Genomic DNA, 43,146 nt, shown 5'->3' with positions numbered 1-43,146 from the left:
CGATCTACCAACACCACCTCCGCGCCAGTGCTAGCTTTTCGTACCGTCACTTATTGCACTGAAAACGAGGAGACCCCTCTTCCCTAGCCTCCCCAATCTTTGTCTCCCACACTCCTGTTTGCTTTGCCATTTGATTGGCTTCGCTAATTTTTTGTTGTGGATTTCCCATCTGGACGCCACTGTCCCGGAGTTCTCGAAATAGAGCATGGTGGATCGAAATGGTGATTTCTTCCATGGCTCTCTTCACGTAATAGTAGTTCTCCGATTTGAGCTTTTTGAATTTTTCTTGGTCGATCAAAGCACGCTGAGCAGCACCAATCTCTCCTGAGCTTTCCTTGGGAGCCGAAACGCTCAGCCCTGTAATCACGGCCATGGAATCTTCGATGGCCCGGGCGCGCTCGTCGTATGCCTTCTGCCAATGAGCCGTGTTCTTGTAGGTATTCAAGAAGTTTTCAATGCAATGCATCTTGCTCTGCAAATTTGCAAGTGCATCAAGGCTGGGGGGATCTACGGTGACGGCACGACCGATGCAGCCGTTGAGAGCAACGATTTCCGCGTTTTCGGGAATTGCTTCTTTATGGACCTCGACCGCTGCTCCAGACTGAGCCGCATGCGGCGCACTTTCACCGCTTTTTTCCCCACATGCAGTCAGTAGCGTTAGCGAAGCTGCTGCGATGTACAACCAAACTCTCATTCGATGCTCCTGAGTTGAGGGGCATCTTAGACCATGCATTACAAGATGAAACAACCTTCTTGTGAGGGAGCAAAAGTCGCACCGCGCGGGAGTTGTTCATCACACGCCGGGAGTTGTTCATCACATCGAAACTAGGTCAAAAAACGTCAAATTTCGCGGAGGCGAAAATCAGAACAAGGAAGTTTGGACGTCATCAGCACCGCCCTTCCCTCCTTTGCCTTTGCGCAACTGCGGAACATGTGGAGGTGATGGAAGAAGCACCAGCCCGTTGTTTTCCACCTTTAGCCGCGCAAGTGGGTACACGATTTGCACAGCCTTCAACGCTTTCAGAAAACCTTTTTTGAAGTCTCTGGAAGCCTGCTCAATGTTGTCCGTGTTGAATGACGATCCAAACTGCCCCATCAGAGATTCCCAGCGGATCGGCCTTGTCGGTCTATCCGTATAGCTCATTCGGTAGGTCAGCCAGGAATAGATATCCATCGCCAACGGAGACCCCCGAAGCGCTTTGTACGCGCGCAGGTCAATGGGAATGGGATGCTCTATCAGCTCGCTAAAAAATGGTGCGCTCAATCGAACGCTAGATTTCCATTTGCCCGCGTCGCGCTCGTGTTGAGGAACCCAAATCGCCCGTTCGTCACCGTCCACAGGGGTATCAAGATCAAAGGCATCTTCGTTTTCGAGGTGAAGACCATCAGCGATCAGCACGTTGCGCAACACGAACCCAGGATCTCCAGCAGCTCCGCGCGTCATTTGCGCGGTGATGAGAGAACCAAAGAGCCGCTTCATTTGCTCGGCAACGCGCGTGGAAGTCCCCCGCTCCCCTCCCCCGGACCGCAACTCTAAAACGTCGCGCAGAAACTGGCGCAGTGAGTCGCCCAGCTCGATGACGGGAGATTGATTCCGAACCGCTTCGGTGGCGACCCATGACATGAGCAAGCGGGGATAAATGCCGTAAGGAATACCCCCCTCATAACCAGCCAGGATACGGAGCTTGAAGTCCCCGTTCACGCGCGTGAAAACATCCGCCTTGGGGTCTTTGTAGGGCATCGTGGCCAAGACCAGGGCACGGGTCATATAGCCAAGCGTTCCGGCCTGCCGCGCGTCCTCGGCTTCGATGGCGAATTGTTCATCAATCGCACGGCGCACCCATTCTGGGACATGCCCTGCCCTGTAATCAATAACCGTTTGCTTCTTGGTGGCCATGGACAGCTATAATTTTTTTGCCTCTGCAAATGCATTGGCTTGACTACTTAACAGCCCGGCTCACCTGCCGGGCTTTTTTTATTGCCAGTCGGTACTTCTGCGGCGCAATGAACTGGTGGCAAGTAAGGCCGCACCTGCTTCGGCCACTTGGTGCAGTCGCGCTTGATGCGCGGCTTGCGCCTCAGCCAGGGAACGCTCAACGATGGCAGCTGGCGCAGTGATCGTTGCACGTCTCCAGCCACGCGGCAAGGTCCGCTCAATCGCCGCTTCTTCGATCACACAAGCCTCCTTGTAGACCTGCAAGGTTTCGCGCATCCTTTGAACTGTTTTCCAAACTGCCTGCCGCGTCACTGCAAATTTGTCTGCGGCCTCTTGATACGAATTTCCGTCCACCATCACCATGCGAGCGGCCGCGATGCGGTCGGCACTCAAAGTGCGTTGCAACAAGTGCTGCAGGGCTTCAAATTCAGGGATGGACACAGGAACAAACTCGCCTTGTGTCATAAAACACCCCACGTAGACCAAAGATCAATCAACTCAATTCCTCATTGAAGCGCCGCCCCTGTAGGGCGGCGCCATCCATTACACAACTACAGCAAACACGTCATCAAGGCGGAATTCGCTGCTGAACGAGCCTTCCAGCCCACACATGCATGCGGCCAACAGCAAGGCCCCGGCGCCCTCCGTAGAAAACTGGCCCGCGCGCAACCCGGCGAACACATGGCGGCCGGCGTTATCCGCCTTGCGCGCTTGGTCGAAAACCGGGCGCAGCGCTTCGATACATGCCCTGTTCTCTTCAGGTCCAAGCTCTGCCAAAACCTCTTCCGGCCGCTGGTGCTCCACAGCCAGGCGCTCGTAAATGTCCACCAGCAGGCTGGGAAGATCAACATCAGTTCCAGCGCTGGGCAGTAGGTCGCGCGTTCTCACATCCTTTTGAGCTACTGTTGTGCCAGCGACCTGCTCAGTACCCTTTTGGGGAGCCTTGGGGGATTTGGGAGCCTTTGGCTTTACCTCGTCGCGCACGGCCTGGGCTTTGGCACGGGCATCCACTTTGCCCCGTGTTTTCTTCAGCTCGTCCACCAGCTCTTTAGCCTTTTCAGGACTCACCTTCTCCACTTGCCGAACGGTCGAAATTACTTCGGTGTCAGCGCTGATGGATTCATTGACCAGCCGCTTTGCCTGCTCTGGCAGGTTCAGCAGCGAAAGCATCTTGGACAGCCACGGGCGGCCCTTGTTATGGCGCGCGAGGACAGCCTCGACCGAACCCAGGGTATCAAGGTCGCGTTGAATCTTCTTAGCTTCCTCGATCTGCGTCAGGTTCTTGCGGTGCGTGTTTTCTGCAAACTGCAGATCCTCGGCTTCTTCTTCGGTCAGCTCTTTGGCCTTAGCGCGCAGTTTCGTCAGACCCTGCAGGCGTGCCGCGCGAATCCGCCGTTCCCCGGCCACCAGCCGGTAAGGCTTTGGGTGTCCGGCAGGCATGACACGCAACAGAATTGACTGAATCTGCATCTTGGCGAGGCTCGCCCCAAGTTCAGCCAATCCCTGTTCGTCGTTCTCGAATTCTTCCCGGACCTGACCAACGATTTCCACATCATCAAGGTCTACATCGAACTCCGGCATTTCCGTATTTCCAAACAACGCATCAATGCCCGTTCCCATTGCGCTGCTACCACCCAGCATCAGGCCAGCATTTGCAAACGCATTCGTATGCGCTGGCTTGGCTTTCACTGGTGCAGTTACCTTCTTGACGGCCGCACCTGTTGCGGCGCCCTTACCCGTCTTTTTGCTCGTCATTGCCTTGGCGTTCATTTGGCCATCCTCCCCAAAATTGATGCACATGCCGCGCGCCATTCCTGCGCTGCCTTCGCGTGACCCTCACCCCGTGTAGCCGTCCATACTGGCCGCCGCAGCGCGATCGCTTTGCGAACGGGTGCGCGCTCCGGCAGCACCTCGGGCAGGATCGCTGAGCCGTATTGAGCGCGAAGCGATGCCAACCCTTCGCGTTCCTCGGTGCTGCGGTTGTTGGTCTTGACCGGCAAAATCCCAATGTGGCGAAGCCGCGGATTGAAACCCTGCGTGCGGACGATATGGATGGTCTGCAGCAGGTCGGCCACACCCGCCAACTCGTACAACCCCACGGATACGGGCGTCACAACGTAGTCAGCCGCTGCCAACGAGGCCATGAGCCGAACACCCAGCAGGGGAGGGGTGTCTAACAGGCAGAGGTCAAAGTCCTTGGCGAACTGGCGCAATGCTGGGCCAGGACGGCGGATCACTTCGTTTTCAGCCTTGTCGATGGAGAGCAGGGCGTTATCAGCTCGAATGATCGCCAGCTGTTCATTGATGTATTCCGGCCCCTCCTTTGGCGGCGCAGCGTCATACAGCCGCGAAGCCAGCAACCCGGGTTCTGCATCCTCAGCTGGCGGGAAGCTCAGAGACAAGCTGCCCTGCTTGTCCATGTCCACCAGCAGTACGCGCAACCCCGCCTCAATGGCTGCATAGGCTAGATGCACAGTCAAAGTGCTCTTACCGACGCCGCCTTTCTGGTTTGCAATCGCAAGAATTTTCATGTTCGGCTCGACTAAAAGTTTGTTGGTATTGCAGAGGGGTAGGGCGGGTGTAACACAGAATGCAACCAAAACGGGTTGTCAGAAAAATTTCGCCTCCGCGAAATTTCCGCCCTTGTCCTCAGTACGGCAGGTCGTCATCCCCGTCTGGGGGGAGGGCACCCGATGAATGAGGCGCATGCGCCTGATCTTGGTCAGGCCTGGAGCCACCTGCAGAGCCCTCCGGGCGCGCACCCAAGGGCTGCACAACCTCGGCCCGAATTTCGGTGCTGTAGCGCTCGATGCCCTGGCTGTCCGTCCACTTGCGAGTACGCAAATGGCCTTCGATATAGACCTGCCGTCCCTTGCCCAGGTAATCACGCACAAAGTCAGCCTGTTGGCGGTAGCAAACGATGCTGTGCCACTCGGTATGTTCCTTTCGCTCGCGGGTGGTTCGGTCGGTCCAACCCTCGCTGGTCGCCAGTCGGAAGTGGGCCACGGGATCACTGTTCGGCATGGTGCGGCACTCAGGAGCATTCCCGATGTTGCCGATCAGCATTACTTTGTTCAAAGAGGCCATTTGTCGTACTCCGTTGCGTAAGGCCCAGGGCGGGCCAGGTTGAAATTCAGAACAAGGACAGGCGCTTGCGCACAATCTCGCGCACCTCAGCCAAAGGCTTTGGCGAAAAGTGAAAGTCCAGCTCAAAGCCAGTCAGGATCAGCTGCGAGAGATCGACGTAGCCAAGCTCTGCCATGCGCGCATCACCGTTGAGCAGCGAGAACGCAAACACGCGCTCCACCCCAGCGGCGGCATCCTTCTCCAAAACCCACACGTCCGAGTTGCCCAGGAAATAGTGCAGAAACACCGTCTCCGCTTCCTCCTGGCTACCAACCTCCGGCATGTCGGCAATGCAGCGGGAAAGGTTGGTGGCAATTTCCTGGAAAAACGCCGACTCTTCCCCGCCATGCATCAATGACTGGAGCGAAGACCACTGAGGCCAGCCCATATAAGACGCCAACATTTGCGCCTGCTCAGTGGTCAAAATCGATTGAACTGTCATAAATTTCCTTTGCTTTGGCTTGACTATGCATTTAGGTTCATATGGTGACTTCTTTGTTCACCATGGACTCTATTATAGTCAAACCATTTTAAGCGTCAACCTATTTAGGTTGACATTGTGTATTAGTTTGTAAACCTCTAACCGCACATTCCGGGAGTTCTTCATCACACAAAACGCCCGCCGCGCCCCGGTCTTGGGGTATGGGGGACACCCCATGTAGCCGCCTCGCGGCGTAACCCAGCAGCCGCAACACCCCACCGCCTCCACCCGCGACACCCCACGGCCAGCGCCCAGCCGCACCCCTTCGCGCCCTGATAAACAGGGCTGTTCAATTTCGCGTCCGCGAAATCCCAGGGCTCAAAACACTCGAATTTGTGATGTAGGTATGTCAGGGCCATGCCCTTGTCCGGGCTTGCGGGGTGGCGTGCGCGAAGGCGCACGGCAGTGCTCCGCACCGGCCCCTACCGGACAACCCACACGCAAGGCGCGCGGGCTGCGGGGCGCCATGGCCTGCCCCTGGCCAAGGTGGGCGCTTGCGGCCGTCTTGGCTGTCTTTCAAGGGGGAAGCCTCAGCGGCAGGGGGATGTGCGCAGCACTTCCCCCAATAGCGGGCAAGGTGGCCTGTAGCCGTGCCCGCAGGGCAATCCCAAAGGGATCGAGCCGAGTTAGGCGAGCGGCGGAAAGCCCTGCAAGGGCGGGGGGCATCCGGTTTTTCACCCGCAGGGGGAAAAATGCCTCAGAAGCTAGACGGCGGAAAGCTATCTATCCCTTGTGCATCCAGCGCACGGCCCAGGGCCAACATGAAGGTAACCCAATCCCTATCGACTGCATCTAGCCAGGCGTGTACCTCCGTGACGTCCATCCGGCGAACACCGGACTCGCACTTACTCACGTAGCTCTGAGGAACACCGAGCTTGCGCGCCACGTCCCTTGCGTCATCCCAACATCAATCCGGGCTTGATGAAGCAGTGACAAAAAGACGGCATACCGGCGACGGCTCATAGGGAAAAAGATGGGTTTGTAAGGGCAACCCACCAGAGTGCGCCGACTTCCATCAAATGCCAACATGGGATCACGTTTTTAACGTGCCGTAACTCAATAAATAATCTCGTGGCATTGGGATTTGGATTTTTATATTTATCATCGCGCCAAAGCAAAACAGACCATTTTGCTAAGCGTAAAAATATATTAGTTCAGGTTCATAATGGATTTTCTAGATTTGGCTCAGCAGTGCGCCCCTACAGTCCATCCGCACACCCTCGCCGCCATCGTTAAAACCGAGAGCGGTTTTAAGCCCTTCGCCATCGGGGTGAACAAAGGTGGTGCGCAGCTCACCCGCCAGCCCACGACCAAAGCCGAGGCCGTGGCCACGGCCAAGGATCTGATCGGACGGGGACTCAACATCGATATGGGTCTCGGACAGATCAATTCAGAGAACCTTGCCCGCCTCGGCTACTCGGTCGAGGACGTATTCGATGTGTGTAAGAACTTGAGCGCGGCAGCGCTCATTCTTCAGGACGGCTTCACCCGAGCAAGCGTGAAGGAGGGTGCGAGCCAACAAGCCCTCATGAAAGCCTTGAGCGCCTACAACACGGGCGATTTCGCGCGCGGCGTCAAGAACGGCTATGTCCAGAAGGTCAGCACCAACGGCATCAAGATTGCCCAGGGATACGCGGTCCCGGCGATCCAGCTGGACCCCAAGGATGTAGCACCGTCACCAGCCGCCTCCGACACGCAGCCCGCCAAAGCCACGGTTGCAGCGCCTCAGCCGGGCGCGAGCGCCAAATCCAAGACCACCCCCAAACCACCCGCTGCAGGCTCCACCACAACGGACCCCTCAATGGTCTTCGGAACTCCACCAGCAGGAGAGGACGAAGAAGCAGCCCAGGCCTTGGTGTTTTGACCATGAAGCTGCTCATCATCGAGTCCCAAGGCAAAGTGGAAAAGCTGCAGAGCATTCTCGGCAGGGAATGGGTAGTTGCCGCCAGTCTCGGCCATGTATGCGACCTTCCAGAGAAAGAAATCGGCGTTGAAGCGCCGCAGTACAAGCCGCATTACAGACTGTCAGAACGCGGCGCATCAGTGGTCGCGCGGCTGCGCAGTCAGTGCGAAAGGGCACAAGATGTCTACATCGGCACCGACCCTGATAGGGAAGGAGAGGCCATCGCATGGCACCTTGCGCGCGAACTCAAGCTAGGCCGCGATGCCAAGCGAGTCCGCTTCCCTGCCATCACCGATACCGTGGTGCGTCAGGCAGTGGCTGCACCAACGGGGATTGATTACAAGCTGGTCGGCGCACAAGAAGCTCGCCGCGTCCTGGATCGGCTGGTGGGGTATCTGGTCAGCCCTGCGCTGTCCAACATCGGCGGCACAACCCTCTCAGCCGGTCGAGTCCAAAGCCCTGCAGTCGCGTTGGTGGTGACGCGCGAGCGCGAGATTGCGGCCTTTACGCCGACGAGCCATTTCCATGTCCGGCTGGACTTCCAGGGACAGCCGGGGAATTGCGCGGACGCGAAAAACTGGCATGCCATGTGGGAAGTGGTGCCGGACTTCGCACCTGAGGACCGCCCGTACTTTCAAGATGCCGATATGGCAGCGAGGATCGCCGCCGTTCAAACGGTATCGGTTGAAAGCTGTGAGGACGGTCAGCGCCGGCGAGCGCCAGCGCCGCCGCTGGCTACCAGTGGCATGCAGCAAGCAGCCAGCGTGAGGCTGGGGTTCGAACCAGAGGACACGATGCGGATTGCGCAGCGGCTCTTTGAAGGCGGGCACATCACCTACCACCGGACCGACAACCCGAACATCAGCGAGGACGATTTCCCGCACATCACAGCCCTGGCCCAGGCCAATGGATGGGCGATGGCACCGAAGCTGCGCAAGTTCAAGACCTCTGACGCAGCCCAAGCAGGCCACCCCGCGATCACGCCGACTCATTGGGAAGTCGAGCGGGCAGGGCAGGGCGATGAAGAACAAGCTCTGTATTCATTGATCCGACAACGCGCCATTGCGAGCCAACTCGCAGACGCGGTCTACAAAACTCGATCCGCCGTTCTGCTCGGCCAGATCGAAGGCAAGCAGATCCGGTATCGCGCGAAGGGCGAAACGCTGGCTGAGCCGGGCTGGCTTGCTCTCATGGGCGCCGCAACGCAGGAAGACTCGGCCGAGGCCGACCATGAAGAAGGGGAGGGCGCTGCAGCGAACCCCGTGCCCGAGCTTACTGCCGGGCAGCTGCTGCACCCAATTGGCGGCGAAGTGCTCGCCATGAAGACGCGAGCGCCAAAGCGCTATACGAAGGCATCGCTGATTGGCAAGCTGGAGAGTGAAGGCATTGGCCGCCCTGCGACATACGCGGCCATCATGGGAAACATCGAACGCCGCGGTTACATCACCACGCGCAAGCTGTTTCTCCATCCAACAGATACAGCGTTTTTCATCGTTGACCAGCTCACGGACAAGTTCTCTTTCATCGCCGTGGACTACACGCGCCAAGTAGAGAGCGAGCTGGACCGCATCGCATGCGGGCAAAGCAGCTACTTGGCCACGGTGGAGGCCACGCACGAAACGCTGCGCCAGGAGCTTGCCTGTCTCGACAGGAGCGAAGTCGCCCCCCGTTTTCCATGCCCCGAATGCGGCAGCGCCATGCGACGTGTCACCAGCAAGACCGGCCACTTTTGGGGATGCAGCAGCTATCCAACTTGCAACGCCACGCGGCCCGACCTTGACGGACAGCCAGGCGAAAAAGAACCGCCCAAGGACTCAGGCCACGCCTGTCCGCTGTGTTCCAAGCCACTCGTGCGCCGTACCAAGAAAGGCAAGGACGGCTACGACTTTTGGGGTTGCTCGGGCTTCAAGGACGGCTGCAGAGCGAATTACCCCAACAAACGCAATAAGCCAGATTTCAACGGCGACAAGGGGGGCAGCTCCAAGAGAAAAGCATGACTGCTCAATTTCTAGATGGCCTGCAGGACGCCGAATTGTCCCGTTGCTTGCAAAACAAGATGGTTGAGAAATTGGAAATAAGGGAGAACGAAAAATCACGGTACGAAGTACACGCAACACTCAAATGGAATTCAGGTGTTTTACCAGTCATAACAACCAGGGGCAAAACGCGCGAATGGGCAAGCCTCGATAGATTAGTAAAACACTTAAAAACAAATATTTATTCAGTCTCGATCGACTGGCATCTTAAAATCAGCACTCCATGAAAGGTAATCCATGCTGAACCAACTTAAAACCGCTTACATCATCAATGCACAAGCAAAGCGCGAGGTGAGTGCTAAAACGCTCTCTTTTATTGCGATGGCGTTGGTCATTTTGATTCTCATGTCCCCTGATCTAGCGATGGCCGAACCTTGGGACGCTGCGGCGCAAAAGGTTTTGGACATTTTCACGGGCGGTCTTGCCCGACTCTTGGCGATTATTGCGGTGATTGCCTGCGGCATCGCTGCCATCGCCGGTAAATTGTCGTGGGACTGGGCCATCAAGATCATCATCGGCATTGTCTTGATTTTCGGCGCAGCCGCCATCGTCGATTACATCATCAGCGCTGTTGGCTCTTAATCCAGGGGACATGAATGGAAGAAGCTGAAAAATCCGTTGAGCTGGAAGTTGATGAGTTGTTTGTCGGGCTCACACGCCCAGCAACGGTTTTAGGCGTCCATTTCACCGCATTTGTCGTTGAAATGATCGTCGTGGGCTGCGTTTTTCTCGCAATCGGCAACCCGATTTGGCTTCTTCTGTTCGCGCCTTCCCATGGCTTTTTATACCTGCTTTCGGCAAGTGACCCAGGGCGTTTCGATAGCTTGACCAAGTACGCAATGATTAACGGCAAATGTCTGAACCGAATTTTCTGGAAAGCAACTAGCTTTTCGCCTATCGGATTCACGTCATTGCCTCAGTCAAAGAAGAGCAGGAATTTCGCCTCCGCGAAAAAATAAGGAATCGCATGAAAGGCAAATTGAAATTTGCGTCTGCAATAGACAAGGAAATTGGAGTGGGCGCATTCCTTCCCTACTCAGGCCATGTCACGGAAAACATCGTCAAGATGATGAACGGCGACATGATGTTTACGATCAAGCTGGCGGGCGCAGCTCACCAGAGCGCCGATATTTCGGATTTGAACGGCTGGCACCTACAGCTGAATGGGTACATTCGCAACATCAGCTCTCCGCATGTAGCTTTATGGAGTCACATTGTTCGCCGCGAAATCAATGAATACCCCGAGGGGGAATTCAAATCAGAGTTCATCCAGAACCTGAACGATAAATACCGCAGCCGCATTGAGGAAACAACCTTGATGATCAACGAGCTGTACATCAGTGTTTTGTACCGTCCACAGCCTATTGCTGCAGGTCGCATCGTGGACATGTTTGCGACTCGCACCAAAGCGCAAATCGAAGAGGCCCAACTTGAACACATTGAAATCATGGAAGACCTGATTTCAACGTCGATGGCGGCATTGGATCGCTACAACCCCGAATTGCTCGGGTGTTATGAATTCAAGGAAAACCTCTTCTCCGAAGTGGGGGAGTTCTTGCACTACATCCTCAACGGCGAGTGGCACCGATTTCCCCTGCCGCGCGCGGAAATGCGTGACGTGCTGCCAACGGCACGCCCGTACTTCGGCAAAGGTGGCCTCATGAGTCTGAGAACTCCCACCGAAGACTTTTTCTGCGCCACGCTGGCATTTCAGGAGTACCCGGCACACACCCATCCTGGGCTGCTCAACGAGCTGCTGTCGGTGCCTTACGAATTCACCCTCGGACAGTCGTTCACGTTCTTGTCAAAGCCCGTAGCGCGCGGGCGCATGACACGCCAGCAAAAGCGGCTGGTCAATGCCGGCGACGTGGCGACAAGCCAAGTCGAGGCCATCGATGCGGCGCTGGACGATTTGACCAGCAACAGGTTCGTGATGGGCACCCACTCGCTCACACTGATGATCCGCGCGCGCAGCGAAAAGGATCTGAAAGATCACATTTCCGTCGCAGGCAGCATCTTGAGCGATGCAGGTATCAAGTGGTCACGCGAAGACCTCGGGATGGCCGCCGCCTACTTCTCGCTCATGCCCGGCAACTTCGACTATCGAATCCGCGCTGGCGACATAACGAGCCGCAATTTCTGCGCGTTCTCAAGCCTGCACAACTACCCCATCGGACGCCTCACGGCCAACCAATGGGGACCAGCTGTGACGATGTTCAAGACTACATCGGGTGCGCCGTTCTATTTCTCATTCCACAAAGGGGAAGAGGGCGCGGACGCGAAGCGGGCAGCGAAGCTGGACCCGAACCACAAAGAGCTGGCCAACACCATCGTGCTCGGCAAATCAGGCACAGGTAAGACCGTTATCGAGTGCTTTCTCCTGGCACAGGCTCAGAAGTTCAATAAACCGCCAGCTAAACGGCTCACCTCTGTGGTGTTCGACAAGGACCTTGGCGCGGCCGTTGCGGTCCGGGCCATGGGTGGCCGCTACTACCCCCTCAAGAACGGCGTTTCGACTGGCTTCAACCCCTTCCAGCTCGAACCTACACCCAACAACATCACGTTCCTGGAGAACCTGGTTCGCTTCTTGGTGCGGCGTGAAGGCATGCCCATCACCCCGCGAGAGGAAGCCGAAATTGCCAAGGCAATTGCCGGGGTGATGAATCCTGCAGTGCCGAAGGCTCAGCGGCGCCTCAGCGCAATCATGCAGTTCCTGAATCCTACGGAGCAAAACGGCATTTACATGCGCCTCGCGCGCTGGTGCCACGGATTCGGGCCTCTCGGCTGGGCACTGGACAACGTTGAAGACACGCTCGACGTACAGGAAAACGCAATCCTGGGTTTTGATGTGACCGAGTTTCTGGAAAACGCAGAAACCAGAACTCCAATCATCATGTATTTGATGCACCGGATTGAATCTCTGTTTGACGGTCGCCGGGTCGTTATTTTCATGGATGAATTCTGGAAACTACTGGACGATCCAGAATTCGAGGATTTCGTAAAAAACAAGCTGGTGACCATCCGAAAGCAAGACGGGTTTCTGGTCTGCTTTACGCAAGCGCCAAAGCAAGTTATCCGGTCACCCATCGCATTTGCCATCATTGAGCAAACCGCGACAAAGATTTTTCTCCCTAATCCCGAGGCGGACAGGGATGATTACATCAAGCACTTCAAGCTGTCTGAAAAAGAATATGAACTTATCCGCGATCTTCCAGAAAAATCGCGCAGGTTCCTAATCAAACAAGGATCGAACTCGGTAGTTGCCGAACTCGATCTCAGAGGTTTTGATGATGAATTGGCCGTACTTTCAGGCAACACGGCCACATCGCTATTGGCTGAGCAGCTAGTAGCCCAGCTCGGGGAAGATCCCGCAATTTGGTTGCCTGAATTCCACAAAATCCGCAGAGAAAGAATTGCATCATGAAAATCAAGAATACATTGGCAGCGGTCGCTACTGCTACAGGACTGTCACTCACTACGGCTCCTGCCTTCGCCTTCTTCGGCTTCAGCAACATTGCAACGGAGACAACTCAGATCGCCTCTTGGGCTGCCCAATACATTCAGATGTTGGAAGAATACAACCAACTCGTTGAAGAATATCGCAGCTTGAACGGAATGCGGGGAATGGCGAGTTTGGTGAACAACCCACAACTCAGGCGCTATCTGCCGGACGAATACAAGAACGTCCTAAGTCAAGGTTACGGCGACTGGCAAGCTCTGCGGGGCGCGCTGGATAATCCAATAGGCAGTGCCAACCTTGACAAGCAACGCAGGGATCAATTGGCTATTGATGAGGCAATGGCACTCGAAAGCTATAAGCAAGCAAGCAGACGGTTTGGGGACATTCAGGTATTGCTCGACAAGATCAACGACGCCAGCACACCAGATGCTAAGGATATGGCCGATCTACAAGCGCGCATTCAGGCCGAACAAGTAATGCTGCAGAACGAGGCCACAAAAATTGCCATGTTGAAAAACTTGCAGGAAATTCAACAACGCAAACAAACTGCGCAAGGGCGAGCAAACGTCAAAGTAATGAGAAATGCGCCTGGTTCGTTCGCTGACATTCGAACAGAAGCCGAACTTTTTGGAAACATAAAATGAAATTAAAAATTCTTTCTCTTGCAATCCTCCTGGGTTTGTTCGGCTGCAAGGAATCGGCACCTCCTGAAATCGACACGAACACTGCCTCCATTGGCGAGCTGTCCGCATACATAGAAACGAACTGTCGTGGCGATTTCAGAATGCACGTCCGCTGCATGAATGCGATCGACAGCAAAAGAAAAAAGTCTCTTGCAGAAGGTCGAGCGCAGAAGGGGTCGCTTGGAAACGTCAGAAGCGAAGCCGAACTATTCGGGAAGTGAAATCAAATGGCCGGTTTTTACACGTCTTTGATGGAAGCGGTGACTGCTCCACTTCAATCATACATTAGCTCCACTTCCGCTTCTGTTATCGGAGCTATTACACCAGTAGCAACAACCCTGTTAATGATATACATCATGTTTTGGGGTTGGTCGATGATCAGAGGTGTGATTACCGAACCAGTAACCGATGGAGTGACGCGAATAGTTAAGTTGGCCGTGATATGCGCCATTGCATTATCGGTCGGCTTGTATTCGCAGTTCCTTGTAGATTGGCTTTGGCAATCGCCAGATGCGCTTGCTTCAACGATTGCCGGGGGAAACCAAAGCGACAAGATCAGCTTCTTGGACACCATTTTTGAAAAACTATGGATTTATAGCAACAAATGGGAGCAAGCGGCCGAGGATAACGCTTACGCAATCGGAATACCTGATCTTCCATGCTTGATTGTTTCTTGGCTCATTCGTATAGCCTGTGTCATCTTGACCGGTTATGCAGCATTTCTATTTGTTCTCGCAAAAATGGCCCTCGCTGTTGTTTTAGCAGTCGGCCCCATTTTTATACTAGTTTTAATGTTTGAGAGCAGCAAACGATTCTTCGACTCATGGATAGGTCAGGCCCTGAATTTTGGATTTGTAATCATCCTCACTTCAGCGATTCTGAAATTAACTGGCTCTTACCTCGACACATCAATAAACACCGCTGTGTCTACCATGAATAGTGCCCAACCTCCATTTGTCGACGCGATCATGCTCCTTGCTGTTTGCGCGGTGATTTTCCTGTTGCTTCTGCAGGTCAGCTCCATAGCTGCTGCATTGAGCGGAGGAACAGCAGTCAGCACCATGGGCGCGATAGGGTGGGCGTACGCAAAGATTAGAGGCGCTTCCAGCCAAGCCTACCGGCTCGGTTCCGGTCGATCGCTCACTGAATGGCGAGGGAGACGGCGCCAAGCTGCTGTTAATGCTCGATGGGCTGCAAACAACCCTTCTCTTCCTGCCAGGGCAGCGGCTGCAGCGGCAAGGCGGATGCGCGGTGAACGGAAAAATACCGTTTCTAAAGATTGAAATTTCGCGGACGCGAAACTAACTACTTGAATATTATGAGATCCCTCACATTCCTTTTTATTGCTGCTGCTCTGTTGTCGGGTTGTGCAAACTCTCCAAAGCTACCGGCAGGGGTGAGCGGACCGTATCGGCCCATCAATACCCCTGACTTCAAACCCCCATCGACACTGATCGCCAAGGTGTTTGATTTCAAATATCGAGGCGATCCTGAACGCGCCATTGAGGCCTTGCGCGAAGTACAGCCTCAACTGACTATTCTCCCTGCGTCAGGAGAAAAGCAGCGTCAAGGCCTTGTGAACGTCGATCTACGACAAGTTACATTAGAAAAGGCTCTCTTCGAAATCGGAAAACAAGGTAATGGGATTTATGAAGTAATATATAAACCCGACCCTGCAAATAACCGCGACCTCGCATTCATTAAGTACGTGAAATGACAAAACTTAAATCAAAGAATCCGTCCGAGATTGACAAGTATGTGTCCGAGGTTCGATCTTGGGAAACGGATCGGGTCCACACAGAGCAAAAGTCTCGTCAACTCGCGTGGCGCGTGGCCGGCGTCAGCCTGCTCCTTGCTTGTCTCTGTGTTGGGGCGGTTGCCGCACTCGTCCCGCTCAAAACGGTTGAACCTTATGTCATTCGGGTTGATAACTCGACCGGTGTCATCGATGTAGTTCACGCTCTCAAAGGCGGCGACACAACGTATAACGAGGCAGTTAACAAGTATTTTGCTCAGCTATATGTCCGTGCGCGCGAAGGTTATTTCCGTGAAATTGCGGACGTGAATTACAGAACTGTCGGCCTTCTCAGTGGCAACACGGAGCAGCAACGGTACTTCGACTATTTCACGCCGAAGAATCCGCAATCGCCTTTGATCGTCTATGGCAAATACGCCAAAGTCAATATTACAGTTAAATCAACCTCATTCATTAAACCAAACGTTGCCCTTGTTCGGTTCGTGAAAGAAGTTGTGCGCGGCACTGACAGACCTGAACTGTCTCACTGGGCTTCAACAGTGACATTCAAGTTTGTAGGTGCGCCTATGTCGGACGCGGACAGAGCCATTAATCCGCTGGGCTATCAAGTGATTGACTATCGCACGGACCCGGAATCACTTACCGCTGTTGAGAAACAGGCGTACAAACCTCCTGAACCAAGTATTGCGCCAATGCCCATGGTCGCAGATACCTCTACGGAAATTCCGGCACCTTTGGCCTCATCGCCAGCAAGCGCAGCAAGTTCTAATTGAGGCCTCATCTATGAAAAAGATACTGACTGCCGCCCTGGCAATGATTCTGCTCTCTGGCGCCCTGGCTGAAACGACACCAGAACCCGGAGCAGCTGACCCCCGCGTTCGCGTTGTGACATATAGCCCAAAAAATGTTGTCCGTCTCAATACATTTTTTGGGGTTTCAACACACATCAAATTTAGCGAATCAGAGCAAATCAAGGATGTAGCTGTTGGCGACGATCTTGCTTGGAAAGTTATTCCGCGTGGAAACAATCTATTCATAAAGCCAACTGCAAAGGAAGGCGATACAAATATAACAGTCATCACCAACAGGAGAACTTATCACTTTGTTGTTGTAGTTTTGACGGAGAAAAATCAAAAGGCCTGGGCAAACCGAGAATTGATTTACTCATTGTCATTTCGGTATCCTGACGAAGAAGATGCAAATTCGAATGCACGAGCAAGAGCGGAAGCTGAAAAGGCACGCCGCGAAGATGTCAAAAACAGACTCGCGCGCGCACCCTCCCGAAACGGCCACAACATGGACTATTGGGTGGCGGGCCATCAAGAAGTAAGTCCAAGCGGCGCTTACGACGATGGCCGTTTCACGTATTTAATTTTTAACAACAACTCCGCTATGCCAGCCGTTTATGAAACCGATGAAACCGGCAAGGAATCGTTGGTTAATACTCATGTCAGCAGCGGGAATACGATTGTGATTCACCGTTTAGCTGAAAAAATCACTCTCAGAAAAGGCGATTTTGTTGCCAGCGTCTGGAATAAATCCTACGACCGGACGGGCGGAGCAAACAATCTAACCGGCACTGTCGCGCCTGACGTTGAGCGTGTTATCAAGGAGGTCAACTAAATGAGCCAGGATCAAAACAACAATTCGACGGCTGGCGAAGACCGCAAGGATGACTGGCGCGGCCAGGACCAAGGTTATCGCGGACGCGAAAACGGGCAGGGCCGTCCTGCTGATGATTTTGACGATAACGCCGATTTGCCCTCACTGAATCGAAAGCGCGGCGGCAACAAGCTAATCACTGCCGCTGGTTATGTGTTCATGGGCCTTCTGGCTGTGGCGGCAACCGTCGCCGTGATGCGAAATCCAGCTCCCCCGGTCAAAAAAGGGGAGGACACGAAGGTGTCAAATCGCCTGCCTGCGCTGATCGTTCCAGCTCCGCCAGAACCCCCTACAACCCTGGCGCCGAAAACAGAGGTGGTCCAAGCTGACAAAGAGGACGATATTTGGAAGCGGAAAATGGCCGGGAACCTTGTCGCCCAGGGCGGCAGCTCCGGCAGTGGCAGTGGCGGCGGAGCCCGCGCTCCAGGCCCCACGGGCAGGCAGCAAGCCGAGCAGGAACGCATGGCCCAGCTGATGGGGCAGGGCGGTGGGCAAGGCATGGGCCAGGGTGGCGGGACTGGGTTCATCGGCCCCGATGGCAACCCCATCGAAGACGGCGGCATGGTGACCTCCGCAGCCCACCAGAACGCTCTTGGCCAGCGACTAAAACCGACTATCACCGAAGCGGTTTCAGCCACTGTACTTCCGCGCCGGGACTATCTCTTGGCCAAGGGTTCAACGCTTGATTGCGCCCTTGAAACGGCCATTGATTCGAGCGTGCCCGGCATGACAACTTGCCGCCTCACGCGCGACGTTTATTCCGACAACGGGCGAGTTTTGCTTCTGGATCGCGGGACCCAATTGGTGGGCGAATACGCCGGATCACTCCAGCGCGGCCAAGCACGCATGTTCCTTCTCTGGACGCGCGCAAAGACACCTGCTGGGGTCGTGGTGAACCTCAACTCCCCAAGCACCGATTCGCTCGGCCGCAGCGGCATCAGCGGCTACGTTGATAACCATTTCTGGGAGCGGTTTGGTGCTGCGATCATGACCAGCTTCCTGAAAGACACTGTGAACATCATTGCCAACAACCGGACCAAAAAGCCGGGTGACGGCGGCGATCAGACCAACATTTACACAGGGACAGTTCAATCGGGAGAGCAGATCGTCGGCGCCATGCTCAAGGAGCAAGCATCCATCCCATCTACCTTGATCGTCAACCAAGGCCAGCACATCCAGGTACTGATGGCCCGAGATCTCGATTTCAGCGACGTCTACGGGCTGCGAGCTGTTCAATGACGATCACCAGCGCTCACGACACAAGCGCTGCGGCTGCACAGCCGACCCCGCACAGTGGGGAACGGCTCGTGCGGCGCGCGATGCTGGACACGTACCTCAAGCCAATCTATAGCCACCTTGCGGGCGACGTTACCGAGGTGGCAATCAATAAGCCTGGGGAGATATGGACAGAAGGCCCTACGGGCTGGATTCGCCATGCCGCGCCTGAATTGACCTATCAAAGCTGCCTGCATATAGGGCAGCTCATCGCCACCTACAACGAAAAAGATATTTCGATTGATCGCCCCATTCTGTCGGCGGCGTTGCCCGACGGCGAACGGGTTCAAGTGATTATCCCTCCGGCCTGTCTCGCCAACACGGTTTCGATGACCATCCGTAAACCCAGCATGACAGATAAGACGCTGGACGAATTGGAAGGAAGCGGTGCTTTCGCGGAAGTAGACGACGCTTCGGACGGACTACGCCCTTTTGAAATCGAATTGCTGGAACTCAAAAAGAAACGTCAGATTAAAGAGTTCCTGCATAAAGTCGTTTTAACAAAACGCAATTTGCTCATTGTGGGCAAAACGGGTTCCGGCAAAACAACACTGACTCGCAGCCTTATTCACTCCATCCCAAAGACTGAGCGACTTGTCACGATTGAGGATGTGCACGAGCTTTTTATGGATGACGTGCCAAACAAGGTCCATTTGCTCTATGCACGCGAAGACGAAGGCGGCTCAAAGGTGACGGCCAAGCAATCGCTTGCATCATGCTTGCGGATGAAGCCTGACCGGATTTTACTTGCCGAATTGCGAGGCGATGAAGCCTGGGAGTTTGTTAAATCGATTAATACCGGCCACCCCGGCAGCATCAGCACCATGCACGCTAATGGCGCATGGGAAACTTTTGAGCAATTGACCGCGTTTATCAAAGACTCGCGCACAGGCGCTCACCTCGAAACTAACGATATTAAGAAACGTCTCTACACAACAATTGATGTTGTGGTTTACATGGATCGTTGGAAAGTTCGTGAAATCTTCTATGACCCTGAATTTAAACGCCAACAGATGGCTTAAGCCCATTCTTTGGGTCGGCCTTGCGGTCGCTGTTATTTTTGTGTGGCTCCACATAGCTGGAGCAGTTGTCCTGGCTGGCGTAGGCAGAGACTTTAACAAAGTCAACGCATTGACGTTCATTCAATATGCTGTGTACTACGGTGGACAAAAGCATATTGAAAATTGGCTTTGGTCTGGCGCGGGCCTCGGTACGGCTGCGCTAATTCTGCCATTGGCATTCTTTTTCAAGCCTGAGAAACGAAGCCTGCATGGCGATGCTCGATTTGCTTCCTCCAGAGAAATACGCAAAGCAGGGCTTCTTGGCACGAAAGGAATAATTGTCGGTAAAAAGGGCTCTGACTACCTAATGTTTGACGGTGCCCAGCATGTGCTGCTCTCAGCGCCTACGCGCTCCGGAAAGGGAGTCTCAGTAGTTATCCCCAATCTTCTAACTTGGCCCGAAAGCTGTGTGGTTCTCGATATCAAGCGGGAAAACTGGGATATCACGAGCGGCTATCGCCGCAAGTACGGTCAGCGCTGCTTCTTGTTCAATCCAGGAGCAAGCGACGGAAGGACGCATCGCTATAACCCGTTGGGCTACATCAGCGAAGACCCAGGCAAGCGAATTGACGATATTCAGAAGATCGCAAACATGGTCTTCCCTGATCTGCAAGGGACCGATCCGATTTGGACGGCTACACCTCGGAGCCTGTTCTTGGGTGTTGTACTGCTTCTGCTGGAGTCACCGGGCAAGCCGGTGACACTTGGCCAGGTATTGCGGGAGACATTGACTGACGGCGACGGGAAAGACTACTTCGACAAGGCGATTAGGGACCGTCGAGAGGCTGGCCGGGGACTCTCCGGCGCGTGCATCAGGGGCCTGCAAAGCTACACCTCTATCGCCAGCGAAAACACCCGCAGCGGGATCATGACCTCCTTCCGCTCCCGTCTTGAGCTGTGGATGAATCCGGCGATTGACGCAGCCACCAGCGAGAACGATTTCGATTTGCGCGAGTTGCGCAAACGAAAAATGTCAGTTTTCATCGGCATCACGCCGGACAACTTGGAGCGCATGGCTCCCCTAATCAACCTGTTTTTTCAGCAGCTCGTCGATCTGAATACGCGGGAATTACCTTCTCAAAACCCCGCGCTTAAATTTACCTGTCTTCTTTTGATGGATGAATTTACTTCAATGGGCAAGGTGAATATTCTAAGCAAGGGTATTAGTTTCATCGCGGGATATGGACTTCGGATGATGCCGATCATTCAAAGTCCGGCACAACTCACGGACGTTTATGGCCGGGAAGCAGCAGAAACGTTTCGGACAAATCACGCCCTTAACATAGTTTTCCCCCCTAAGGCTTCCGAGACCGAAACTGCCCGCGATATATCTGAATGGCTTGGGTATACAACCACAAAAAGCGCTTCAAAATCAAGAAACACGGAAATATTCAAAAAACGAAATTCATCTGAGAGTGTTAGTGACCAGCGCAGAGCCCTGCTTTTGCCGCAAGAAATTACGTCACTAGGACAAGAAACTGAGTTGATCGTCTTGGAAAACGTACTCCCGATTCAGGCCAAGAAGGTTAAATATTTCGCGGACGCGAAATTCATGGACCGGCTGAAAGACGTTTCACCTTCGTTGAACGCAATAGGTAGTCGCATTCCAACCAAGCAGGAAATGGATGATGCCATGCGAGCCGGTGAACTTGCTGCTCCAGTACCACTACTCAACATAGAACACTATCAGGACATTATCGCTTCCGCAGAGGGCGCAATTGAACGAGTTGACAAAGACTCCGTAAGGACTCGCGCATTTATTCCTGATGACTATCCCAAGATTGCGGAAATTGATTTCGCCTTAAATCTTTCACGCATCAAAGCGCCCCCGGTAGGGGAGCGCACCATCGACAAGTTACACGAATTTGCAGATCAGCTAAGCCGTGAACAAGGCTTCTTAATCTAAAATTCATTGCGATTATCGAGAACGGATTTAACATGTCTCAAGAGCAAGTTATTAGCAATGCTGAGAAGCCGCGCAAATCGGATAATGAAAATTATCCTCGATCCCCTGCTTACGGCATCATGCAAATCAACGACAAGCCTGCCACAGCCATTCAATTCGAGCATGTAAATGTTGATGGAAATCGACGTTTCAACGTCAATTTCATGCTCGATGAAAAACCCGTCACGCAGCTTCGAGAGCTGGACTCTGAGGGGTTGGCAGATGCCGTAGGTAACAAGAACGCCGCCTTCATTCTGGCCCGCAGTGAACAAAGCGGCTCTCTGAAAGGAGAAACTTTGGTGAATGAATACGGGCTATCACCCGATGAAAACAATCGCCGGATGATGGCCAAGGAAGAGCGGAAGGGCGCGATCCTCGATCCCGAAGCGCTCGCATCCGTTGCTTCAAGGCGCGAGGCAGACACTGAGGCCGCTGCAAAGGAACTGGCCGAGCACCGTCAAGAGGCGCTGAACGCAATCGCCAAAGACCAACGCAAGCCAGAAAAAAGCGCAGGGCAGGGGGCCGATGGAGGTGAGAACGAAGTTCAATCGGATGAGGTTTTCAGCCCGGCTGAGGATGATCGCCCGCCCATCGTTCCCCAGGACGTTGCGGCGAAGTACCTCAAGGTAGGGGATCAATACCACTTCCAGCGCAATCCAGAAGCCGTTGCCTTCCGTGATCGTGGGTCCAAGCTGGAGACTCAAACAAACAGTGCTGCGGTCGCCGATTCCATGGTGCGTATCGCACAAGCACGCGGCTGGGACGAGATACGTGTTACCGGCAGCGAAACATTCAAACGGGAGGTTTGGATGGAAGCTGCAGCACGGGGTATGCATGTGCGCGGCTACTCACCCACCGATGCTGACAAAGCAAGGCTTGCCGCCATTCAGAGCAAGTCCGAATTTCGCGGCCGCGAAACCTCTAACAGCGTTGAAGGACAAAGGACACGCGAGCAGGACAAGGCCGAGGCCTTCAAGAACGAGCGGCCGGAAACGGCGATGCAGAAATACCCCGACCTGGCTGGAGCCTATGCAGGGGTGGAAGCGGCGCGGCGCCATGTGGAAAAAGAACAGCTGTCGGGTGAAGAGGCAAAAGTTGTGATGGCTCGCATCAATAAGAACGCACACAACTCCATCGAGCGAGGCCACGTTCCACAGGTCCAGGTCAATGAACGGAGCCAGGATCGCGACCTCGAAAAAGAAGCGGCAGCCCACCGCCATCGTGAAAAAGAATTCGGACGCTGAGCAAAGGCAAATGCAATGAAAACCGCACTTCTAATCGTTTTATCCGCCCTGACTCTCGGCGGCTGTGCAACCCAGGAATTCACAAATGGCGTAGCCACCAGCCCGCACTACATTGCATCAGGGCATGTTGGGACTGCCAAGGCATGGGTGTATGCCCAGCGCACTTTGTTTGAGGGCAGGGCAGGGGTCGATTACCGGTTCACCACGCCAACGGGCGAACCCATCAAGGCCGAAAAAATAGGTGATTACTACAGTCTGCCAAACCTTGAGAGGGATTTCGTTGCGATAGAAAGCGTACATACTATGCGGTTTGTCCTTGCTCCCGCCACTTGGACATTTGCACGCACAGGCGCAACCCATGAATCCTTCCCACAATGAATTCAACCTATAGCGAGCTGTTGAAGCAGCGCACCGAGCTGGATCAGAAGATCGAGCAAGCGCGCAAAGAAGAACTGGATTCGGCTATCCAGCAGATCCGTGACCTCATGGATCAGTACGGCATCACGGCGCAAGAGATCATGCCCAGTGGTGCTCGAACTGCTGTGCGTCGCGAGCGCGCAAAAGTCGCACCGAAGTACCGCGATCCTGCGACGGGCGTCACATGGTCGGGACGCGGCAAACCCCCTGCTTGGATTGCAGGCAAGGACCGTTCCCTCTTTGAAATCAACTCCCAGGCGTAAAATCCCTCCTGAAAGGGTCGTGCCATGGCTACAGCAACACAGTTCGACAGCTATTTTTTCGGCAATGGGCTGGTGGACGATGCTCGCAAGGGCATTGCTGAGGCAGTTGCACGCACCCGCGCGGCAGGCCTACCTGTTGAGGGCTATGCCAGTAGCCCGGCAGTGCCAACACCGCTTGGCGCACCTCTCACGCCCAGTGCTGCAGCACCGGCAAAATCCACCGACACCGAGCCAAAAAAAAAGCGGGCTTGATGAGCCGGTCCGATGATGGGCAGAAGGAAAATTCTGCGCCAGTGATGTTCGTTTTTGCTGGGCCAAACGGCTCTGGCAAATCCTCCATCAATGCTCAGGTTTTGAAGAACCCTGCGTTGGGTTTTTCCGGCGAGTACATCAACGCTGATGACATCGCCAAAAGCATGGAATCTCAGATTCCAGACTACCAAACACGCAACATCAAAGCCGCAGAATTGGCGGAGTCTCGGCGTCTCATAGCCCTGCAGTCCGGCCACTCGTTTGCCTTCGAGTCGGTCATGTCCACGCCGGAAAAGGTTGCGCTGCTCACGCAGGCGCGAGAACGCGGCTTTCAGGTTGCGCTGGTATTCGTCACAACGGACGATGCCGAGAAGAACGTGGCCCGTGTCAGCAACCGCGTAGCCATGGGCGGGCATGCTGTCGAACCCGACACAGTGCGCAAGCGCTACCACAGCGCGATGCAGCTGCTTCCTGCGGCCGTAGAGCACTCCGATAAGGCCCTGATTTTTGACAACTCAGGCACAACCCCCATTCGTGTCGTCACCAAGAATGGCCCGGACGTGGTGATTGAGCCCAATGCGCCCCAGTGGGTGGAGTCGCAGTTTGCGGCGCCGTATCGGGCGCGCCAGGCCTCTTTAGACAAGCTTGAAGCCGTGGCCAAGGGCTCGGCACCAAGCATCACGATTTCAGAGGCTGCAGCCCAGCATGGGCGCGGCTACAGCGGCAGGATCGTGGACCAAACCTCACTCCACACGCTGCAGGAAGCCGGCGAGGCTGGATTCATCATTCACGACAAGGCATTAGGCCCAAAGCGCGACTTTGATACCGGCACCTATGCGCGGATCACCTACGCCTATGACAAGGGAAAAATTCCCCCTGAGGAAGTTGTTCAACGCCTTGAACGCGAGGCCCGAAGCGCAGCGTTCAGAGAGCTATCACGACAAGATGCCGTCAAGCAGCACCCGGAATTGCAAGCCAGCTATGCCCAGCTCGATGCGCTGAAAGCCCAAGTCGAAGTCCAACACCTATCTGCGGCAGAGCAAGCGACCGTCATGGAGAGGTTGCGCGAGAACATGGCGCGATCCATTGAGCGCGGCCAGGGGCAAGATCAAAACGCAGCTGCTCACGTAGGGCCAGCCACTCAATCAAGCCGCAGCCAAGACCGGGAGCGCTAGACAATCGTCCAGTTTTCTTTATACTGATATCGTTATACCGAAGTCATTTGACATAAGATAGATCGTATAAAGGACCTGTAGTCTGTACTCTAAGTCTCCGTCGGGTCCGGCGCGCTGCGCTTTCCTTTTTTCTTCTATCAGGGCTTCAAGATAAGAAGTTCACGGATGACTTCGTGGTGGGTGTTTTTCATGGGCACCGGTTCAACCCGGAACCCATGCCGATCCGCCATTGCACGTACTTCTGGCGCATCGTCATATGTAAGCATCACCGAACCACGAACCGAAGCCATAAGCGCGAACAGCCCTTCATGGTCGATTTCGTTGTGGGTGTAGAGCCGTGAACCGGCTTTCTTTCCGCCTGCGGTGTAGGGCGGATCAACGAAGAAGAACGCATTGGCATCATCGGCGTAGCGCTGCACCACCTCGAAAGCATCGGCCTGCTCGAAGGTGATCCGCTCGCGCATGGCCTGCAAGGCTTCAATGCGCCGGACCAAAGTTTCGGGATACCAGCGGGATTTGAGTCCGCGTCCGGCCTCTCCGGCCTTAACGAGGCCGGCGCCAGCGGCCATAATGCCGCCGCGCTGCATCCGGTTCTTGACGATGGTACGGAAGGCCCGTCCGCGAACGGTCTTTGGGTTAACGTCAAGGATCGCCCGGACGTTCTCAAGGTTCACATCGAAGTCGATGATCTGCTTACAAAGCCATTTAACGTCAGCGGGCTTGCCGTGGAAGATGGTTTGCCAGACAGCAGCCACATCGTCGTCCAGCTCCCCCAAAAAAACGTGTTCGGCCAAGCCTTCAGCGGCGGCCGACAGGCCCGCCATTGCTCCACCCGCGAAGGGTTCCACAAACACCGAGGGCGTGATCTTGGAGACCGTAAGCCACTTGCGCACCTCTGGGACAAGCCAAGTCTTTCCGCCCGGATAGCGGAACGGGCTGAGCTGGCGAACCTGCGCAACGTTCGTCGGGGCTTTCTTGTCGTGAAGCTGTTGGACGAGTGAGGTCAGCGCCTGCGCTTTGTCGGGGTCAACGAGGTGATGCCTCAGCCCTTCAAGGGCTGGTTTGCATTCGCTATGAACCAGTACCGTGGCGCGGGTGACGCCTTGCTCTTTCAGGCGTTCTATGCGGCGGTTCTGCCGTTGTAGCGCGGTGGCGTCGGTCGTCATTGTTATTTTTTCCGTGAACATTCACGGAGCCTAACAAGGGCTCATAGGCGCGTCAAGGACCGTGAATGTTCACGGTTCTGCAAAACAACAACTTGTGGTCAGTTTGCGGCGTCGGAGCCGTTTCCGTTCTCAATCGGCAGACCGTCTTCGACCGGCTCAGTGATGGGCACCGGATGCACGATCTTGTCAGTGATGCGCGTCTCAAACACCGGCAAAGGAACCGGCTTGCCACCCGTTAGCCCTTCCACCGAGCGCTCAAGCGTGGTGTAGCGGACTTCATCCCGCACGATGCGCGTGCGCTTCTGGCCTTCGACCTCTTCAAAGCGGACGACGAACCATGCAATGTCAGCATTGGATATGTCGGCCACGTTGTCCATCTCCCCGATGGAATCGAAGAAGGCCCGATCAACGACCACTGCCATCTTCTTGCCCCAACGGCGAAGCGTCGGGACCTTGATTTGTAGCTGGGGCATCAGTCGCTTTGGCCCACTACTACGATAGTCCGGCCGACGACGACCAGCTGGAAAAATCACCCAATCCACACCCGGATCATTGAACGCTTCAAACTCGCCCTTCATGGCATTGCCGCTGAAATACACCGCTTGAATTTCGAGTGCAGCCCAATTCATGGGCGCATCATTAGGCGTTTTCGAACTCACAAGAACCATGTCGATTCGGCCTACGTCATCACCACCTTCACTGTCGGTTGAAGCTCCCGCTTCAAGGAAACCTACTTCACCAACAAGCAAGGGGTTCGGATCGCCAAGGATGGTTTCTCCTACCCACTTAAACACATCAAGATCATCATGGAATCGATACGGACAGGTGGCGCGAAGCTCGCCTTGTTTTCCCGCTACTGGAACACCCACCGCCCGACCAGTGTCTGGGTGGGCGTCGTAGGAATACAGGCGTAATGAACAAACACCGCCTTCTTTGGAACAAATAGCATCGACCTTACGAGCCTGGAAAGGGCACGGTTGCGGTAATCGCTCTTTTTTTGGCTTCAACACTTCCCCGGCGAGCTGGCGGCGTTCGTCACCGGAAAGCTGCGTCACGTTGAAGCCAAACCATTCGCCAATTCCAAAGCGCGGGCTACTGTCTTTAGGTTTTTTTGCCATAGCCACACAAAGTAACACATGAAGTGCGCTCAAATTGGGACCGGAAAACCTAAGCACGTGCAACCGGCACATCAGAAAGACTTGTCGTGTAGTGCGGCGTCCTTCGCTCTTGCCGCATCATCCACGCGCGCTTTGCCGCAACCGTCCCCGTGCTGCCCTGCCGAACAGTGGATTTCCCCCAGCGTGCATTGATCCGGTCAATGGCGACCATGAGCTGGCCGCGATCACGGCCCGGCTCGTCTTCCAGCTCCAGCTCGCCTTGAAGAATGCTGCCATCACACAAATCCAGCAGCATGACCCCCGCTTTCGCCAGGTCGTAGCCAGGCTCGAAGATCAATTCCAAACCCAACATCGCAGCCTCCGTGATGCGGCCCGTATCGGCAGTCGGGCGGCGCAGCGGCACAACCAGCGATTTCGCCCAGCGCGGCCCCGGCCGGAAAGGCGATGTGTGCGCGAACACCCGAACGCAGCCGGTCAGACTACCTTGTCGCCTCAGCTTTTCGGCCGCGCGGGCCGAGAACTCACTCACAGCCTCCATCAGCTGCTGCAGCTCTTGCACTGGACGGCCAAACGACCGCGTGACTGCAATTTCTTGTTTTGGGGATGGCGCATCCTCCAGCTCGATGCAGGGCATGCCTTGCAGCTCTCGCACAGTCCGTTCAAGCACAACAGACCAGCGGCGGCGTACCGATGACGGATCGAGCTTCGCAAGCGCAAGCGCTGTGTCCACGCCGACATCACGCAGCTGAGCACCGATGTTCGGACCGACCCCCCAAACGTCGCCAACAGGCGTTGCATCGAGCAGCCTGTCCACCTCCGGCGCCGAAAGCAACCCCAAATGGCACACCTGCGCATGCTGGGCGGGATAGCTACCGGGCTTTCGTTCTGCGCTCTTTGCGATGTGATTTGCCAGCTTGGCCAGGGTCTTCGTGGGAGCAATCCCGATGCACGTTGGAATCCCTATCCAACGGTGAATACGCGCCCGTATCGCTCTGGCGCGAGCCACCTGATCGCGCACACCTTGCACGTCAATAAAACACTCATCGATGCTGTAAATCTCCTGGCCCGGTCCGAGGCCTGCGGCCAACGTCATCATCCGGTCGCTCATATCGCCATACAAGGTGAAATTCGCACTCAGGCTGACAAGTCCCGCCCGATCCTCCAACTGCCGAAACTCATGGAAGGGTTGCCCCATCTTGATCGCTAGCGCCCTCGCCTCGTCGCTGCGGCTTATGGCACAGCCATCGTTGTTGCTCAGCACGACAACGGGCCTGCCCTGCAAACTCGGCCTGAACACCCTTTCGCAACTCACGTAGAAGTTGTTTCCGTCGAGCAAAGCCAACATGATTCATCTCTGGAATTGCTTGATGGAACAGGTTGCCACCCCCCACACCTCAACCGTCTGCCCTTCGGCAGGAACGATATCGGGATAAGTGGGATTGCCTGCTTTGAGCTTGAGTCTGCCGCTGCGTAGGTAGAGTTGCTTCACGGCGTACTCACCGTCCACCACCGCGACCACGATGTGCCCATGGCAGGGCTTGATAGCGCGGTCGATCAGCAGCATGTCCCCGTCGAAGATGCCGTGCTCTCGCATGGAGTCGCCAGCAACGCGAAAAACGAAAGTTGCCTGCGGGTGGGTGATGAGGATGGCATTCAGGTCGATCCTCTTGACCAGATAGTCCTCTGCAGGCGACGGAAACCCCGCATGCACGCTTGTTTCCGCCAGCGGCAATATGAGGGTCGCCCCTGCCAGCGGCACCGGCTCCTGTGCACGTAGACCTATACTGTTCATACATACAGTGTAATCCCGCGCCCAGGTAAGGGCCAACACACCCCCTAGACTGTCATCAAGTTTTCAAGGGAAGGACTGCCATGTGCTATTCCGCTGCCGTGCGCGCAGACCATGCGGCTTTTCAGCGCCTCTTTCCAAGCTCCCGAATGGCGATCAAGGAGTTTTTTGAGCTGTACTGGCGCAAGAAAGCCGTAAAGCCAGTGCCGCGCACGCCTCGGGTGATGGACGCTCAATTCACGCATGCAAAAGGCCAGGATGAGCAGGCCGTCCGTGAGTTGATTGCTGAATTTGATGCAGCCCAGGTGGTGTCACTTGAGCAAGACCTGTTCAAGCAGCGCAAGCGGCTGGCCGATGCAGAGCGCACCTTGCAAACCAAAGTCACCAAGAAGGCCCAAGAAGACCAACGGATCTCCACGGCCAAGATCGAGCAAGCGCTTCAACGCCTCAGCCGAATGAAGCGCCCTGAGCTTAATGAGTCCGACGCGAGGATTTTTCCCGGCTGGTGGGCGCCAGTGCTCGTAATGGAGGATGGAGAGCCGGTCATTCGACCGATGCGCTATCAATGTCGGCCGGCCGGCAAACCAGCGTTCTATGACACCAAATATCCTGGCACCTACAACGCGCGAAGGGACAACCTGCGCGGCTTCTGGCGCGGCCAATTCGGGCAAACACACGGTCTGATGATCGTCACGACCTTCTTTGAGAATGTAGCCAGGCATGCGGCGGAAGGACGAGAGCTACTGCCAGGCGAGAGCCCGGAAAACACCGTGTTGAGATTTGAGCCGAGGCCTGCGCAAGACATGTATGTGGCCTGCCTCTACTCGCATTGGACGTCCCCGAATCCCGATGAGCCGGATCTGTGGTCCTTCGCGGCAGTGACAGACGATCCACCACCAGAGGTTGCCGCAGCTGGGCATGACCGCTGCATCGTGCAGCTGCGCCCCGAAAACGTGGCCCGCTGGCTAACACCTGCAGGTCGATCATTGGATGAGTTGGATGCTCTGCTGGATGACAAAGAACCGGCTTTCTACGAGCACCGTCTAGCCGCTTGATTCAGCGGGTTTCGCGGGGGCGAAATGCGCAGCGGATGGCTCGTATTTAGTGCTCGGGCTGCATAATTTTTCACGGCACTAAACGGGCCCCTTCACCGTTTAAGAACCAGCCTTTTTGTCCCATGTCTCCATGACGAATGTCGCCACAGTGTGTGCTCCATTGACGGCAAGCCGAGCATGGCGCGGCTCTAGTCTGTAACTCTTTCGTCCTTCACTGTGTGCGCTGCTCGCATGAGTACGCAGCGCACCAATTCCATCGACCACGGAGAAAAGGCCCGTGATGATTCGTTGTAGATCGTTGTCTTCGATACTGCTTGGGTCCAGCCCCAAGTGTGCACGAACCACCTTAAAAACTGGCTGCAGGTCCTGCTTATCGGGCATCGTCAGCCCGTTGTCCTCGATGTAAGTCTTGAATATGGCTTCAAGGATGTTCGCGGCGGCTGACACGGCTTCACGCGGCTTTGCTTGAACGGATTCAAGCGCCCGGTCAAACTCTCGATGAATGGACGGAAAGTCTCTGCCACGAATTAGCTCGATTAGCGTCTTGCTAGGCGCCATCCCTCCCTGGGTAATGAAGCCGCCCATGCGGTATGAAAGTCCATTGCGCGCAAGCAACTCTTCGATGCGTCTGACGTTGGAGCGCTTCTTAGTGGTGCGCTCATCTTCCGTGGTCCATTGAGGCGGCTCATAGTCAGCCGCCATTACTGGGTCTTCAAGGTACGGAGCAATGATCTTGGCAAGTACGGACAAAGGTTCCGTGTGGACTTTATTGGTGTTTCGCAACCACGCCTGCGCCTTCACATGCTTGCTGCCTTCAGGTGGATCGCCTGAGGCTTCTGCATACATAAACAGGCTATCTAAACTGGCGTGTGTTTCTTCGGCCGACACGAGGTCGGAGACGACGGCGATCAGTGTCGCTGGTATTTGCTTTGTCATGACCGGGCATCTTACGGATTGAGGTTTTAGCCTCATTTTTGTGGGCGTCGCCTGTAGGCCCAAGGTGCCTCAGGCGAGGGATCAACCCATAGGCCAAGCCTGTGCACTTTGGCTTGATCCTCCAGCTCGTACAGCATCTTGTCCTTTGAGTACTTGCGATAGACCCACGCCATGCCCTCACGCACCATCTTCTCGTTCACGTTCAAATTACCTAAGTGGATCGTGCCGATAACGCGGCCATAGCGATCCCTCCCCTCCTCGCCCACAAGCACCGTTTTCCGAAACACAAGCGCAGCAAGCGCCTCCCTGGATCGCGTGCCAAAGGCCTGCCGCTTCTCCGGCGCATCGATCTGCGCTAAGCGCACGCGCACTGGCCTCTGGTCTACAAGAACGTCGATGGTGTCACCATCGAGAATTGCCACAACCTGCCCGGAAAAATCGGCGTGAGCTAACCCGGTAAATGCAAGCAGTACCGCCAGCCAAAATGCCCGCACCCCCCTACCGACTACGGCCATTGTCTTTACCCTTGTGAATATCACCTTCCACCTGACGACCGGGAGTGATGGGTTGAACATGCTGCCCCGCTTGATGATCCGCGCGCAGCTTTCGTTTCGCAACTTCTCTGGCAGTCACCGGCTCAGGCATGCTGGCTACAAACGCCTCAATTTGCTCTGCCAGGATGCGATTGCTTTCCGCCTTGCTCAAGCGTTGTCGGCCTGCAGCTGAAGCAACGCCAGCTCCCGCCCGTCGCACTTCATGATCGGCGGGTCCTCCAGTGTCCAAACGACGCCGTGAGTTCGCGCGCAAAAACACCGCAGCTCCTCCTTGGTCGCGTACCACATGGCCACGGGGCACGTCTCGCAGGCCGGGGACGGCGATGGGCGCGCCTCTGGTGCCAAGCTTTGAATTACCGGACTCACGTGTATTGGCAGAGCGTGAACCAGATCGCCCACGGTTGAAAGCGCGTGGGTATCCGGCGACTGCGGCGGCCTTGAGTTGTCCAGCTCTGGCGGCGTCTCGGTTGATCCTGCTGTAGTCGATTGGGTCATTGCTAAGTTCCTTTCCATCCTTCGTTTTTAAGGCGGTGGGCTGCGTGCGCAGATCATTCACAAGCCGCAACCATTCAGCCTTCGTTTTGCCCTGCCAGGTCTTCACATCACTGTCCCAAGGGCTTGCCTCGATCTGTCGCCCCTCTGCTTCGGCCTGGAGCGCTTCCCTAGCCTCTTGAGCACGTGCCTGCAGCACGTGCGACCGCTGAGGGTCCATATGCCTGAACACTTGCTTATCAGCTCGGCGCACAACGCCTCGGACTTGCCGTGGGGTGGCCTCCGCGTCAATTCCCCTCTCGCGCAGACGCTCTGCAAACGATTCACGCCATTGCTGGAGTTTTTCCGGAGTGGTTCGCAGTTGCTTGCCATCAAATCCGCGGCATTTAACGACCAAGTGACAGTGGTCATTATCGGTGTCGGTATGAAGGGCAAATACATACTCATGATTTGCACCAAAATTATCCGCCGCAAAATCTCTCACAGCACGACGTATAGCGAGCGGATCAGCCTTGCCGGGCATGGAGAGAACCATGTGCATGGTATCCCTTTGATTATCCTTTCCAGCTCGCTTATTTGCATCAATCTCAGCTGACCAATGCTCGTATAATTCCTTTACGTCATCCACCGTATCGAATAATTGCCCTTTGTCATTCTCAAGGGCAATCTTCTCTGCATCTGCATTGGAATGCCGACTTATATACATCAGGTGGGCTTTGACATGCCCTCCCCCTTTTCCGTAACTGGAAATCTTAACCATCACCTCGGCAGATCCAGCAGCAATTCCAGCCGCCCTCTTCTTGTGCTTTCGAACAGCGCCAGCCTTCAAATCCTTGGCGCTATTTTTCTTGGACTTGACCTTGCCAGGATCGCCGGTCTCCTGAACTAAGGGCTCAACTAGCTGGGTCATTTTCTACACCCCATGCTCTATGTCGAGCAGCCACCAATCGCAAGAGCATTGCCCTTAATTTTTTGATCTTTGAATCAACTTCTCGGATTCCCTCAAGAGTCAATATCTCGTCCTTCTTGAAATTCTCTCCGACAAGCTCAGCCCTATTCATACTGCGCGCAATCTGGTTGAGGTTGCGGCCCACAGCAGCCAACTCGCGATTCGCCCAGCCTACTACCTCGACTTCTTTATCGGTCATAACGGGTATTGTCATGAGCGATGACTGAACCAATGATGATATCCATTGCGCGGAATTCATCCCTTCAATCTCAGCTCGTTTCATCACCTCAGCTTTGAGGAATTCAGGTATCCGAAACTCCAATCTTTTCGAACCTACCTGGGCAGGAACAACGGCCGCAGCAGCTCTCGTAGATTGGGCCAGCTTGACAGGAGTCGCCCAGTAAGGCTTTATCTGCTCCGCATCTGGCAGAGCCGCTGGCAGAGCCGCCGGACTCTCACACATGAGATAAGCCTGAATGAGCTTTCTTAAGTGGGTGCCAGGCTTCTCCCCGTGTTTTTTGGCAATAGCTCGAAACTGTTCCGCCTCCAAAGGCGAGACACGGGACTTCAAAACAGGATATAGGGCATCAAACGAGCCCTCCCCTTTGGGTTGTGGCTCTGCAGTAATGGTAGGAGGGTGGGGAGGCATCGGGTTCACAACGACCGAAAACAGCGATTCGGTCATTGTGGCACAAAACCCGACCGGCGCTAGCGCGTATCCTGCATTCACTAAATTCACCCTCTACACCCTTCCCCACCCGAGCCGCTAAATCTCAACAAACATCGGTGCGCAGTCACCGACAAATCAACAAACATCAAACACTTTTCGCGGAGGCGAAAACACGATAACAACACAAAATTACACATTGCATCGCTAGATCAACGTCTAATCAACAAATCTTCCTTGAATGCCATGATGGCCCATGAATAAGCCCGCGCCCACCGATCCCAGTGCCGCACTTGCTGCCTTAGCAGAAGACTACTCAATCAAGTCAAAAGCCGCCCTATTCCGTGCTCACTTCGATTCCATCGAAAAAGCCCTTCTAAGCGGCGCGCCTCGTTCACGCGTGCTTGCTATTTTGAATGAACACGGGATCATTTTTACACCTGCGGCATTCAACGAATATTTATACCGCGAACGGAATAAACGCCGCAAGGTCACTAGCTCAAAGCAGAATCAAATACCATCTAACCAAGCGGTACAGTCTACGGTCTCTGTACCGGTTAGCGCCAAAGAAACCCCAACTGAACAACCTCGTTCAGATCCTGGTATTCTTGACGCTATTATTAAAAGCACACCAGACCTCGAAAGTTTGGCTAAAATCCATAAAGATCAACAGAAGAAAGGTTCGCAATGAAAATTGCTGTAATGAATTTCAGCGGCAATGTTGGCAAGACAACGATTGCCGCGCACTTGTTAAAACCGCGAATGCCGAATGCTCGTGTTTACTCAGTTGAGTCCATCAACGCGGGGGCAGATGCCTCCGGTGTAGAGGTTGAAAAACTACGCGGCAAAAAGTTTGGCTCGCTGATCGACGCGATCATGATGCTGGACGAAGCAATCATTGACGTTGGAGCATCTAACGTCGAAGATTTCATGAAAATGATGCAACAGTTTGACGGATCACATGAAGAAATCGATTTGTTTATCGTGCCAGTCCTGAAGGAAAAAAAGGTTCAGGCTGATACAGTGAACACGGTGCGGGCACTTCGCACGCTTGGTATTCCAGCCAAAAAGATTCGCATTGTTTTCAATAAACTCGATGTGGATGAAAGCCCATCAGAAGAATTCCCGAGCATCTACGGGCTTGCAGCGGGCGAAAAAGCATGTGTAGTATCTGACGCAGCTACCATTCGCACCAACGAAGTTTTTGAACGCCTGAAATCGTTGGGCATGGCATTGGGCGATCTTCTAAACGACCCGACCGATTACCGTCAAAAGCTGCGCGAAACAACCGACGAATCCGAAAAGGAGCGTTGCGTCCAAATGGTTGCGCTCAAGCGTCTTTCCGTGACTGCAAATGAGAATATGGATCAAGTATTCAAGGCGATCACAAAATGACCGGCCGGGCCAGCACAGTTCGTGAAGCGGTAGCCGCCCAGCTCCTGGGCGAAGTCGATGATCTGGTGCTGCGCCTTGAGAACGTGGCCAGGACAATCCAGGGCCAAGAAACCAGCCACGAAGCCAGCGCAGCCGCGCTCTTAGAAGCTGCCGACCAGTTCAAAGGCGCCGTGACGCAATTCAGTGAAGCCGCGACGGCCCACGTGCGCGAATCGGTCGAGCGCCACGCACATGAGGTTGTGACACAAACACGCGCTGAGGCTGCGGCCGCAATGCAGGAAGCCGCTCGGCAGGCTTGGCGCACCAGCGCCATGGACGAGGCCGACAGGCTCACGCAAAAGCTGCGTGCGGCGGCGAAGCATTTCCAGCCTATGCCCTATTGGCAGCGGTTTGCGGAATCAGCTGTTGGGGGCATTGCGGGGGCCTCCGCTGTGGTCCTCTTGCTGTTCATCGCAGGCAAGCTCTAACCCTTGCAACCTCAGCACGGCAGGCCATACCCTTGTCCGGGCTTCGGGGTGCCGTGCGCAAGGCGCACGGCAGTGCTCCGCACCGGCCCCTACCGGACAACCCGCACGCAAGGCGCGCGGGCTTCGGGGCACCATGGCCTGCTCGGTAACAAACCGGGCGTTCACAGCCTTCTTTTTTAGTTTCTCAGAATAATTCATTCGAGAGCCAGTTTAGAAAATTATACGAAGCAACTCAGCCGATTTAACTTGTAAAATCGGCATTATTCTGGTATAATAAGCATATATGACCACATTGATTGAATGGCGGTCATAGTCTGCATCTCTTGCCCGCTCAGCCCTTGCGCTGACATGTAGTCCGGGCCAACACATCCTCTTATAAATTCAACCGCATCATCTGATGCGCGTTGCTTTTGCTCGTCCTCGCTCGGCAATGTGCGGACTTGGGTTTCACCCAAATTTCAATCAAACGGTTTATCAATACGTGCATCCACAAAGAATCACGTCGGATAACGCATATCAACAACAAATATAAGGAAAAAAGAATGATTAATTCAAATATTGAAAAAACGGTTCCAGTATGCCCACACACACGAACAAGGAACGGCAATACATTCCCTGTTCGAGGTCACTGGCGCGCCCCTCGGGGTAGCAGAAACTAGCATTCTGTTGCGCAGTGACTAAGCAAAAACACACCCGTTCACGGGTGTGTTTTTTTTTGATTTTTCAGGTTTCGCAATCCATGCGGAGTTCAGATTCCTTCACCGGCATCCAGGGCGAGGATGAATCGATAAAGTATCGCGCACCTTGCGCATATTGGCTGCAAGGACCCGAAGGCCGATAGAGGCCGGTAATTCTTCTTCGAAATTCAATCTTGGCCTCATTCGTGTATAGGACACAATCCCCAACGGTAAAACGCAGCGAATCGCCATTTTCAGGAGCGAATGACTTTGTCGTCTCGTGTTCCGTGTGGATCTTCTCAGCCCAGTCGTGATGGCTGCTCATTGGGCATCCTTTGAAGTAACAACGGCATCAAGTCCCAGCGACTCGACAACACACTGCGCAGCATACCGGCCAGCGTTATTCAACTGGCGCTGCCAGGCCTCGTTTGAAGGCGCCCAGCGGAACCCTCTGCCCTTGAGTATGTCTCGCGCAGCGCTGTCGGGCTTGTAGCCAAAAATCAGCATGACCCGATTGAGCGCCACATCCTCACGGTATGTCACGCCAGAGGCCAATACACGCTCAACGTCTACCCCCTGCATGGCATGCTCTATTTCTTTAATACGGCGTTCGATGCGGAAAATCTCAGCCTTGCTGTTGGCGAGCGCGTAAGAGGCAAAACCCATCCCATCACCAAAGTCAGGCCGGAGCAATACGCGGGCGTTCTCTTCCAGCATGCCTGTCGTTTTGACGATGGCTGCAACAGCCGCTGCCTGATCCCCTCTGTGCGCTCGAATGGCCTTATTGGCCGCAACCATGACCGCGTGCGAGTCCTTTGCAATCTTGAGCTTCGCCCGCAGCTTCGTCAGCGCCTCCGGGTCATCTGACGTTATGGCGCGGCCCACCGCGCGCGCTTGATCCAGCAGCTTCCCGGCCTTGTCCTCCAAGGCATAGGCCTTGCCCATGTCAGAGTGAATCTTTGCTCTGAAATTGCGGTCCCGTCCTTCCGAGTGGTGCCCCACCAAAATCGGTTGTCCCAGCGGAATGCTATCGGCTCGGGACTTTGCCGAGGCCAACACACGCCCCGCCTCTGCTTTGACGGAAGCGGATTGCCTCAGCAGGCGGTCACGCCGAATGTCTGCACGGCCACCATAAACAGTTTGGCGGGCTTCAATAATATCGCTCACACGGTTTTCGCTATTCATGGTGTGCCTTTCAGATTGAATTAAATATTAACTTCAAAACATGTTCAATAATTGAATTATATAAGCCACAATATTAACGTCAACCTATTTTGATTGACATAATGTTTTATTTTGTAAATCTCATGCAACGATAATAAAGATAGTTGTAATAAAAAAAACCTGCTGAATAGCGGGTTAAGTCAACACATCAAACTTCAAATATCAAGTAACAAATCTTCAGGGGATAGGACCATCAAAACACCATCGTAAAGCCATCGCACCAAAAATGCGCCAAACGAAATTAGGAGCATTGGCCAGAATTGGGAAAAGGCATTCTCCCATCCGCGCACCACCAGCATAATAACGAATGCAATTGACGCGAGCGAGATAAAAGCCTGCAACACAAGAACCACAGGCACCCGCAGCCAAAGCAGCAAATAAAACAAAATTACCCGCAAAACGGTTGTGAGTGCTTTTAACATGATGGCCCCTATGACATATCCTCATTGTGTCACCAGGGCGCATTTAATGATATAGGGGCAGCGCCCCTATTGCATTTTGTTAAGATTTAATCTTGCGCATTTCTTCAGCCAGAATCCACAATGCACGATTCAATTTAACGCTCTGGTCAATCCCGTTGACTTGGCGCGTTGTTGTTGGGCGCCCTACTTTGGTTCGGCCACGCAATCCGCCTTTCAAGAGATTTTCCTGAACGCGGTTGAAAGTCGTCCACATGTCATCCCGGCGATCTTCAAAACGGCGCGGCATGAGAATGTCGGCCTCAGTGACGGGCGCGGCGCCCTCCCCTTCGTCATACTTCAATGAGAGTGCAGCATGGGCAAATGCCGCCTGCTCGCCCTGGTTCAAGGTGATTCCCTGCATGGCTTCCCGCTGATGGGTAATGGCTTCAAAGCTATCCAGCACCTTAAAAGCGCCTTCGATCACCTCGCCAACCACATCACCGTTATGGCGGACGCGAATATCACTCGAAACCTCACCGCAGACCATCCCATTGTGGCAAACGAAGCGGAACATGCCGGCCAACATTTGATAGCTGCTGGTGCCGTCATGAGAGTTGAGCAGGATGATTTCGTTGGCTTCCTTGCCGGTGATTTGGTTTGCATGGCGCAAACGCAGCATGTGCTTTGTGTGTTCACGCTTGCCCTCGTTGCGCACGCGCGTCTGGCAAGCCATGAAAGGCGCAAAGCCTTCGCGGCGCAGCCCATCAAGAACGTCAATCGTGGGAATATAGGTATAGCGGGCCGAACGGCTTTCGTGGGCTGCATCGGCAAAGATCGAGGGAGCCACGGCGCGAATTTCGTCATTCGTCAATGCGCGGTTAGCAATGGAAACGGTGGAGTTACGGGAAAAACGGCTTGCGAGTTTCATGATTAATACCTTGATAAATGGTTGACTTGACTTACTTGATTATGATGACTTCTTTGTTCACCATGGACTCTATTATAGTCAAACCATTTTAAGCGTCAACCTATTTAGGTTGACATTGTGTATTAGTTTGTAAACCTCTAACCGCACATTCCGGGAGTTCTTCATCACACAAAACGCCCGCCGCGCCCCGGTCTTGGGGTATGGGGGACACCCCATGTAGCCGCCTCGCGGCGTAACCCAGCAGCCGCAACACCCCACCGCCTCCACCCGCGACACCCCACGGCCAGCGCCCAGCCGCACCCCTTCGCGCCCTGATAAACAGGGCTGTTCAATTTCGCGTCCGCGAAATCCCAGGGCTCAAAACACTCGAATTTGTGATGTAGGTATGTCAGGGCCATGCCCTTGTCCGGGCTTGCGGGGTGGCGTGCGCGAAGGCGCACGGCAGTGCTCCGCACCGGCCCCTACCGGACAACCCACACGCAAGGCGCGCGGGCTGCGGGGCGCCATGGCCTGCCCCTGGCCAAGGTGGGCGCTTGCGGCCGTCTTGGCTGTCTTTCAAGGGGGAAGCCTCAGCGGCAGGGGGATGTGCGCAGCACTTCCCCCAATAGCGGGCAAGGTGGCCTGTAGCCGTGCCCGCAGGGCAATCCCAAAGGGATCGAGCCGAGTTAGGCGAGCGGCGGAAAGCCCTGCAAGGGCGGGGGCATCCGGTTTTTCACCCGCAGGGGGAATAATGACTCAGAAGCTGCTCCCCTATCCCAAAACCGGATATGACAGGAAGTGAACAATCAACTCTTTATGGTTGAGAATTAATTTTGCAGTTGCTTACAGACAAAACCAAATGTCTTAGGCATATAAATTACTCAAAGATAAACTGCATATTCCACTTTCATAAATCTGAACATGAAATCCATCCTGCTTTTCACCCTCACAGCTGCAGCCACACTTTCCGCAAACGCAGCGAGTTTTGAAGACTATGCCCGTGTGATTGATGTTCAGGAGCGCTACGCCGGCAGCACGCCCAGCGGAGGAAGTCGCACGGTATGCGAGCCCGTGCAGCAAGCTCAATCAAATGATTACGGAGCAGGCACAGCCATCGGCGCCGTCGCAGGCGGGCTGATCGGCAGCCAGGTCGGCAAAGGAAACGGGCGGATCGCCGGGGCCGCTGTTGGAGCGGCAACGGGAGCAATGGCAGGCCACTACGTAGAAGGTCGGAACCAGCAGCCGCAACAACGGTGCTATCAAACAAGCGATGGATACTCCAACGGGTACAGCCAGCGCAGGCCCTCCAGCTACACAGTTACCTATGAGTACGCGGGCCGAACCTTCACTGAGAACCGCAGCCGCCCACCATCGGGGGACACCATCCGTGTCCGCGTGAACGTCTCACCAAACTAAGATGCCGGTCACTCGGCAGCAAGCCTCGGATGCCATCGAGGAATTTAGAAACGAGTACAAAGGACTCTCTCAGGTCAAATTTGTACTCCTTGAAAATCACAAGGATTTCCATGACCACTACGGAAAAAATGCCGAACGAGCTGCCGAAGCCTGGACAGGAAAACTCGGCGCCTACTCCAGAAGCACCCGCACAATTGCCCTGGCCCTTGCCGCCCACGATGACAAATCGGAACTTGCGGCCACCCTCGCCCACGAAGGAATTGGACATTCCGGCATCAATACTTTCTCAGGCGCAGAAAAACGAGCCCTGATCGACGCGATTATTGAATCTCGAAAACACCCTGGTGCATTGCGGGATTCGTATTGGAAAGCGGTCGAAGACGCTTACCCAAATCTGCGAAAGAGTGAGCAAGCCGAAGAGATTTTCAGCCTCATGGCTGAAACCGTCCACGCCAACGGCGGCAGCAAGTACAACGCGACAGCGTTTAATCATGCATGGCAGAAGTCAGTAGTAGACCAGAGCGAGCCGTTGCAAGCCTGGGGACTTGCTCAGGTGGTGCACCACGTCGCGCACGGGCTTAGAGAAAACACCCGGCAGCACCAAATTTTCCCGGCAAGCGACACCGACCAATATCGCGTTCTCAGCCATGAAGAAAAGATGGCTGCGATCAATTCGCAATTGGACAGAGGGGATTTCAATGCGCGAGAGCGCTCGATCATCCTTGAGAGAGTGCGTGCCAACGCACAAAATGCCGAACGCCAACCCGCTGAGAAAACACCGGAATTAGAACGTTAGCGGGCCGCACCAGCGGCTCCAGCAGCAGCTACGCGAAGGCTTTCCAACTCCGCGCGCAAGCGCTCATGTTCTTCACGTTGCGCAGATTCAACGGCTTCTCTGCGCCTCGCTTCAGCTTGCAATAGTTCGACCTGGCCTGAGAGGCGAGCGCCCTGCTCTCTCGCCTCGGCAGCCGAATTGCGGGCATCCTCTCTCTCCGCCTGAACCTTGCGCAGCTCCTGAGCTGCTTGCTCCGCTAGGCGTTCAGCAGCCACAGCGCGCGCCTCTGATCGCGACGCCAAATCCGCCGACGCTTCAAGCCGCGCTCCCAGGACTGCGGCCGATTGCTCGGCGGCGATCCTCGCACGCCGCTCAGTGTCGATTGCCGTTCGCAGCTGCTCAAGCTCATTGGTCTGCGACGAGTACCGCTCATTCAACCCTTCAGCCCTGAGGCTGGCCTTGGCCAGCTCGACACGCGCGGCCTCGGCCGCTTGCTGCTCACGTTCAACACGGTCCACCAGATCCGACAGATCCGCCGCTTGCTGAGCAGCCTTCCCTGCAAGGGTGTCGCGTTCAGTAGTCAACGCCGCGATTTGCGCTTGCAGCGCGTCCCGTTCGTCTTCCAGCGCTTCTCCTGCAAATGCCAGGTCCGCGGCTTCTGCCTGTACCTCCACGAGCCTGGATTCGATTTCGGCCCTTGCCTGGGCCGCAGCGCGGCCTATTTCAGCAGCAATTGCGGTTGCCAGGCCCTGCGGCAGCTCCAGTGCCGTAGCCGAAGCCATAGGGCGGGCATCGCGCCAAGCTGCAAGGTGCTTTTGAATCGTGTTCGGGCTGCCTTTGTCACCAAGACGCTCACGGACGGATCGAATGGACACCGTTTTACCCTCGCCCACCAGTGCGTCAGCTACCGCTGAGACCTGTTCCGCCGTCACACCAATCCGAGCCATGCTACGCCTTTCGTATTAACGTATCGGTATTATGTATCGATACGATACGTTATGCAATACGAATGCGATATGAAATTATCTCGTTTGGCTGCGCTAACGGCTGCGCTTCTTTAACCCGCACAATCTGAGTCACCTACCGGATCGGCCGCTTCATTTTCATAGGGCTGGCCCTCGGCGTGGGCCAGGGCCAATGTGCCCGCATCGAGAGCAGCAGCCCAGGAATCAAAGTCGCACTCGGCCGCTGAATGAGGCTTGAAAATCAACGCCTCATCCGGCTCCTGTTCAAGAATCATCCAGCGGTACGAATCCGCCGAATCGGGATCAGAAATGATTTGCAAGCAGTAGGGCATGGACAACTCCAAATTGATTCCGCAGTGTAGCGAGCACATGTCTGAAAAGACAGGCGTTTAACAAGCGGACAGCTGCTGCAGTCCCCTGCCCCATCTGCTGTCGGTTTTGCCGCCTTCCTGGTACCCCTGGAGCCTTTGTAGCGGTTTCCTACGTCCTGAATCGCCCCCCGGTTTTTGTTTTCAGGTTGGGGGGTGCCGTGCGCCGAAGGGCGCACTGGGGGGCAACGCCCCCAGGGGGTCGGGGGGCAGCATGCCCCACGCCTGGGAGCGCCATAGGCGCGGCGGGGACCGCTGGGGGGTTCTGTTTGGCCCCCTCAGGGGGCCTATTAAATGGGTGAGGCCGTAGGCCGAGGGCGTAGCCCTGGGGATGCCGGGTGGGAGCGCCGCAGGCGCGGGCGAAGCGCGTAGCGCGTAGGAGCCGGCGGGGCGTAGCCCCAAGAGGCGGTGCCTTTTCCTATAGGTTTATTAAATACAGGAAAGGAATACAGGGTGCACGCCTTGAAATCGCGCTTTTTTCAATGAGAACAACGACTTCGATGAGATGGGCATGCATCGGCGCGGGAGTTGTTCATCACATCTGCGGGAGTTGTTCAGCGTGGATAACTCAGCAGTAGCACGCTAACTCTTTGATTTATATGGCTTTTGTTTGCGGGAGTTGTTCATCACGGATAACCCTGACTTATACAGGCGTTATAAACAGGATATCAACAGAATATTCACAATTCACAGGAGTTCTTCATCACACTGAGCGGGAGTTGTTCATCGCGGTTGCGGGGGTCTTTATCACGCTGCGCGGGAGTTGTTCATCACATTGACGATGGGCTTCAACTCACTTTTCCCGCCTTTTTTTCCATGTCCTCTTTGATGAGTGATTTCATGGCCTCCAGGACTTCGCGCCCCATGTTCCCTGCTAGGTACTTCTGACACTCATATGAAAGCCTCTTCTGAGTGACCCCCAGGTAGACTTTGCAGCCAGGCGAAAACACCCCGTTGTCATCGAAATATCTGTCTTCGATTTTCAAAATCACCGCTGTAGGCCCATAGCCTTCGATCAGGAACATTGGAGATTTGTCGGATGCCCACCACGTCACAACAAACTGGCCGTCTTCGGGGTCTCCTCGTTTTCAGTGCAATAAGTGACGGTACGCAAAGCTAGCACTGGCGCGGGGGTGGTCTGGGTAGACCG

At 54.9% G+C, this 43,146-nt stretch carries 47 protein-coding genes; 25 read left to right on the top strand and 22 right to left on the bottom strand.

The genetic code is table 11. The features are described 5' to 3' along the window. Positions 1-46: 46 nt before the first annotated feature. From AC1Q64_RS23905 to AC1Q64_RS23875, 7 genes are all read right to left on the bottom strand, one after another. The gene (locus AC1Q64_RS23905) at positions 47-694 is read right to left on the bottom strand and encodes a hypothetical protein (protein WP_492252996.1); all 648 of its coding nucleotides are present in this window, start codon (positions 692-694) and stop codon (positions 47-49) included. Positions 695-862: 168 nt separating this feature from the next. Further along, positions 863-1,897, bottom strand: a complete 1,035-nt coding sequence (locus tag AC1Q64_RS23900) for a replication protein RepA (RefSeq protein WP_108498550.1) — start codon at positions 1,895-1,897, stop codon at positions 863-865. Positions 1,898-1,975: 78 nt separating this feature from the next. Beyond that, the gene (locus tag AC1Q64_RS23895; protein ID WP_158276460.1) at positions 1,976-2,377 is read right to left on the bottom strand and encodes a TrfB-related DNA-binding protein; all 402 of its coding nucleotides are present in this window, start codon (positions 2,375-2,377) and stop codon (positions 1,976-1,978) included. Positions 2,378-2,479: 102 nt separating this feature from the next. Further along, positions 2,480-3,706, bottom strand: a complete 1,227-nt coding sequence (locus AC1Q64_RS23890) for a ParB/RepB/Spo0J family partition protein (protein ID WP_158276459.1) — start codon at positions 3,704-3,706, stop codon at positions 2,480-2,482. Further along, positions 3,703-4,467 (bottom strand): ParA family protein, encoded by a 765-nt coding sequence (locus AC1Q64_RS23885; protein ID WP_108498547.1) that lies wholly within the window; start codon positions 4,465-4,467, stop codon positions 3,703-3,705. Before AC1Q64_RS23885 ends, AC1Q64_RS23890 begins: the two co-directional genes overlap by 4 nt. A 118-nt stretch (positions 4,468-4,585) precedes the next feature. Beyond that, entirely contained in the window at positions 4,586-5,023 is a 438-nt protein-coding gene (gene ssb / locus AC1Q64_RS23880) for a single-stranded DNA-binding protein (RefSeq protein ID WP_108498546.1), read from the bottom strand. A gap of 46 nt (positions 5,024-5,069) precedes the next feature. Beyond that, positions 5,070-5,465 (bottom strand): hypothetical protein, encoded by a 396-nt coding sequence (locus AC1Q64_RS23875; RefSeq protein ID WP_492252995.1) that lies wholly within the window; start codon positions 5,463-5,465, stop codon positions 5,070-5,072. Positions 5,466-6,708: 1,243 nt separating this feature from the next. On the opposite strand from AC1Q64_RS23875, the gene AC1Q64_RS23870 reads away from it, so the two are divergent. The 19 genes from AC1Q64_RS23870 to AC1Q64_RS23780 all read left to right on the top strand — a co-directional run bounded on the left by AC1Q64_RS23870 (position 6,709) and on the right by AC1Q64_RS23780 (position 24,675). Further along, positions 6,709-7,407, top strand: a complete 699-nt coding sequence (locus AC1Q64_RS23870; protein ID WP_108498544.1) for a lytic transglycosylase domain-containing protein — start codon at positions 6,709-6,711, stop codon at positions 7,405-7,407. Positions 7,408-7,409: 2 nt separating this feature from the next. Next, a complete protein-coding gene (locus AC1Q64_RS23865; protein WP_492252994.1) occupies positions 7,410-9,443 on the top strand; it encodes a DNA topoisomerase in 2,034 nt (677 codons plus the stop codon). After that, on the top strand, positions 9,440-9,709 hold the full coding sequence (locus AC1Q64_RS23860) for a hypothetical protein (RefSeq protein ID WP_146191331.1): 270 nt from the start codon (positions 9,440-9,442) through the stop codon (positions 9,707-9,709). The genes AC1Q64_RS23865 and AC1Q64_RS23860 overlap by 4 nt, the downstream gene beginning before the upstream one ends. A gap of 10 nt (positions 9,710-9,719) precedes the next feature. Further along, entirely contained in the window at positions 9,720-10,064 is a 345-nt protein-coding gene (locus tag AC1Q64_RS23855) for a TrbC/VirB2 family type IV secretion system protein (protein WP_108498543.1), read from the top strand. A 14-nt stretch (positions 10,065-10,078) separates the two neighbouring features. Continuing rightward, positions 10,079-10,441, top strand: a complete 363-nt coding sequence (locus tag AC1Q64_RS23850; RefSeq protein WP_108498542.1) for a VirB3 family type IV secretion system protein — start codon at positions 10,079-10,081, stop codon at positions 10,439-10,441. An 8-nt stretch (positions 10,442-10,449) separates the two neighbouring features. Further along, on the top strand, positions 10,450-12,906 hold the full coding sequence (locus AC1Q64_RS23845) for a VirB4 family type IV secretion/conjugal transfer ATPase (protein WP_108498541.1): 2,457 nt from the start codon (positions 10,450-10,452) through the stop codon (positions 12,904-12,906). Next, a complete protein-coding gene (locus AC1Q64_RS23840) occupies positions 12,903-13,586 on the top strand; it encodes a TrbJ/VirB5 family protein (RefSeq protein ID WP_108498540.1) in 684 nt (227 codons plus the stop codon). Before AC1Q64_RS23845 ends, AC1Q64_RS23840 begins: the two co-directional genes overlap by 4 nt. Beyond that, positions 13,583-13,846 carry a hypothetical protein gene (locus AC1Q64_RS23835; RefSeq protein WP_146191330.1) on the top strand — a complete coding sequence of 88 codons (264 nt, stop codon included), beginning with the start codon at positions 13,583-13,585 and terminating at the stop codon, positions 13,844-13,846. The genes AC1Q64_RS23840 and AC1Q64_RS23835 overlap by 4 nt, the downstream gene beginning before the upstream one ends. 6 nt (positions 13,847-13,852) lie before the next feature. After that, on the top strand, positions 13,853-14,908 hold the full coding sequence (locus tag AC1Q64_RS23830) for a TrbL/VirB6 family protein (RefSeq protein WP_108498539.1): 1,056 nt from the start codon (positions 13,853-13,855) through the stop codon (positions 14,906-14,908). A 35-nt stretch (positions 14,909-14,943) separates the two neighbouring features. Next, positions 14,944-15,342, top strand: a complete 399-nt coding sequence (locus tag AC1Q64_RS23825; protein ID WP_492252993.1) for a hypothetical protein — start codon at positions 14,944-14,946, stop codon at positions 15,340-15,342. Continuing rightward, the gene (locus AC1Q64_RS23820) at positions 15,339-16,154 is read left to right on the top strand and encodes a VirB8 family type IV secretion system protein (protein WP_492252992.1); all 816 of its coding nucleotides are present in this window, start codon (positions 15,339-15,341) and stop codon (positions 16,152-16,154) included. Before AC1Q64_RS23825 ends, AC1Q64_RS23820 begins: the two co-directional genes overlap by 4 nt. A gap of 10 nt (positions 16,155-16,164) precedes the next feature. After that, a complete protein-coding gene (virB9, locus tag AC1Q64_RS23815; protein ID WP_108498537.1) occupies positions 16,165-17,004 on the top strand; it encodes a P-type conjugative transfer protein VirB9 in 840 nt (279 codons plus the stop codon). Continuing rightward, entirely contained in the window at positions 17,005-18,282 is a 1,278-nt protein-coding gene (virB10, locus tag AC1Q64_RS23810; RefSeq protein WP_108498536.1) for a type IV secretion system protein VirB10, read from the top strand. It abuts the gene before it with no gap. After that, positions 18,279-19,340, top strand: a complete 1,062-nt coding sequence (gene virB11 / locus AC1Q64_RS23805) for a P-type DNA transfer ATPase VirB11 (protein ID WP_492252991.1) — start codon at positions 18,279-18,281, stop codon at positions 19,338-19,340. The genes virB10 and virB11 overlap by 4 nt, the downstream gene beginning before the upstream one ends. Continuing rightward, positions 19,294-21,285 carry a type IV secretory system conjugative DNA transfer family protein gene (locus AC1Q64_RS23800; RefSeq protein ID WP_199227698.1) on the top strand — a complete coding sequence of 664 codons (1,992 nt, stop codon included), beginning with the start codon at positions 19,294-19,296 and terminating at the stop codon, positions 21,283-21,285. The genes virB11 and AC1Q64_RS23800 overlap by 47 nt, the downstream gene beginning before the upstream one ends. A 32-nt stretch (positions 21,286-21,317) precedes the next feature. Continuing rightward, positions 21,318-22,568, top strand: coding sequence for an LPD7 domain-containing protein (locus tag AC1Q64_RS23795; RefSeq protein ID WP_492252990.1), 1,251 nt, complete (start codon positions 21,318-21,320; stop codon positions 22,566-22,568). Positions 22,569-22,583: 15 nt separating this feature from the next. Further along, positions 22,584-22,946 (top strand): hypothetical protein, encoded by a 363-nt coding sequence (locus tag AC1Q64_RS23790; RefSeq protein ID WP_146191327.1) that lies wholly within the window; start codon positions 22,584-22,586, stop codon positions 22,944-22,946. Beyond that, entirely contained in the window at positions 22,943-23,248 is a 306-nt protein-coding gene (locus tag AC1Q64_RS23785) for an H-NS histone family protein (RefSeq protein WP_108498531.1), read from the top strand. Before AC1Q64_RS23790 ends, AC1Q64_RS23785 begins: the two co-directional genes overlap by 4 nt. A gap of 251 nt (positions 23,249-23,499) precedes the next feature. Next, positions 23,500-24,675 carry an ATPase gene (locus AC1Q64_RS23780; RefSeq protein WP_108498530.1) on the top strand — a complete coding sequence of 392 codons (1,176 nt, stop codon included), beginning with the start codon at positions 23,500-23,502 and terminating at the stop codon, positions 24,673-24,675. A gap of 137 nt (positions 24,676-24,812) precedes the next feature. On the opposite strand, the gene AC1Q64_RS23775 is transcribed toward AC1Q64_RS23780, so the two are convergent. The 4 genes from AC1Q64_RS23775 to AC1Q64_RS23760 all read right to left on the bottom strand — a co-directional run bounded on the left by AC1Q64_RS23775 (position 24,813) and on the right by AC1Q64_RS23760 (position 28,751). Then, positions 24,813-25,841 (bottom strand): DNA adenine methylase, encoded by a 1,029-nt coding sequence (locus AC1Q64_RS23775; RefSeq protein WP_108498557.1) that lies wholly within the window; start codon positions 25,839-25,841, stop codon positions 24,813-24,815. Positions 25,842-25,939: 98 nt separating this feature from the next. After that, a complete protein-coding gene (locus AC1Q64_RS23770; protein WP_158276457.1) occupies positions 25,940-26,959 on the bottom strand; it encodes a NotI family restriction endonuclease in 1,020 nt (339 codons plus the stop codon). Between the two features lie 49 nt (positions 26,960-27,008). Beyond that, positions 27,009-28,304, bottom strand: coding sequence for a Y-family DNA polymerase (locus tag AC1Q64_RS23765; RefSeq protein WP_108498528.1), 1,296 nt, complete (start codon positions 28,302-28,304; stop codon positions 27,009-27,011). A 3-nt stretch (positions 28,305-28,307) separates the two neighbouring features. Then, positions 28,308-28,751, bottom strand: a complete 444-nt coding sequence (locus tag AC1Q64_RS23760) for a LexA family protein (protein ID WP_108498556.1) — start codon at positions 28,749-28,751, stop codon at positions 28,308-28,310. 80 nt (positions 28,752-28,831) lie between these two features. Between AC1Q64_RS23760 and AC1Q64_RS23755 the strand changes: the two genes are divergently transcribed. Continuing rightward, positions 28,832-29,803, top strand: coding sequence for an SOS response-associated peptidase family protein (locus AC1Q64_RS23755; protein ID WP_492252989.1), 972 nt, complete (start codon positions 28,832-28,834; stop codon positions 29,801-29,803). Between the two features lie 99 nt (positions 29,804-29,902). On the opposite strand, the gene AC1Q64_RS23750 is transcribed toward AC1Q64_RS23755, so the two are convergent. From AC1Q64_RS23750 to AC1Q64_RS23735, 4 genes are read right to left on the bottom strand one after another with little or no spacing between them, the layout of a single operon-like run. Then, on the bottom strand, positions 29,903-30,739 hold the full coding sequence (locus AC1Q64_RS23750) for an abortive infection family protein (RefSeq protein ID WP_492252988.1): 837 nt from the start codon (positions 30,737-30,739) through the stop codon (positions 29,903-29,905). Positions 30,740-30,771: 32 nt separating this feature from the next. Then, positions 30,772-31,254, bottom strand: coding sequence for a thermonuclease family protein (locus AC1Q64_RS23745; protein WP_108498553.1), 483 nt, complete (start codon positions 31,252-31,254; stop codon positions 30,772-30,774). After that, on the bottom strand, positions 31,238-32,695 hold the full coding sequence (locus AC1Q64_RS23740) for a relaxase/mobilization nuclease domain-containing protein (protein WP_492252987.1): 1,458 nt from the start codon (positions 32,693-32,695) through the stop codon (positions 31,238-31,240). The genes AC1Q64_RS23745 and AC1Q64_RS23740 overlap by 17 nt, the downstream gene beginning before the upstream one ends. After that, a complete protein-coding gene (locus tag AC1Q64_RS23735; protein WP_492252986.1) occupies positions 32,679-33,419 on the bottom strand; it encodes a MobC domain-containing protein in 741 nt (246 codons plus the stop codon). Before AC1Q64_RS23735 ends, AC1Q64_RS23740 begins: the two co-directional genes overlap by 17 nt. A gap of 238 nt (positions 33,420-33,657) precedes the next feature. Between AC1Q64_RS23735 and AC1Q64_RS23730 the strand changes: the two genes are divergently transcribed. Genes AC1Q64_RS23730 through AC1Q64_RS23720 form a run of 3 tightly spaced genes read left to right on the top strand, consistent with a single transcriptional unit; the run spans position 33,658 to position 35,263 of the window. Further along, complete coding sequence (locus AC1Q64_RS23730) at positions 33,658-34,092, top strand: hypothetical protein (protein ID WP_146191359.1); 435 nt, start codon at positions 33,658-33,660, stop codon at positions 34,090-34,092. Beyond that, the gene (gene stbB / locus AC1Q64_RS23725; RefSeq protein ID WP_492252985.1) at positions 34,089-34,796 is read left to right on the top strand and encodes a StbB family protein; all 708 of its coding nucleotides are present in this window, start codon (positions 34,089-34,091) and stop codon (positions 34,794-34,796) included. The genes AC1Q64_RS23730 and stbB overlap by 4 nt, the downstream gene beginning before the upstream one ends. Next, positions 34,793-35,263, top strand: coding sequence for a hypothetical protein (locus AC1Q64_RS23720; RefSeq protein ID WP_108499105.1), 471 nt, complete (start codon positions 34,793-34,795; stop codon positions 35,261-35,263). The genes stbB and AC1Q64_RS23720 overlap by 4 nt, the downstream gene beginning before the upstream one ends. Before the next feature lie 723 nt (positions 35,264-35,986). Here AC1Q64_RS23720 and AC1Q64_RS23715 read toward each other — a convergent pair. The 4 genes from AC1Q64_RS23715 to AC1Q64_RS23700 all read right to left on the bottom strand — a co-directional run bounded on the left by AC1Q64_RS23715 (position 35,987) and on the right by AC1Q64_RS23700 (position 38,493). Further along, positions 35,987-36,265 carry a hypothetical protein gene (locus tag AC1Q64_RS23715; protein WP_492252984.1) on the bottom strand — a complete coding sequence of 93 codons (279 nt, stop codon included), beginning with the start codon at positions 36,263-36,265 and terminating at the stop codon, positions 35,987-35,989. Continuing rightward, positions 36,262-37,125: a DUF3560 domain-containing protein gene (locus AC1Q64_RS23710; RefSeq protein WP_108499153.1), complete on the bottom strand. Its 864-nt coding sequence runs from the start codon at positions 37,123-37,125 to the stop codon at positions 36,262-36,264. The genes AC1Q64_RS23715 and AC1Q64_RS23710 overlap by 4 nt, the downstream gene beginning before the upstream one ends. A gap of 194 nt (positions 37,126-37,319) precedes the next feature. Continuing rightward, positions 37,320-37,586, bottom strand: a complete 267-nt coding sequence (locus AC1Q64_RS23705; RefSeq protein WP_108499152.1) for a hypothetical protein — start codon at positions 37,584-37,586, stop codon at positions 37,320-37,322. Positions 37,587-37,665: 79 nt separating this feature from the next. Further along, the gene (locus AC1Q64_RS23700; protein WP_108499151.1) at positions 37,666-38,493 is read right to left on the bottom strand and encodes a DUF932 domain-containing protein; all 828 of its coding nucleotides are present in this window, start codon (positions 38,491-38,493) and stop codon (positions 37,666-37,668) included. Positions 38,494-39,393: 900 nt separating this feature from the next. On the opposite strand from AC1Q64_RS23700, the gene AC1Q64_RS23695 reads away from it, so the two are divergent. Together AC1Q64_RS23695 and AC1Q64_RS23690 are read left to right on the top strand one after the other, a co-directional pair. Continuing rightward, positions 39,394-39,888 (top strand): glycine zipper 2TM domain-containing protein, encoded by a 495-nt coding sequence (locus AC1Q64_RS23695; RefSeq protein ID WP_492252983.1) that lies wholly within the window; start codon positions 39,394-39,396, stop codon positions 39,886-39,888. Between the two features lies 1 nt (position 39,889). Then, positions 39,890-40,684 carry a hypothetical protein gene (locus AC1Q64_RS23690; RefSeq protein WP_492252982.1) on the top strand — a complete coding sequence of 265 codons (795 nt, stop codon included), beginning with the start codon at positions 39,890-39,892 and terminating at the stop codon, positions 40,682-40,684. Here the strand turns inward: AC1Q64_RS23690 and AC1Q64_RS23685 are convergent. From AC1Q64_RS23685 to AC1Q64_RS23675, 3 genes are all read right to left on the bottom strand, one after another. Next, entirely contained in the window at positions 40,681-41,610 is a 930-nt protein-coding gene (locus AC1Q64_RS23685) for a DNA-binding protein (protein WP_108499555.1), read from the bottom strand. The two genes, AC1Q64_RS23690 and AC1Q64_RS23685, sit on opposite strands and share 4 nt — an antisense overlap. Before the next feature lie 110 nt (positions 41,611-41,720). Beyond that, positions 41,721-41,960, bottom strand: coding sequence for a hypothetical protein (locus AC1Q64_RS23680; RefSeq protein ID WP_146191402.1), 240 nt, complete (start codon positions 41,958-41,960; stop codon positions 41,721-41,723). An 824-nt stretch (positions 41,961-42,784) separates the two neighbouring features. Next, positions 42,785-43,021 carry a hypothetical protein gene (locus AC1Q64_RS23675; protein ID WP_492252981.1) on the bottom strand — a complete coding sequence of 79 codons (237 nt, stop codon included), beginning with the start codon at positions 43,019-43,021 and terminating at the stop codon, positions 42,785-42,787. Positions 43,022-43,146: the final 125 nt, after the last annotated feature.

This window comes from Acidovorax sp. GW835-FHT14G06 (genome assembly GCF_058793595.1).
This window is presented reverse-complemented; position numbering and strand designations above follow the sequence as displayed.

Excerpts from the sequence above, each read along its gene's own strand:
- AC1Q64_RS23905 (WP_492252996.1), bottom strand. The coding sequence starts at position 694 with ATGAGAGTTTGGTTGTACATCGCAGCAGCTTCGCTAACGCTACTGACT.
- AC1Q64_RS23900 (WP_108498550.1), bottom strand. The coding sequence starts at position 1,897 with ATGGCCACCAAGAAGCAAACGGTTATTGATTACAGGGCAGGGCATGTC.
- AC1Q64_RS23890 (WP_158276459.1), bottom strand. The coding sequence starts at position 3,706 with ATGAACGCCAAGGCAATGACGAGCAAAAAGACGGGTAAGGGCGCCGCA.
- AC1Q64_RS23885 (WP_108498547.1), bottom strand. The coding sequence starts at position 4,467 with ATGAAAATTCTTGCGATTGCAAACCAGAAAGGCGGCGTCGGTAAGAGC.
- ssb (WP_108498546.1), bottom strand. The coding sequence starts at position 5,023 with ATGGCCTCTTTGAACAAAGTAATGCTGATCGGCAACATCGGGAATGCT.
- AC1Q64_RS23875 (WP_492252995.1), bottom strand. The coding sequence starts at position 5,465 with ATGTTGGCGTCTTATATGGGCTGGCCTCAGTGGTCTTCGCTCCAGTCA.
- AC1Q64_RS23870 (WP_108498544.1), top strand. The coding sequence starts at position 6,709 with ATGGATTTTCTAGATTTGGCTCAGCAGTGCGCCCCTACAGTCCATCCG.
- AC1Q64_RS23865 (WP_492252994.1), top strand. The coding sequence starts at position 7,410 with ATGAAGCTGCTCATCATCGAGTCCCAAGGCAAAGTGGAAAAGCTGCAG.
- AC1Q64_RS23860 (WP_146191331.1), top strand. The coding sequence starts at position 9,440 with ATGACTGCTCAATTTCTAGATGGCCTGCAGGACGCCGAATTGTCCCGT.
- AC1Q64_RS23855 (WP_108498543.1), top strand. The coding sequence starts at position 9,720 with ATGCTGAACCAACTTAAAACCGCTTACATCATCAATGCACAAGCAAAG.
- AC1Q64_RS23850 (WP_108498542.1), top strand. The coding sequence starts at position 10,079 with ATGGAAGAAGCTGAAAAATCCGTTGAGCTGGAAGTTGATGAGTTGTTT.
- AC1Q64_RS23845 (WP_108498541.1), top strand. The coding sequence starts at position 10,450 with ATGAAAGGCAAATTGAAATTTGCGTCTGCAATAGACAAGGAAATTGGA.
- AC1Q64_RS23840 (WP_108498540.1), top strand. The coding sequence starts at position 12,903 with ATGAAAATCAAGAATACATTGGCAGCGGTCGCTACTGCTACAGGACTG.
- AC1Q64_RS23835 (WP_146191330.1), top strand. The coding sequence starts at position 13,583 with ATGAAATTAAAAATTCTTTCTCTTGCAATCCTCCTGGGTTTGTTCGGC.
- AC1Q64_RS23830 (WP_108498539.1), top strand. The coding sequence starts at position 13,853 with ATGGCCGGTTTTTACACGTCTTTGATGGAAGCGGTGACTGCTCCACTT.
- AC1Q64_RS23825 (WP_492252993.1), top strand. The coding sequence starts at position 14,944 with ATGAGATCCCTCACATTCCTTTTTATTGCTGCTGCTCTGTTGTCGGGT.
- AC1Q64_RS23820 (WP_492252992.1), top strand. The coding sequence starts at position 15,339 with ATGACAAAACTTAAATCAAAGAATCCGTCCGAGATTGACAAGTATGTG.
- virB9 (WP_108498537.1), top strand. The coding sequence starts at position 16,165 with ATGAAAAAGATACTGACTGCCGCCCTGGCAATGATTCTGCTCTCTGGC.
- virB10 (WP_108498536.1), top strand. The coding sequence starts at position 17,005 with ATGAGCCAGGATCAAAACAACAATTCGACGGCTGGCGAAGACCGCAAG.
- virB11 (WP_492252991.1), top strand. The coding sequence starts at position 18,279 with ATGACGATCACCAGCGCTCACGACACAAGCGCTGCGGCTGCACAGCCG.
- AC1Q64_RS23795 (WP_492252990.1), top strand. The coding sequence starts at position 21,318 with ATGTCTCAAGAGCAAGTTATTAGCAATGCTGAGAAGCCGCGCAAATCG.
- AC1Q64_RS23790 (WP_146191327.1), top strand. The coding sequence starts at position 22,584 with ATGAAAACCGCACTTCTAATCGTTTTATCCGCCCTGACTCTCGGCGGC.
- AC1Q64_RS23785 (WP_108498531.1), top strand. The coding sequence starts at position 22,943 with ATGAATTCAACCTATAGCGAGCTGTTGAAGCAGCGCACCGAGCTGGAT.
- AC1Q64_RS23780 (WP_108498530.1), top strand. The coding sequence starts at position 23,500 with ATGAGCCGGTCCGATGATGGGCAGAAGGAAAATTCTGCGCCAGTGATG.
- AC1Q64_RS23775 (WP_108498557.1), bottom strand. The coding sequence starts at position 25,841 with ATGACGACCGACGCCACCGCGCTACAACGGCAGAACCGCCGCATAGAA.
- AC1Q64_RS23770 (WP_158276457.1), bottom strand. The coding sequence starts at position 26,959 with ATGGCAAAAAAACCTAAAGACAGTAGCCCGCGCTTTGGAATTGGCGAA.
- AC1Q64_RS23765 (WP_108498528.1), bottom strand. The coding sequence starts at position 28,304 with ATGTTGGCTTTGCTCGACGGAAACAACTTCTACGTGAGTTGCGAAAGG.
- AC1Q64_RS23760 (WP_108498556.1), bottom strand. The coding sequence starts at position 28,751 with ATGAACAGTATAGGTCTACGTGCACAGGAGCCGGTGCCGCTGGCAGGG.
- AC1Q64_RS23755 (WP_492252989.1), top strand. The coding sequence starts at position 28,832 with ATGTGCTATTCCGCTGCCGTGCGCGCAGACCATGCGGCTTTTCAGCGC.
- AC1Q64_RS23750 (WP_492252988.1), bottom strand. The coding sequence starts at position 30,739 with ATGACAAAGCAAATACCAGCGACACTGATCGCCGTCGTCTCCGACCTC.
- AC1Q64_RS23745 (WP_108498553.1), bottom strand. The coding sequence starts at position 31,254 with ATGGCCGTAGTCGGTAGGGGGGTGCGGGCATTTTGGCTGGCGGTACTG.
- AC1Q64_RS23740 (WP_492252987.1), bottom strand. The coding sequence starts at position 32,695 with ATGACCCAGCTAGTTGAGCCCTTAGTTCAGGAGACCGGCGATCCTGGC.
- AC1Q64_RS23735 (WP_492252986.1), bottom strand. The coding sequence starts at position 33,419 with ATGACCGAATCGCTGTTTTCGGTCGTTGTGAACCCGATGCCTCCCCAC.
- AC1Q64_RS23730 (WP_146191359.1), top strand. The coding sequence starts at position 33,658 with ATGAATAAGCCCGCGCCCACCGATCCCAGTGCCGCACTTGCTGCCTTA.
- stbB (WP_492252985.1), top strand. The coding sequence starts at position 34,089 with ATGAAAATTGCTGTAATGAATTTCAGCGGCAATGTTGGCAAGACAACG.
- AC1Q64_RS23720 (WP_108499105.1), top strand. The coding sequence starts at position 34,793 with ATGACCGGCCGGGCCAGCACAGTTCGTGAAGCGGTAGCCGCCCAGCTC.
- AC1Q64_RS23715 (WP_492252984.1), bottom strand. The coding sequence starts at position 36,265 with ATGAGCAGCCATCACGACTGGGCTGAGAAGATCCACACGGAACACGAG.
- AC1Q64_RS23710 (WP_108499153.1), bottom strand. The coding sequence starts at position 37,125 with ATGAATAGCGAAAACCGTGTGAGCGATATTATTGAAGCCCGCCAAACT.
- AC1Q64_RS23705 (WP_108499152.1), bottom strand. The coding sequence starts at position 37,586 with ATGTTAAAAGCACTCACAACCGTTTTGCGGGTAATTTTGTTTTATTTG.
- AC1Q64_RS23700 (WP_108499151.1), bottom strand. The coding sequence starts at position 38,493 with ATGAAACTCGCAAGCCGTTTTTCCCGTAACTCCACCGTTTCCATTGCT.
- AC1Q64_RS23695 (WP_492252983.1), top strand. The coding sequence starts at position 39,394 with ATGAAATCCATCCTGCTTTTCACCCTCACAGCTGCAGCCACACTTTCC.
- AC1Q64_RS23690 (WP_492252982.1), top strand. The coding sequence starts at position 39,890 with ATGCCGGTCACTCGGCAGCAAGCCTCGGATGCCATCGAGGAATTTAGA.
- AC1Q64_RS23685 (WP_108499555.1), bottom strand. The coding sequence starts at position 41,610 with ATGGCTCGGATTGGTGTGACGGCGGAACAGGTCTCAGCGGTAGCTGAC.
- AC1Q64_RS23680 (WP_146191402.1), bottom strand. The coding sequence starts at position 41,960 with ATGCCCTACTGCTTGCAAATCATTTCTGATCCCGATTCGGCGGATTCG.
- AC1Q64_RS23675 (WP_492252981.1), bottom strand. The coding sequence starts at position 43,021 with ATGTTCCTGATCGAAGGCTATGGGCCTACAGCGGTGATTTTGAAAATC.